The organism is Streptomyces sp. NPDC020299, from assembly GCF_044387825.1.
Lineage (GTDB): Bacteria > Actinomycetota > Actinomycetes > Streptomycetales > Streptomycetaceae > Streptomyces.
On sequence record NZ_JBIRWL010000008.1, the window covers coordinates 285,017 to 342,126 of the forward strand.

General features: G+C 72.5%; 46 protein-coding genes and 3 pseudogenes (1 of these 49 cut by a window edge). 23 read left to right on the forward strand and 26 right to left on the reverse strand.

Features of this window, described 5'->3' with window-relative positions:
- Window positions 1–44 precede the first annotated feature (44 nt).
- Together ACH45E_RS22315 and ACH45E_RS22320 are read right to left on the reverse strand one after the other, a co-directional pair.
- Entirely contained in the window at window positions 45–674 is a 630-nt protein-coding gene (locus tag ACH45E_RS22315) for an MBL fold metallo-hydrolase (protein WP_361445675.1), read from the reverse strand.
- A complete protein-coding gene (locus ACH45E_RS22320; RefSeq protein ID WP_361445678.1) occupies window positions 674–1,759 on the reverse strand; it encodes an S-(hydroxymethyl)mycothiol dehydrogenase in 1,086 nt (361 codons plus the stop codon). The genes ACH45E_RS22315 and ACH45E_RS22320 overlap by 1 nt, the downstream gene beginning before the upstream one ends.
- 158 nt (window positions 1,760–1,917) lie before the next feature.
- On the opposite strand from ACH45E_RS22320, the gene ACH45E_RS22325 reads away from it, so the two are divergent.
- Both ACH45E_RS22325 and ACH45E_RS22330 read left to right on the forward strand, forming a co-directional pair.
- Entirely contained in the window at window positions 1,918–3,675 is a 1,758-nt protein-coding gene (locus ACH45E_RS22325) for an ABC transporter ATP-binding protein (protein ID WP_361445681.1), read from the forward strand.
- Between the two features lie 118 nt (window positions 3,676–3,793).
- On the forward strand, window positions 3,794–4,159 hold the full coding sequence (locus tag ACH45E_RS22330; RefSeq protein WP_361445684.1) for a nuclear transport factor 2 family protein: 366 nt from the start codon (window positions 3,794–3,796) through the stop codon (window positions 4,157–4,159).
- A 291-nt stretch (window positions 4,160–4,450) separates the two neighbouring features.
- Here ACH45E_RS22330 and ACH45E_RS22335 read toward each other — a convergent pair whose 3' ends face one another.
- Window positions 4,451–5,425: a CU044_5270 family protein gene (locus ACH45E_RS22335; RefSeq protein ID WP_361445687.1), complete on the reverse strand. Its 975-nt coding sequence runs from the start codon at window positions 5,423–5,425 to the stop codon at window positions 4,451–4,453.
- Complete coding sequence (locus ACH45E_RS22340) at window positions 5,418–5,966, reverse strand: sigma-70 family RNA polymerase sigma factor (protein WP_361445690.1); 549 nt, start codon at window positions 5,964–5,966, stop codon at window positions 5,418–5,420. The genes ACH45E_RS22335 and ACH45E_RS22340 overlap by 8 nt, the downstream gene beginning before the upstream one ends.
- 106 nt (window positions 5,967–6,072) lie before the next feature.
- On the opposite strand from ACH45E_RS22340, the gene ctaD (ACH45E_RS22345) reads away from it, so the two are divergent.
- The gene (ctaD, locus tag ACH45E_RS22345; RefSeq protein WP_361445693.1) at window positions 6,073–7,698 is read left to right on the forward strand and encodes a cytochrome c oxidase subunit I; all 1,626 of its coding nucleotides are present in this window, start codon (window positions 6,073–6,075) and stop codon (window positions 7,696–7,698) included.
- A 5-nt stretch (window positions 7,699–7,703) separates the two neighbouring features.
- Entirely contained in the window at window positions 7,704–8,024 is a 321-nt protein-coding gene (locus tag ACH45E_RS22350; RefSeq protein ID WP_361445865.1) for a hypothetical protein, read from the forward strand.
- A 7-nt stretch (window positions 8,025–8,031) separates the two neighbouring features.
- On the opposite strand, the gene ACH45E_RS22355 is transcribed toward ACH45E_RS22350, so the two are convergent.
- On the reverse strand, window positions 8,032–9,999 hold the full coding sequence (locus ACH45E_RS22355) for a ricin-type beta-trefoil lectin domain protein (protein ID WP_361445696.1): 1,968 nt from the start codon (window positions 9,997–9,999) through the stop codon (window positions 8,032–8,034).
- A 240-nt stretch (window positions 10,000–10,239) separates the two neighbouring features.
- Between ACH45E_RS22355 and ACH45E_RS22360 the strand changes: the two genes are divergently transcribed.
- Entirely contained in the window at window positions 10,240–11,469 is a 1,230-nt protein-coding gene (locus ACH45E_RS22360; RefSeq protein ID WP_361445868.1) for a glycosyltransferase, read from the forward strand.
- Between the two features lie 80 nt (window positions 11,470–11,549).
- Here ACH45E_RS22360 and ACH45E_RS22365 read toward each other — a convergent pair whose 3' ends face one another.
- Window positions 11,550–12,209: a TetR/AcrR family transcriptional regulator gene (locus tag ACH45E_RS22365; protein WP_361445871.1), complete on the reverse strand. Its 660-nt coding sequence runs from the start codon at window positions 12,207–12,209 to the stop codon at window positions 11,550–11,552.
- A gap of 136 nt (window positions 12,210–12,345) precedes the next feature.
- On the opposite strand from ACH45E_RS22365, the gene ACH45E_RS22370 reads away from it, so the two are divergent.
- The gene (locus tag ACH45E_RS22370; protein WP_361445699.1) at window positions 12,346–13,605 is read left to right on the forward strand and encodes a YncE family protein; all 1,260 of its coding nucleotides are present in this window, start codon (window positions 12,346–12,348) and stop codon (window positions 13,603–13,605) included.
- Between the two features lie 54 nt (window positions 13,606–13,659).
- Here ACH45E_RS22370 and ACH45E_RS22375 read toward each other — a convergent pair whose 3' ends face one another.
- Entirely contained in the window at window positions 13,660–15,528 is a 1,869-nt protein-coding gene (locus tag ACH45E_RS22375; RefSeq protein ID WP_361445702.1) for a cellulase family glycosylhydrolase, read from the reverse strand.
- A 100-nt stretch (window positions 15,529–15,628) separates the two neighbouring features.
- Window positions 15,629–17,608, reverse strand: coding sequence for a translation factor GTPase family protein (locus ACH45E_RS22380; RefSeq protein ID WP_361445704.1), 1,980 nt, complete (start codon window positions 17,606–17,608; stop codon window positions 15,629–15,631).
- Between the two features lie 180 nt (window positions 17,609–17,788).
- Here ACH45E_RS22380 and ACH45E_RS22385 point away from each other — a divergent pair, with 180 nt between their 5' ends.
- A complete protein-coding gene (locus tag ACH45E_RS22385; protein WP_361445706.1) occupies window positions 17,789–18,895 on the forward strand; it encodes an XdhC/CoxI family protein in 1,107 nt (368 codons plus the stop codon).
- A gap of 197 nt (window positions 18,896–19,092) precedes the next feature.
- On the opposite strand, the gene ACH45E_RS22390 is transcribed toward ACH45E_RS22385, so the two are convergent.
- The 7 genes and pseudogenes from ACH45E_RS22390 to ACH45E_RS22420 form a co-directional block, all read right to left on the reverse strand.
- The gene (locus ACH45E_RS22390) at window positions 19,093–19,254 is read right to left on the reverse strand and encodes a hypothetical protein (RefSeq protein ID WP_361445708.1); all 162 of its coding nucleotides are present in this window, start codon (window positions 19,252–19,254) and stop codon (window positions 19,093–19,095) included.
- Window positions 19,255–19,409: 155 nt separating this feature from the next.
- Window positions 19,410–19,739 (reverse strand): annotated as a pseudogene (locus ACH45E_RS22395) (MFS transporter); the annotation flags it as partial.
- 107 nt (window positions 19,740–19,846) lie between these two features.
- On the reverse strand, window positions 19,847–20,347 hold the full coding sequence (locus ACH45E_RS22400) for a metallophosphoesterase (protein WP_361445711.1): 501 nt from the start codon (window positions 20,345–20,347) through the stop codon (window positions 19,847–19,849).
- Window positions 20,348–20,357: 10 nt separating this feature from the next.
- On the reverse strand, window positions 20,358–21,383 hold the full coding sequence (locus tag ACH45E_RS22405) for an SDR family oxidoreductase (protein ID WP_361445714.1): 1,026 nt from the start codon (window positions 21,381–21,383) through the stop codon (window positions 20,358–20,360).
- Between the two features lie 2 nt (window positions 21,384–21,385).
- Complete coding sequence (locus ACH45E_RS22410) at window positions 21,386–23,143, reverse strand: glycoside hydrolase family 15 protein (RefSeq protein ID WP_361445717.1); 1,758 nt, start codon at window positions 23,141–23,143, stop codon at window positions 21,386–21,388.
- 13 nt (window positions 23,144–23,156) lie between these two features.
- A pseudogene (locus ACH45E_RS22415) lies at window positions 23,157–23,456 on the reverse strand (enolase C-terminal domain-like protein); the annotation flags it as partial.
- A pseudogene (locus ACH45E_RS22420) lies at window positions 23,395–24,966 on the reverse strand (FAD-binding oxidoreductase); the annotation flags it as partial. The pseudogenes ACH45E_RS22415 and ACH45E_RS22420, both read right to left, overlap by 62 nt.
- A gap of 170 nt (window positions 24,967–25,136) precedes the next feature.
- Here ACH45E_RS22420 and ACH45E_RS22425 point away from each other — a divergent pair.
- From ACH45E_RS22425 to rfbC, 4 genes are all read left to right on the forward strand, one after another.
- On the forward strand, window positions 25,137–25,583 hold the full coding sequence (locus tag ACH45E_RS22425) for a MarR family transcriptional regulator (protein WP_361445720.1): 447 nt from the start codon (window positions 25,137–25,139) through the stop codon (window positions 25,581–25,583).
- A gap of 269 nt (window positions 25,584–25,852) precedes the next feature.
- On the forward strand, window positions 25,853–26,437 hold the full coding sequence (locus ACH45E_RS22430) for a hydrolase (protein ID WP_361445723.1): 585 nt from the start codon (window positions 25,853–25,855) through the stop codon (window positions 26,435–26,437).
- 123 nt (window positions 26,438–26,560) lie between these two features.
- On the forward strand, window positions 26,561–28,525 hold the full coding sequence (locus ACH45E_RS22435; RefSeq protein ID WP_361445726.1) for a glycosyltransferase: 1,965 nt from the start codon (window positions 26,561–26,563) through the stop codon (window positions 28,523–28,525).
- 4 nt (window positions 28,526–28,529) lie between these two features.
- Window positions 28,530–29,135, forward strand: coding sequence for a dTDP-4-dehydrorhamnose 3,5-epimerase (gene rfbC, locus ACH45E_RS22440; protein ID WP_361445729.1), 606 nt, complete (start codon window positions 28,530–28,532; stop codon window positions 29,133–29,135).
- Here the strand turns inward: rfbC and ACH45E_RS22445 are convergent.
- The 6 genes from ACH45E_RS22445 to ACH45E_RS22470 form a co-directional block, all read right to left on the reverse strand.
- Window positions 29,120–29,938 (reverse strand): class I SAM-dependent methyltransferase, encoded by an 819-nt coding sequence (locus ACH45E_RS22445; RefSeq protein ID WP_361445731.1) that lies wholly within the window; start codon window positions 29,936–29,938, stop codon window positions 29,120–29,122. The two genes, rfbC and ACH45E_RS22445, sit on opposite strands and share 16 nt — an antisense overlap.
- Window positions 29,925–30,818: a dTDP-4-dehydrorhamnose reductase gene (rfbD, locus tag ACH45E_RS22450; protein ID WP_361445734.1), complete on the reverse strand. Its 894-nt coding sequence runs from the start codon at window positions 30,816–30,818 to the stop codon at window positions 29,925–29,927. The genes ACH45E_RS22445 and rfbD overlap by 14 nt, the downstream gene beginning before the upstream one ends.
- Complete coding sequence (gene rfbB, locus ACH45E_RS22455; protein ID WP_361445737.1) at window positions 30,818–31,795, reverse strand: dTDP-glucose 4,6-dehydratase; 978 nt, start codon at window positions 31,793–31,795, stop codon at window positions 30,818–30,820. Before rfbB ends, rfbD begins: the two co-directional genes overlap by 1 nt.
- The gene (locus tag ACH45E_RS22460) at window positions 31,792–32,859 is read right to left on the reverse strand and encodes a glucose-1-phosphate thymidylyltransferase (RefSeq protein ID WP_361445740.1); all 1,068 of its coding nucleotides are present in this window, start codon (window positions 32,857–32,859) and stop codon (window positions 31,792–31,794) included. The genes rfbB and ACH45E_RS22460 overlap by 4 nt, the downstream gene beginning before the upstream one ends.
- A gap of 137 nt (window positions 32,860–32,996) precedes the next feature.
- Entirely contained in the window at window positions 32,997–33,173 is a 177-nt protein-coding gene (locus ACH45E_RS22465; RefSeq protein WP_361445742.1) for a hypothetical protein, read from the reverse strand.
- Window positions 33,174–33,243: 70 nt separating this feature from the next.
- Entirely contained in the window at window positions 33,244–33,612 is a 369-nt protein-coding gene (locus ACH45E_RS22470) for a DUF6479 family protein (protein WP_361445745.1), read from the reverse strand.
- A gap of 166 nt (window positions 33,613–33,778) precedes the next feature.
- Here ACH45E_RS22470 and ctaD (ACH45E_RS22475) point away from each other — a divergent pair, with 166 nt between their 5' ends.
- Window positions 33,779–35,410 (forward strand): cytochrome c oxidase subunit I, encoded by a 1,632-nt coding sequence (gene ctaD / locus ACH45E_RS22475; protein WP_361445874.1) that lies wholly within the window; start codon window positions 33,779–33,781, stop codon window positions 35,408–35,410.
- On the forward strand, window positions 35,407–35,790 hold the full coding sequence (locus ACH45E_RS22480; protein WP_361445748.1) for a cytochrome c oxidase subunit 4: 384 nt from the start codon (window positions 35,407–35,409) through the stop codon (window positions 35,788–35,790). Before ctaD (ACH45E_RS22475) ends, ACH45E_RS22480 begins: the two co-directional genes overlap by 4 nt.
- Before the next feature lie 115 nt (window positions 35,791–35,905).
- Here ACH45E_RS22480 and ACH45E_RS22485 read toward each other — a convergent pair whose 3' ends face one another.
- The 3 genes from ACH45E_RS22485 to ACH45E_RS22495 all read right to left on the reverse strand — a co-directional run bounded on the left by ACH45E_RS22485 (window position 35,906) and on the right by ACH45E_RS22495 (window position 40,218).
- Window positions 35,906–37,405, reverse strand: a complete 1,500-nt coding sequence (locus tag ACH45E_RS22485) for a cytochrome bc complex cytochrome b subunit (protein ID WP_399041290.1) — start codon at window positions 37,403–37,405, stop codon at window positions 35,906–35,908.
- Window positions 37,402–37,677, reverse strand: a complete 276-nt coding sequence (locus ACH45E_RS22490; RefSeq protein ID WP_361445751.1) for a hypothetical protein — start codon at window positions 37,675–37,677, stop codon at window positions 37,402–37,404. The genes ACH45E_RS22485 and ACH45E_RS22490 overlap by 4 nt, the downstream gene beginning before the upstream one ends.
- 87 nt (window positions 37,678–37,764) lie before the next feature.
- Window positions 37,765–40,218 carry a SpoIIE family protein phosphatase gene (locus tag ACH45E_RS22495; RefSeq protein ID WP_361445754.1) on the reverse strand — a complete coding sequence of 818 codons (2,454 nt, stop codon included), beginning with the start codon at window positions 40,216–40,218 and terminating at the stop codon, window positions 37,765–37,767.
- Between the two features lie 261 nt (window positions 40,219–40,479).
- On the opposite strand from ACH45E_RS22495, the gene lanKC reads away from it, so the two are divergent.
- From lanKC to ACH45E_RS22515, 4 genes are all read left to right on the forward strand, one after another.
- On the forward strand, window positions 40,480–43,104 hold the full coding sequence (gene lanKC / locus ACH45E_RS22500; protein ID WP_361445757.1) for a class III lanthionine synthetase LanKC: 2,625 nt from the start codon (window positions 40,480–40,482) through the stop codon (window positions 43,102–43,104).
- A gap of 65 nt (window positions 43,105–43,169) precedes the next feature.
- Window positions 43,170–43,283, forward strand: coding sequence for a SapB/AmfS family lanthipeptide (locus ACH45E_RS22505; protein ID WP_361445760.1), 114 nt, complete (start codon window positions 43,170–43,172; stop codon window positions 43,281–43,283).
- Window positions 43,284–43,391: 108 nt separating this feature from the next.
- A complete protein-coding gene (locus ACH45E_RS22510) occupies window positions 43,392–45,116 on the forward strand; it encodes an ABC transporter ATP-binding protein (RefSeq protein ID WP_361445763.1) in 1,725 nt (574 codons plus the stop codon).
- On the forward strand, window positions 45,113–47,314 hold the full coding sequence (locus ACH45E_RS22515; protein ID WP_361445766.1) for an ATP-binding cassette domain-containing protein: 2,202 nt from the start codon (window positions 45,113–45,115) through the stop codon (window positions 47,312–47,314). The genes ACH45E_RS22510 and ACH45E_RS22515 overlap by 4 nt, the downstream gene beginning before the upstream one ends.
- Here the strand turns inward: ACH45E_RS22515 and ACH45E_RS22520 are convergent.
- Window positions 47,291–47,899, reverse strand: coding sequence for a response regulator transcription factor (locus tag ACH45E_RS22520; protein WP_361445769.1), 609 nt, complete (start codon window positions 47,897–47,899; stop codon window positions 47,291–47,293). The genes ACH45E_RS22515 and ACH45E_RS22520 overlap by 24 nt on opposite strands.
- 280 nt (window positions 47,900–48,179) lie before the next feature.
- Here ACH45E_RS22520 and ACH45E_RS22525 point away from each other — a divergent pair, with 280 nt between their 5' ends.
- Window positions 48,180–50,336, forward strand: a complete 2,157-nt coding sequence (locus tag ACH45E_RS22525) for a SpoIIE family protein phosphatase (RefSeq protein WP_361445772.1) — start codon at window positions 48,180–48,182, stop codon at window positions 50,334–50,336.
- 116 nt (window positions 50,337–50,452) lie between these two features.
- Here the strand turns inward: ACH45E_RS22525 and ACH45E_RS22530 are convergent, their stop codons facing one another.
- The gene (locus ACH45E_RS22530) at window positions 50,453–51,937 is read right to left on the reverse strand and encodes a S1 family peptidase (protein WP_361445880.1); all 1,485 of its coding nucleotides are present in this window, start codon (window positions 51,935–51,937) and stop codon (window positions 50,453–50,455) included.
- Window positions 51,938–52,162: 225 nt separating this feature from the next.
- Between ACH45E_RS22530 and ACH45E_RS22535 the strand changes: the two genes are divergently transcribed.
- From ACH45E_RS22535 to ACH45E_RS22555, 5 genes are all read left to right on the forward strand, one after another.
- The gene (locus ACH45E_RS22535) at window positions 52,163–52,573 is read left to right on the forward strand and encodes a PaaI family thioesterase (protein WP_361445775.1); all 411 of its coding nucleotides are present in this window, start codon (window positions 52,163–52,165) and stop codon (window positions 52,571–52,573) included.
- Window positions 52,574–53,027: 454 nt separating this feature from the next.
- Window positions 53,028–53,243 (forward strand): type A2 lantipeptide, encoded by a 216-nt coding sequence (locus ACH45E_RS22540; protein ID WP_361445778.1) that lies wholly within the window; start codon window positions 53,028–53,030, stop codon window positions 53,241–53,243.
- 95 nt (window positions 53,244–53,338) lie between these two features.
- On the forward strand, window positions 53,339–54,145 hold the full coding sequence (locus ACH45E_RS22545) for an HlyD family efflux transporter periplasmic adaptor subunit (RefSeq protein WP_361445781.1): 807 nt from the start codon (window positions 53,339–53,341) through the stop codon (window positions 54,143–54,145).
- Complete coding sequence (locus ACH45E_RS22550) at window positions 54,142–56,364, forward strand: NHLP family bacteriocin export ABC transporter peptidase/permease/ATPase subunit (protein WP_361445784.1); 2,223 nt, start codon at window positions 54,142–54,144, stop codon at window positions 56,362–56,364. Before ACH45E_RS22545 ends, ACH45E_RS22550 begins: the two co-directional genes overlap by 4 nt.
- 1 nt (window position 56,365) lies before the next feature.
- A protein-coding gene (locus ACH45E_RS22555) for an NHLP bacteriocin export ABC transporter permease/ATPase subunit (protein ID WP_361445787.1) crosses the window boundary here: on the forward strand, window positions 56,366–57,110 show its start. It continues 2,072 nt past the right edge of the window; 745 of the gene's 2,817 nt are visible here — the first part of the coding sequence; it begins with the start codon at window positions 56,366–56,368; the stop codon falls past the right edge of the window.

The window sequence follows — 57,110 nt, forward strand, 5'->3', positions numbered from 1 at the left end:
CGTCGTCCAGGGTCGGGGGGAAACCGGACATCTTCTGTCGCCTTTCAGTGGCCGCGCTTGATCCAGTCCTCCAGGTGGGGCGCCTCGGCCCCGATGGTGGTCGGGTCGCCGTGGCCGGTGAGGACCCTGGTCTCCGGCGGGAGGGTGAGGAGGCGGTCGCGGATGGAGTCGATGATGGTCGGGAAGTGGGAGTAGGAGCGGCCGGTGGCGCCGGGGCCGCCCTGGAAGAGGGTGTCGCCGGTGAAGACGGCGCCCAGACCGGGGTCGTACAGGCAGACCGCGCCGGGCGCGTGGCCGGGCGTGTGCAGCACGGTGAGGTCGGCGCCGGCCGCCTCGATGACCTGCCCGTCGGCCAGGTGGGCGTCGGGGTCGCGGCCGGGGTGGGTGAGCTTCCACAGGGGCAGGTCGTCGGGGTGCAGCCAGATCGTGGCGCCGGTGCGGTCGGCGAGGGCGGGCGCGGCGTCGATGTGGTCGTTGTGGGCGTGGGTGCACACGATCGCCGTCAGCCGGCGGTCGCCGACGGCCTCGGCGATGGCGTCGGCGTCGTGGGCCGCGTCGATGACGACGACCTCGTGGTCGTCGCCGACGATCCACACGTTGTTGTCGACGTCCCAGGTGCCGCCGTCGAGGGTGAACTGCCCGGAGGTGACGAGGCGTTCGATGCGCGCGGGCATCACAGCACCACCACCGAGCGCAGCACGTCGCCGTGGTGCATCCGTTCGAACGCCTTCTCCACCTCGTCGAGCTGGATGGTCTCCGTGACGAACTTCTCCAGCGGCAGCCGTCCCTGGAGGTGCAGGTCGATCAGCATGGGGAAGTCACGGCTCGGCAGGCAGTCGCCGTACCAGGAGGACTTCAGGGCGCCGCCGCGGCCGAAGACGTCCAGCAGCGGCAGTTCGAGCTTCATCTCCGGGGTCGGCACACCGACGAGCACGACCGTGCCGGCCAGGTCGCGGGCGTAGAAGGCCTGCTTGTACGTCTCCGGGCGGCCGACCGCCTCGATGACCACGTCGGCACCGAAGCCGCCGGTCAGCTCGCGGATCGCCTCGATCGGGTCGGTCTGCCGGGAGTTGACCGTGTGGGTGGCGCCCAGTTCCCGGGCCGTGTCCAGCTTGCGGTCGTCGATGTCCACCGCGATGATCTTCGCCGCGCCGGCCAGGCCGGCCCCGGCGATCGCCGCGTCCCCGACGCCGCCGCACCCGATCACGGCGACCGAGTCGCCGCGGCCGACGTTCCCGGTGTTGATCGCGGCACCGATGCCGGCCATCACACCGCAGCCCAGCAGCCCGGCCACCTGCGGGGAGACCGACGGGTCGACCTTGGTGCACTGCCCGGCCGCGACCAGCGTCTTCTCCGCGAAGGCGCCGATGCCCAGGGCCGGGGACAGCTCGGTGCCGTCGGTCAGGGTCATCTTCTGCTTCGCGTTGTGGGTGTTGAAGCAGTACCAGGGCCGCCCGCGCAGACAGGCCCGGCACTGGCCGCACACGGCACGCCAGTTGAGGACCACGAAATCCCCCGGCGCCACATCGGTGACACCGTCGCCCACCGACTCCACCACGCCCGCCGCCTCGTGCCCGAGCAGGAAGGGGAAGTCGTCACTGATGCCGCCCTGCTTGTAGTGCAGGTCGGTATGACAGACGCCGCAGGCCTGGACCCGTACCACGGCTTCCCCGGGCCCCGGGTCCGGTACGACGATCGTCTCGATCCGCACGGGCTGGTCCTTGCCCGGTGCGATCACGCCGCGTACTTCCTGCGCCATGGTGCCGGCTCCTTCCGTCGATGCTCCTGCACTGCCGACCCTACGCGTGACTGATCAGTACCGCAGGGAGCGGCGCCGACCGGAGAAATGATTCTCCGCCGGGCTCACGGCCGACTTAGCCTGGAGCATCCACCCGCCCGGTGAGGACAGGGAGCCCTGTGAGCGACGCAGCGACGGACACGACCCAGCCGCCCGCGTGGCGGCTGCTCCTCGACTACGCAAGACCCCACCGCTGGGCCCTGTTGGCGGGCGCGGTGCTCTCGCTGGTGACCGGGGCGACGGGACTGCTGCTGCCGCTGGTGGCGCGGGGACTCATCGGCGACCTGTCGCACGACCGGTCGATCACCGGCCCGTTGCTGGGCATGGCGGGCCTGGTCGTCGCCAACGCGGTGGTGGGCGCGCTGGGTTCGTACGTGCTGCGGCGCACCGCCGAATCGGTGGTGCTGGGCGCGCGGCGCACCCTGTCGTCGTACCTGCTGCGGCTGCGGATCACCGCGGTGGACCGCAGCGAGCCGGGCGACCTGATGGCCCGGATCACCTCCGACACCACCCTGCTGCGCGAGGTCACCACCGACTCGCTGGTCGCGCTCGGCACCGGCGGGCTCACGCTCCTCGCCACGGCGGTGATGATGGGCCTGGTCGACCCCGTACTGCTCGCCGTGACGCTGGCGGTGGTGCTGGGCGCGGGCACGGTGCTCGGCGCGATCGTGCCGCGCATCAACCGGGCCAGCCGGCGGGCGCAGAACGCGGTGGGGGTGATGGGGGCGTCGCTGGAGCGGGTCCTCGGCGCGCTGCGCACGGTGAAGGCGTCGGGGGCGGAGCACCGCGAGGAGGCCACGCTGCACGCGGCGGCCGAGGAGTCGTGGCGGCAGAGTGTGCGGGCCGCCAAGTGGTCGGCCGCGGCAGGCAACACGGCCGGGCTGGCCATGCAGATCGCCTTCATCACGGTCCTCGCGGTCGGCGGGGCGCGGGTGGCGACCGGCTCGATCGACGTGGGCACGCTGGTGGCGTTCCTGCTGTACGTCTTCTACCTGATGTCGCCGATCCAGCAGGTCGTCGGCGCGGTCACCCAGTACCAGACGGGCGCGGGCGCGCTCGCCCGTATCCAGGAGGCACTGCTGCTGCCGGCCGAACCGGCGTCCGGGCCCGTTCCGTTGCCGTCCGCCGGGGCCGAACCGGCCTCGCTCGCCTTCACGGACGTACGCTTCCGGTACGCCGACGACCTGCCGTACGTGCACCACGGGGTCAGCTTCGAGATACCGGCGCGCGGCATGACGGCCTTCGTGGGGCCGTCCGGCGCGGGCAAGACCACCGTGTTCTCGCTGATCGAGCGGTTCTACGACCCCGGCTCCGGTGTCATCAGCCTCGACGGCCTCGACCTCGCGGCCTGGGAGCTGCCCCGGCTGCGGTCCGCCATCGGATATGTGGAGCAGGACGCGCCGGTGCTGTCGGGCTCGCTGCGGGACAACCTGCTGCTGGGCAATCCCGAGGCGGACGAGGACGCGGTGGCGCGGGTGGTGAGGACGACCCGGCTGGACGGGCTCGTCGCCCGGCTGCCGCAGGGCCTGGACACGCTGGTCGGGCACCGCGGGACCAAGCTGTCGGGCGGCGAGCGGCAGCGGGTGGCGATCGCCCGGGCGCTGCTGCGCCGCCCTCGGCTGCTGCTCCTGGACGAGGCGACCTCGCAGCTGGACGCGGTGAACGAGGCGGCCCTGAGGGACACGGTCGCCGACGTGGCGCGGTCCACGACCGTCCTGGTGGTCGCGCACCGGCTGTCCACGGTCACCATGGCCGACCGGATCGTGGTCATGGACGCGGGCCGGGTGCGCGCGCTGGGCACGCACAGGGAACTGGTGACATCCGATCCGTTGTACGCGGAACTCGCGGCGACACAGTTCCTGGCGACGGCCGGCTGACGCCGGGTGCGGAGCGCGCCCGCTGCGCTTGCCGAGGCCGCGGGGGCGGAGGAGTCTCGAAGGAGGGACCGGCGCGGCCCGCTCCGCCTCGGGTCGCGGGCCCTCGAAGGAGGTCACCATGGGCACCTCGACAGGCTCCGCCTTCGACACCGAAACCCTGCGCCGGGGCATAGAAGGCAACACCGGGAACAACCTTCTGTCGCTCTACACGGACGACGCGGAGATCCGCATCGTCGACCGCAACAGCCAGCCCAGTCATCCGAAGGTCCTGCACGGCCGGGGCCAGATAGCCGAGCTGCTCGACGACGTCTACAGCCGCGACATGACGCACAAGCTGGAACAGTGCATCATGCAGGGCGATCACGTCGCCTTCAGCGAGTCCTGCGAGTACGCGGACGGCACCCGTGTCCTCGCCGAGTCGATGATCACCCTGCGCGACGGGAAGATCGCCGCACAGATCATGATCCAGGCATGGGACGAATAGGCAGCAGAACCGCGCGGGTCCAGGTAAGCTCCCGGCTGACCTGGACCTTCTCGGCCCGGGCGGCCCTGGGGCAGGCGCGTCGCGCTCGGCCACGGCGGCCGGGACCGGTTTCCGCGGCAGGCCGGACCGTGTCCGCCGCTCTCCTCCGGTCGGTCCTGCGAGCACTGCGCTCCCACCCGCACCCACCGGGACGACGCCCGCTCCGGAGGCGGCGCGCCCTGCCCTGGTGAGACGCACCCGACACCCGGTAGCCGACAGCCGACAGCCGACAGCCGACAGCCGGGGGGCTGATCAGCGCATCCAGGCGCTGTACTCCATGACGTCCCCGGCCTTGAGGCCGTACTCGGGCTCGGACGCGGTGACCGTGAGTTCCAGGCCGAGGACGGTGCCGGTGGCCGGGTCCAGGATCAGCATGCGACGGCTGCCCTTGCCCTCGTAGACGTACGCCTGGCCGGGCCGGCCGAGCCGGTCCGTCACCCGGCCGGCCGGACGCAGGTGATCGGCGTCGGCCAGGAGCCGGACGAGCGCCGCGGACTCGCGGGCGCCGAGCGTCCAGTGGTCGAGCAAGTCCTGCACGGCGTCCAGGAGTTCGGGCGTGGTCAGGGAGTCGGCGCGCACGGTCTCCGTGAGGTAGGCACGCAGGCGGGCGACCTGGTGCGGGGGCCGTGCCTCGGGTGGGGCGTCGCTCCAGCTGGGCGGATACGTCTGCCTGCTGAGGACGTGGCCGTCCTCGACCAGGTGCGGCTCGTCGCCCTCGTCGCTGAGGACCGGGCGGCCGGGGTGCAGCGGGTCGGTGGCGACGACGAGTTCCGTGTGGCTGTCGTCCGCCCGCCAGCGGACCACTCGCTCCTCGGGCAGGGTGACGGGCGGCTTGTCGTCGCTCATGCCCATGGCCCACGTCTGCACGTGGGTGCCCTTGCGCAGGCCCGGGGAGCCGTCCGCCGCTGCCGCCGCGGCCAGTTCGGCCAGCTGCTTCAGCGGTAGGGGCCTGGAGCCGGCCTCGACCGCCAGCGGGCGGGGCGCGGCCACGGCGGGGGTGGGGCCGGGACCGGCGAGCAGCACGGTCAGGGCGGTCGCCACGACGACGGCGGTGGCCGCGAGGCCCCACGCGAGCCGGGCGGACGGGCGACGGCGGCCGGGGCGGGAGTCGTGCAGCAGCCGGTTCAGGTGCCGTTCGGCGTGGTGGTCCAGCGGGCCGTCGCCGAAGTGGGGGCCGTCGGCGGGCACCGGGTTGGCGCCGCGCAGGAGTTCGAGTTCGTCAGCCATGGCGGTGTTCCTTGGTGGGTGCCGCCGCGGCGGCGCAGGCGGGTTGCATACGGTCGATCTCGGCTCTCAGCCGGCGGCGGGCCCGGTGCAGGCGCATCGCCGCGGCGCGTCTGCCGCAGCCGAGGGCGACGGCGACCTCGTCGACGCCGAGCTCCTCCCACGCGGTCAGCCGCAGCACCTCCTGGTCCGCCGGGGAGAGCCGGGCCAGCGCGTCGTGCACCCAGGCGCCGGGGGCGTCGGCGTCGGGGCTGTCCACGACCTGCCTGCCGTGCGCGGTCTCGTCGTTGCCGAGCCGGTCCACCAGCCGGCGCCGGCGCCCGTAGCCGCGTACCGCGTTCGCCAGGCAGTTGCGTGCCACGCCGTACAGCCAGGGCAGGGGGGACGGCGGCAGGTCCGCCCGGCGCCGCCAGGCGACCGTGAACACCTCTGCCACCACTTCCTCCACCTCGCTGGTCCGCCCGTCCAGTCGCCGCGCGACATAGCGGCTGACCGCCCAGTAGTGCTCGCGATAGGCAGCGGCGAAGGTCTCGTCGTTGCTCATGTTCGGTTCGTGTCCGGCACCCGCTCGATCGTCACACCTGTTTTTCGTGATTCTCCTCGCGTCTGCCGGGTGTGACGCGGGAGGGGGTCGCGGACACAGGCGGGGCGTGAAGAGGATCAGAGACATCAGGGCCGTCCGGTGGCTGACGACCACGGACCACAAGACGATCGGCACGCTGTACCTCGTGACGGCGTTCGCTTTCTTCTGCGTCGGTGGCGTGCTGGCGCTGCTGATGCGTGCCGAGCTGGCCCGGCCGGGCCTGCAGTTCATGTCGAACGAGCAGTTCAACCAGGCGTTCACGATGCACGGCACGATCATGCTGCTGATGTTCGCGACGCCGCTGTTCGCCGGTTTCGCCAACTGGATCATGCCGCTGCAGATCGGCGCGCCCGACGTGGCGTTCCCGCGGCTGAACATGTTCGCCTACTGGCTGTACCTGTTCGGCTCGCTCATCGCCGTCGGCGGCTTCCTCACCCCCGAAGGCGCGGCCGACTTCGGCTGGTTCGCCTACGCCCCGCTGTCGGACGCGGTCCGCTCGCCGGGGGTCGGCGCCGACATGTGGATCACGGGTCTGGCCTTCTCCGGCTTCGGCACGATCCTCGGCTCGGTCAACTTCATCACCACGATCATCTGCATGCGCGCGCCGGGCATGACCATGTTCCGCATGCCGATCTTCACCTGGAACGTGCTGCTGACCGGTGTCCTGGTCCTGCTGGCCTTCCCGGTCCTGGCCGCCGCGCTGTTCGCCCTGGAGGCGGACCGGAAGTTCGGTGCCCACGTCTTCGACGCCGCCAACGGCGGATCACTGCTGTGGCAACACCTCTTCTGGTTCTTCGGCCATCCGGAGGTGTACATCATCGCGCTGCCGTTCTTCGGCATCGTCAGCGAGATCATCCCGGTGTTCTCACGGAAGCCGATGTTCGGCTACATGGGCCTGATCGCCGCGACCGTCTCGATCGCCGGTCTGTCCGTGACGGTGTGGGCGCACCACATGTACGTCACCGGTGGCGTGCTCCTGCCGTTCTTCTCCTTCATGACCTTCCTGATCGCGGTCCCGACCGGGGTGAAGTTCTTCAACTGGATCGGCACCATGTGGCACGGGAGCCTGTCCTTCGAGACGCCGATGCTGTGGGTCATGGGCTTCCTGGTCACGTTCGTCTTCGGAGGGCTCACCGGCGTCATGCTCGCCTCGCCGCCGCTCGACTTCGCGACCTCCGACTCGTACTTCGTGGTGGCCCACTTCCACTACGTGGTCTTCGGCACCGTCGTGTTCGCGATGTTCTCCGGCTTCCACTTCTGGTGGCCGAAGTTCACCGGCAGGATGCTGGACGAGCGCCTCGGCAAGATCACCTTCTGGACGCTGTTCGCCGGCTTCCACGGCACCTTCCTGGTCCAGCACTGGCTGGGCGTCAACGGTATGCAGCGCCGGATCCCCGACTACCTCGCGGTGGAGGGCCTGACGACGCTCAACACCGTCTCGACGGTCTTCTCCTTCCTGCTGGGCTCGTCCCTGCTGCCCTTCTTCTACAACGTGTGGAAGACCGCCAGGTACGGAGAGAAGATCGAGACCGACGACCCCTGGGGCTACGGCCGCTCCCTGGAGTGGGCGACCTCCTGCCCGCCGCCGCGCCACAACTTCGTCACCCTCCCCCGCATCCGCAGCGAGTCCCCGGCCTTCGACCTGCACCATGCCCCGGTCGCCGCCCCGGAAAGGGAGGTGACCTCCGCGTGAGCACCATGGACACCCGGGCGCTGATCAACGGCATCGAGGGCCATCTGCTCCTCGCCGCCGCCCGCGAGGAGGGCCGCAGGGCCGCCGCGGACCTCAGCGCCCCGCTCCTGTGGCTGACGGACGCTCAGCGTGCGGAGCTGGAGCGCCGGTTCGAGGCGGAGTACCTCGAACTCGCCCGCGCCTCCTGGCGACGCACCGCCGAGCGTGCCGGGGAGTTGCGGGACGAGTACGAGGAGACCTACCGCGGCCTGCGGCGCCGCCTGCTGGCCTGCTGGCTGCTGACGTGTGCCGCGGCCGCGGGTTTCGTGCTGCTGGTCCTCGTCTGACCGGTCGCTACGTCCGCGACCACTGCTGGTTGGTCTGGCCGTTGCAGGACCACAGGTCCAGGCCGCTGCCGTTGGCCGTGGCGTTGTCGTACACGTCCAGGCAGAGTCCCGCGTTGACGTTCGTGATCGTGCCGTCGCTGTTGACGTTCCACTGCTGGTTGGCCTGGCCGTTGCAGTCCCAGACGACGACCTTGGTGCCGTTGGTGGTGCCCTGGTTGTAGGCGTCCAGGCACTTGTTGCCGTACAGCACGAGTTCCTTGCGGGAGGTGTACGTCCAGGACTGGTTCTGGCCGCCGTTGCAGTCCCACAGTTCGGCCTGGGTGCCGTTGGTGAGGGTGTTGTCGTAGACGTCGAGGCAGCGTCCCGACTGCTTGCCGACGACCAGGGTGCCGTTCGTGCCGGGCAGCGGTCTGACCGTGATGGAGTCGAGCGCCGGGGCGCCCGAGAAGGTGAGCTTGTTGGACGAGCCCTTGGACAGGGCGACCGCGACGGAGATGGTGCCCGCGCTCGAACCGGTGGGCGGGAAGGAGACCGCGGTGCTGCCCTGGCCGTTGACCTGGAGGGTGGCCGTGCGGGCGGTGGAGGCGGTGTTGGTGTAGGAGACGTCGACGGTCTTCACGCCGGTGCTGCCCGCGACCACGCCGGTGAAGCTCGACGTGCCCGAGTACGTGCTGCTCGATGCCTCGGTGCCGCCGGTGACCGTGAGCATCACCGAGCCGCCCGCCGGGACGCCGGTGGTGTAGCTCGTGCCGTGACCGCCCTCGTCGGACCGGGCCCACAGGTCACGGACGGCCGCGGAGGCGTTGGTCAGGCCGAGGTCGGCCCAGCGCACGGTGATGTTCTTGGCCGCGGAGGTGCGGTTGAGGAGTACGACCGCGCGGTTGCCGCTGCCGGACAGCACCTTGCCGTACACCTGGAGCCCGGTGGTGTCCTCGGCGACCTTGACGCCCTGCAACCCGCGCGCGTCCTGGTCGACGGCGATGACCTCGGGGTTCTTCAGGATCGAGGCGGTCTCCGACGTCATCGTGGTGAGGTCGTTGCCGGCCAGCAGCGGTGCGCCGGAGATCGCCCACAGGTTCATGTGGGTGCGGTTCTGGGCGGCGGTGAAGCCGTCCATGCCGACCATCAGCATGTCCGGGTCATTGTAGTAGCCGGTGTGCTGGGCCGTGGGGTGCAGGGTCTGGTCGAAGTTGGACAGCAGGTTCGTCATCGACGGCTTGTTGCCGTAGTAGATGATGTCGGTGCTGGTCCGCCACATCGGGGCCTGGCCCGGCGCCCAGTTCCAGGGGTTCTGTTTGCCCCAGTTGCAGATCGAGAGGGTGAGCGGACGGCCGGTCGTCGACGCCGCCTTGGCGACCCCGTCGCTGAGGGACTGGTACGCCGTCCTCGCGTCGAGGCCCTCGGCGTCACCGCCGCACCAGTCGACCTTCACGAAGTCGAAGCCCCACTTCGAGAACTGGAGCATGTCCTGGTCGTAGTGGCCCTCGCTGCCCGTGTTCGCGGCGGCGGGACGGCCGGTCGGGTAGTAGTAGCCGCAGCCGTTCTTGCCCGCGTCGGTGTAGATGCCGGCCTTGAGTCCCTTGCTGTGGATGTAGTCGGCGATGGCGCTCATCCCGCCGGGCCACTCGGAGGTGTCGACGGTGATGTTGCCGTCGCCGTCACGGGTGCCCTGCCACCAGCCCTCGTCGATGTTGATGTACTTGTACCCGGCCGCCGGCAGTCCCGCGGCGACGAACGCGTCGACCTGCTTCTTGATGACGCTGTAGTCGATCTTGGCAGCGAAGCTGTTCCAGGAGGCCCACCCCATCGGAGCGGTGGGGACGGACATCTGACGGGCCGTCGCCGCCTGCGCCGTGCCCGGCTGGGCGAAGAGCAGCGCGGCGGCCGCGGTCAGGACCAGGGCGAGGACGCGTACGGCCGCGGCTCTGCAGCGTCGCACGAGGCCTGCGTGTGGGGATCGGGGTGGGGGGTACATGCGGCTCCTCCGGGGGGTTCACACTCTTCGGCCGCTCTTCAGCGTGCACGATATTTCGAACACGGATCGGCGATCCGAACGCGTCGCGGGCCGACCGTAGAGCCGCCTGAGGGGTAAGTCAACGGATGCGACAGGAGTGGCCGGGCGAGGGCCGAAGGCGTGAAGTCGACGCTCGCGCCGGGTCGTTCGTGCCGTCGCGGGTGCCGCGCCGCCATACTGGCCGTCGTGCGCGTAGCGATCATGACGGCGGGATCCCGGGGCGATGTGGCTCCGTACACCGGACTGGGGCACGGCCTGAGCCGTGCCGGGCATGAGGTCACCCTGGTCACTCACGCCTGCTTCGCGCCCCTGGTGGCGGGCTCCGGAGTGGGGTTCCGTCCGCTGCCCGTGGATCCGCGGGCGGAGCTGGAGTCCCCGCGGGGGCGTGGGCTGCACCGCAGTGCCAGCGGCGCGGGCAAGCTGGTGCGGGTGGTTGAGATGGCGCGGCGGCTGGTCGGCCGGCTGACCGACGACCTGGTGGCCGCGGCCCGGGCGAGCGATGTGCTGCTGCTGTCCGGCTCGCTGGGGCCGCTCGGGCACGCCATCGCCGAGGGGCTGCGGTTGCCGAGCATGGGCGTGTATCTGCAACCACTCGCCCCGACGCGGGAGTTCGCGCCGCCGGTGCTCGGCGGCGGCTCCTGGGGCGGGACCGGGAACCGGATCGCCGGGCACGGGGTGCTCTGGGCCGAGGGACGGATCTTCGCCGCCGCCGTCCCGGCCGTACGGGAACGGCTGGGGCTGCCCCGGGCGCGGGCCGCCGACGGGCGGCGAGCACGGGAGCGGCAGCGGTGGCCGGTGCACCACGGTTTCAGCCCGCTGGTGGTGGCCCGGCCCCGGGACTGGCGGACGGGACTCGGGGTCTGCGGCTACTGGTGGCCGTACGACGGCGACACCCGGCTCCCCGCCGAACTGCGGGACTTCCTGGACGCGGGGCCGCCGCCGGTCTTCGTCGGCCTGGGCAGCGCCACGGTGCCCGACGCCGGGCGGGTGAGCGAGCAGGTCGTGACGGCGCTGCGGCGGGCCGGCCTGCGCGGGGTCGTCCAGCGGGGCTGGGGCGGGCTCGCGGCCGACGGGGACGACATGCTGACCATCGGTGACGTCCCGCACTCCGCGCTGTTCCCGCGGATGGCCGCCGTGGTCCACCACGCGGGCGCGGGAACGACCGCCGCGGGGCTGCGGGCCGGGGTGCCGGCCGTGCCCGTCCCCGTCCAGTTCGACGAGGCCTTCTGGTCCGCCCGCCTGACCTCCCTCGGCGTGGCCCCCACGGCCGTACCCCTGCGCACCCTGACCACCGACGCCCTGACCACCGCCCTCACCCAGGCGACCCGCGACCCCGCCTACACCGAGCGGGCCCGGGCCCTCGGCACCCGCATCCGGGCGGAGGACGGGGTGACACCGGTGGCGGAGGCGGTGGACCGCCTGACGGGCTGACCGGTGGCCGGTGACCGGTGACCGGTGACCGGTGACCGGTGACCGGCTGAGGGTACGGACCGCCGCGCCGGCGTCCGGGCTCAGAGCCCCCGGTCCCAGCCCTCCGGCCGCAGGATCGCCAGGAGTTGCCGGGCCAGTTCGTCGACCACCTCGTCCAGGGTGGCGGCCACCCAGCCCGCGCTCCAGTCGTGGAGGAGGCCGTTGACACTGCCGATGAACGCGGTCGCGGCGAGGCGGTAGTCGCGGCGGGCGGCATGCCCGTGTTCGGCGGCCGCGGTGGCCTCGGCGCAGATCAGGTCGACCCAGCGGGCGCGGCGGGCGAGCCGCTGTTCCTCCAGGCGCGGGCTGACGCCGATGATCTCGACGAAGGTGATGCGGATGCGGCACGGATCGGAGGTGACGTCGCGGGCGTAGGCCCGGAACAGCACGGTGACCCGCTCGGCCAGCGGCAGCGTCTCCGCCTCGGCGAGCGCCGCGAGGACCGCCTGCTCGGCCCAGTCGTTGACCTTCAGGTGCAGCGCGGCGAGCACGTCCTCCAGGGTGCGGAACTCCTCGTAGAACTGACGGGTCGACAGTCCGGCCGCCTGGCTCAGCGCGGCGACGGTCGTGCCGCGGAAACCGGGGCTGTCGCCGAACAGTTGCAGCGCCGCGTCCAGGAAACGACGGCGCCGCTCGGCCTGCCGTTCCTCCGCCGACCTGCCGCCGTAGCGGCCCTTCGGTGCCCTGAGCCTGCCCGTCACGCTTCCCCCCTCTTTCATCCCCCGATGGTCAATCTTGTCGTGCACGCATCTTGTCGAGTAGACCGCCCCTTCCTTACCTTCCAGTAAGTAACTTTGAAAGCGCCTGTGTTCAGATTTCTCAGAGGAGAGAGCAGTCATGCCCGCCTTCAGATCCAGGCACCTCTGCGCGGCAGCAGCCGCCCTCGTCCTGACCGTCGCCGCCCCCGCCACGGCGGCATCCGCGGCCTCCGCCGCCTCGGACACCTCCGCCCTGCGCGAGGTGATGTTCGTGGGCAACAACTGGGACGGCACCGCCGATGTCATCAAGTCCTCCGGGGACTTCGCGAAGGTCGGACGGATCAACGTCATACCGGACAAGGAGGCCCGGATGGCGGAGATCAACGCCGATCCGATCAAGTGGATCTACTTCCAGGCGATCCGCAACAGCGTCGGCGAGGGCCACGACCAGTTCGCGGACGACATGTACTCCACGCCCGACGGCAGATCGGTGGTGGTCTCCCGCCCGAGCTTCGCCGACGTGGTCTCGATCGACCTGGCCACCGGGAAGATCAACTGGCGTTTCCCCGTCGCCGGTTACCGTGCCGACCACATGGCCGTCTCCCCCGACGGCACCCGGGTCGCGGTCTCCGCCTCCACCGCCAACAAGGTGCACGTCCTGGACATCAACACCGGCAAGCAGCTCGGCTCGTTCGCCACCGGCGACAAGCCGCACGAGAACATCTTCACCAAGGACGGCAAGTACATCTGGAACATGTCCATCGGGGACGTCAACACCTCCCTCGACGACCCGTCCGCGGACTGGACCAAGGGCGACCGCCACATCACGGTGGTGGACGCGACGACGTACAAGCAGGTCAAGGTCATCGACATGCGGAGCCGGCTGGACGCCTTCGGGCTGAAGGACTTCTCCGACGCCGTCCGCCCGGCGGTCTTCTCCCCCGACGAGTCGAAGTTCTACTTCCAGGTGTCGTTCTTCAACGGCTTCCTGGAGTACGACGTCGCCTCCGACAAGATCACCCGGATGAAGACCCTGCCGAAGAACCCGGCGACCAGCGAGGACCGCACCACCTGGGTCAACGACTCACGCCACCACGGCATTTCGATGAACCCCTCGGGCACCAAGCTGTGCGTGGCGGGCACGATGGACGACTACGCGACCGTCGTCGACCGCTCGACCCTCCAGGAGGGGCCGCTGGTCACCGCCTCCAAGCCGTACTGGGCCACGGTCAGCGGCGACGGCAAGGACTGCATCATCTCCGAGAGCGGCGCCGACCAGGTCACGGCCATCGACTTCGCCACCGGCCAGAAGGTGACGTCCGTGGCGGTGGGCGACCATCCGCAGCGCGTCCGGCTGGGGCATGTGCAGGCCGACTGGACGGGCCCGTCGGGCAGTTGACGTCCCCGCTCGGCCTCCGGGGTGCGGCGGCGCGCCCCCGGAGGCCGGCCCGGCTCAGAAGTGCGCCGCGGCCCACGCCGCGAGCTCGGACTTCGCCGCGCTCAGCAGGTCCGCGGAGGGTGTGCTCGTCGTGCCGTTGGTCACCAGGGCGTAGTGCAGTGCCCCGGAGTCGCCGTCGGTGAGCAGCAGGCGGCGGCTGCCGGTGCCGCCCGGCTCGGGGGCCGCACCGACCGGGGTCGAGGCGGTGTACGACGGGGGTGCGTACGCGGTGCCGAGGTCGGAGACCACCGTGGTCGCCGAGGTGGGGAAGGACGCCGGGAGGTGCAGTTCGGTGGGTGCCGTACCGCTGCCCGAGCGCCACACCAGCAGCCCGTACTGGCCGGAGCCGACCAGCCGCGAGACGTTGGGCAGCGAGCTGGGCACCGGGTTCCAGGTCAGGGTCGTCGAGCCGTCCCGGGAGCGGTCCTCGTAGGTGAAGGCGAGCGTGGTGCCCGCCGTCGCGGCCGGGTAGAGCCGGTCGAGGAGACGGGCGTCCTGACGCAGCGTCACCGTACCGGAGTCGTCGAGGCGTACGGCGGAGAGGTCCTCGTCGTTCCAGGCGTCGCCGGAGGTGAGCACCTTGCCGGCGTTGCCGTTCATCAGCTCGTGGTGACGGCCGCTGTAGATGTCCCACTGCCACTGGGTGCCGGACAGGACCGGGCCGGATGATGCCGGCTTCGACCACCAACTCGCCCCGGACAGACGGGAGTCCAGGGCCTGGTACATCGCCTTGAGCACGGTCGGTGCCTTGTCCGACACCGTCCCCGACAGGGGGTGCCCGAACTCGCTGACCACAGCCGCGGTTCCGGCGGCCGATGCCCGGTCACGGACGTTGCCGAAGTCGCCCGCATACTGGCCGTCGCCCGCCTTGCCCCACATCAGGATGCCGGAGATGGCCTTCTGGTCGTAGAAGTGGGTGTTGAAGACGTAGCGTGAGCCGAGGGTGCCCGCGTCCAGCAGGCCGCCCTCCTGCTTCTGGGAGTCGATGTTGGAGTTCCAGAAGAGGTTCGGCTCGACCAGGGCGGGCTTGGCCTGCCAGCCGGCCGCGTCCATGCGGGCCCGGAACTTCTGGTAGAAGGGCCACAGCAGGTCCCGCTCCCAGGTGCGGCTGGTCCGACCGGACTCGTACGTGCCCGCGTACGGCTCGTTGTACGGGTCGAAGCCGGCCACGCCCGCGAACTCGGCGTCGCTCAGGTGCTGGACGAGGTACGACATCGTCGACTGGGCCGTGGTCAGGAAGGCGTCCTGGAGACCGTAGTTGTTGTGCCAGAAGTCGTACTGCGCCTTGGTCACCGCCGAGTTCTGGGTGATGTTCTGCCCCCAGAAGAGGCAGATCCCGCACGACTCCGCGGAGTAACTCCCGGCGTCCACCGCCCACTCGGGGGCGCCGTCGCCCGTGTACCAGCTTCCGCTGTTGAAGAGGTAGCGGGAGTAGAGGTCCTGGTGGAAGTCGGGGTAGACGCGGATGCCGGCGTCGAGGAAGGCGCGCATCTGGTCGGTGACGGCGGCCAGATAGGCGGTGTCGGCCTGGCCGCGCACGGGTTCGGCGTGCGCCCAGGAGAGCAGGAAGCGGACCGCGTTGCCGCCGCCGAGGGCGCGCAGGGCGGTGGCGGACTTCTTCGCGTCGGCGACCGAGGCGAAGGGCAGGCCGCCGTTCTCCTCCAGCTTGGTCTCGCCGGAGACGTTGTAGCCGCGCAGGACGACCTCGCGGCCCTGGCCGTCGGTGAAGCGGCCGTTCTGCACGGTGAGGGGGGTGCCGTCGAACCAGAGGGAATCGTCAGGGGTGGCAGGGGTGGCGGCGGTGGCGGGCTGGGCACCCGACACCGTCAGGAATCCGCAGAGGACAACCAGGACAACGATCAGACGCGCCCGGATTTTCGACATGTCCACTACATTCCGGCGATATCAAGACACAGTCAACACCTCTGACTCTGGAGTAAGTTCGGGCTCGGTCATCCCTCGGGCCCCCTTGGCCCTCAGCTCCTCAACCGCTCACCCGGTGCGTCACGTTCAACAGGTACTCCTTGCGGTTCAACGGGTTGTGGTCGGTGCGGGGGCGCTCGGGGACCGTGCCGCGGGTGACCGGCGCGTAGTGGTCGAAGGCGCTCTCCAGCTCACCCTCGCCCCGGGTCAGACCCGGCAGCCGCTGCCCGAGTTCGTGCACCCGGGCGGCCGGAACCGCGCCCTCGAGGACACAGACGGCGCCCCGCGTCGTGGTGGTCCCCGGCACCGCGCCCAGCCGGGCGAGCACCGGGAGCAGGGCTCCTGGCGTGTCCGCCGGGGCCTCGATACGGAAGCGGTGCATCGGCTCGTACACCCGGCTGCCCGCGCGCCGCAGCGCCTCGGTGAGCACGAGCGGGGTGAGACCGCGGAAGTCTGCCCCCGTGCTCGACATGCTCTTGTCGAAGCCCTGGTGGGCGTGGCTCTGCCGGGGCGAGTAGCCGGAGTGGGTCATGGTGACCGTGCAGTCGGTCACCTGCCAGCCGTGCAGTCCCTGCCCGAGCGTCTCGCGGACGGTGTCCTCGACGGCCTTGAAGAAGGCGTACGGCATGGAGCCCAGCTCCACCTCCAGCCGGAAGCCGATGCCCGAGCCGGCCGGGGCGGCGTCCACGCGCAGCCCGACGGTCGCCAGGAACGGGTTGCCGTCCTTCTTGTTGAACTCGACGGCCGTGCCGGTGCCCACGGGACGCTCGACGCAGATCGTCGTCGTCTCCCGGAAGGTGACGTCGAGGCCGAACTCGTCGGCGAGGGTGGCCTGGACGACCTCCTTCTGCACCTCGCCGTAGAGGGAGACCGAGGTCTCGCCCCGCACCGGGTCGTGCCGGACGTCGATCAGCGGGTCCTGCTCGGCGAGCCGGGTGAGCGCGAGGTGCAGCGACCGCCGGTCCGTGCCCGGCCCGGGGACGACGACCGTCTCCAGGGTCGGCGGCGCGAAGTGGTGCTCGTACGCCGCCTTCCGCACCGTCCCGAGCGTGTCGCCGATCCGGATCCCGCCGAGGCCCCACAACCGGGCGATCCGGCCCGCCCCGACGCTGTCCCGGCGGACCTCCGTGCCGTCCTCGAAGACGCCGATCCCGGTGACCTTGCCGTCCTCGGGGCCATCCCCGAACGGGATCCGGTCACGGGTGCGCAGCGTGCCGGAGAAGATCCGGGCGTACGCCACCTTCTCCCCCGACGGCCCCCGCTCCACCTTGAACACGGTGCCCGACAGCGGCCCTTCGGGATCGCCCCCGGCGCCGGGGAGGAACTCCCGGATGCCGGTGACCAGTTCGGGCACGCCCGCGCCGGTGACGGCCGAGCCGAAGTAGACGGGGTGCGCGAGCGCCTGCCGGGTGCGGTCGGCGAGGGCGGTGCGCAGCAGGCCCGGCGGGACGGTGGCGCCCTCCACGTACGCGGCGAGCAGCCGGTCGTCGTGCTCGGCGAGGACGTCGAGCGCGGCGGCCGGGCCGGGGCCCGGGACGAAGCGGGCCGCGCGGGTGCCGAGTCCGGTGGCCGTGCCCATCGGCACGAGGGCCGGGGTGAGCCGACGGGCCATCGCCCGCAGCACGTTCCCGTCCTGTGCGCCACGCCGGTCGATCTTGTTGACGAAGACCAGGGTGGGGATGCGCAGCCGGTGCAGCGTGCGCATCAGGACGCGGGTCTGCGCCTGCACGCCCTCGACCGCCGAGACGACCAGCACCGCGCCGTCCAGCACGCCCAGCACCCGCTCCACCTCGGCGATGAAGTCCGGGTGGCCGGGCGTGTCGATGAGATTGACGGTCACACCGTCGAGCGGGAAGGAGACGACGGCCGACTTGATGGTGATACCGCGCTGCCGCTCCAGCGCGAGGGTGTCGGTGCGGGTGGTGCCCGCGTCGACGCTGCCGATCTCGTCGGTTACTCCGGCCGTGTGCAGCAGCCGTTCGGTCAGGCTGGTCTTACCCGCGTCGACGTGCGCGAGGATCCCCAGATTGAGCAAGTGCACCAAGTGTCATGTCCTTGAGAGTGTGGGCCATTCCTTCCTGGGTGGACATGAACGGTGCGCGCATCACTGCTCCTGGGGTTCGGGGAACTCGACCGGTGCAGTGCAGCAGAACGGAGGCCGGCCCGCCAACGGATTAACGTTCAACCAACCCCGTGGGCGGGGTGAGCGGAGGCGCCGACGATGCGGGACATTCTCCCGGTGCTCAGCGGGTGGTACGCCGCTCACCTGCCGTTCGGGCTCGCCACGGTCGTCGCGGTCAGCCGCAGCGCGCCGCGCGGGCCGGGGTCGGCGATGGCCGTCGGCCCGGACGACGAGGTCGTGGGCAGCGTGTCCGGGGGCTGCGTGGAGGGCGCGGTCTTCGAACTCGCCCGTCAGGCCGCCGGCGGCGGCGAGGCCCGGCTGGAGACCTTCGGCTACAGCGACGAGGACGCGTTCGCGGTCGGGCTCACCTGCGGTGGCGAGATCACCGTGCTGGTCCGGCCCGTCACGCCCGAGCTGGACCCGTCCTTCGGGGCGGTCGCCGCGTCGGTCGCGGACGGGGAGCCGGTGACCGTGGCGAGTGTGGTCGACGGGCCGGCGCCGCGCGGGGCGACCCTCGCGGTGTGGCCCCAGGAGGCCGCCGGGGCGCTGGGCTCGCGAGGGCTGGAGGTGGCGGTGGCCGCCGACGCGCGGGGGGAACTGGCGCTGGGCGCTACGGCCCTGAGGCACTACGGGCCGGGCGGGGAGCGCCGCGAGGACTCCGTCACCGTCTTCCTGCACTCCTTCGCTCCGCCGCCGCGGATGCTGGTGTTCGGCGCCATCGACTACGCCGCCGCCGTGGCCCGTATCGGCGCCTTCCTCGGTTACCGGGTCACCGTGTGCGACGCCCGGCCGGTGTTCGCCACACCGGCCCGGTTCGCGGCGGGCGTCGAGGTGGTCGTGGACTGGCCGCACCGCTATCTGCGCGGTACGGACACCGACGAGCGCACGGTGATCTGCGTACTCACCCACGATCCCAAGTTCGACGTGCCGCTGCTGCGGGAGGCGCTGCGCCGGCCCGCCGCGTACGTCGGGGCGATGGGCAGCCGCCGCACCCATGCCGACCGGATGCGGCAGCTGGCCGGGGCCGGGCTCGACCCGGCCGCGCTGTCCCGGCTGCGCTCTCCCCTGGGCCTGGACCTCGGGGCCCGTACACCGGAGGAGGTCGCCGTGTCGGTGGCGGCCGAGATCGTCGCGCTGCGCTGGGGCGGGAGCGGAGTGCCGCTGACGGTGACAGAGGGTGCCATTCATCCGCGGGGACGGGCGTAGCACCGGTGCCCGGGATTTTTTTCCGGACATTGGCGTAATCGGTGTGTGAGGCGCTGCGGGGACGGGTAGGCGGCGCAACAGCAACGGATGGCATGCATGTCCGTCTACGGCACTTCCCGGAAGGAGGTCCGTGACAGCGCATCATCCACAGTGCCCGGGTCGTCCCCGATCGCGGGGCGGCCCGGATCTCGTCTCCGTCACCTCCCGGCCCGTCTGACGGGCACGAGCGACCCCGGCAGCAGGCCGAGCGCGAGCACGGCCGCCGCCGCGTAGAGGCCGGCGGAGCCGAGGGCCACGGTGTGGAAGCCGTGGACGAAACGCGTCGTGTCGTCGGGCTGTCCGGCGACCGCACCGGCCACCGCGATCCCGATCGCACCACCCGTCTGGCGTGCGGTGTTGTTGACCGCCGAGGCAAGGCCCGAGCGTTCGGCGGGGACGGCGGCGACGGCCGCTTCGCGCGCCAGCCCGGCCCGTCCGTGAGCGCCCCGCCGAGCAGCGGTCCCGCGGGCAGCGCCAGGCTGCCGATGCCCGCCCAGACGCCGATCGCCCGCGCCCGCGCGGCGTCGTCGGGGAAGGCCCGGCCGATGATGGCGAGCGTGCCCGGCAGCAGCAGCGCGGCGCCCACGCCCTGGATCACGCGCGCGACCACGAGGAACCGGACGCCCGGGGCGAGGCCGCAGGCAAGCGACCCGGCGCCGAAGACGGCGAGGCCGGTCAGCACGACCCGTTTGTGCCGGTAGCGGTCGCCCGCGGTGCCGCTGGTGAGCATCAGCGAGGCGAGCGCCAGCGCGTAGCCGTCGACCACCCTCCCCCAGAGGGGGCACCCCCAGGAGGCCGCCGACATCCGCGCCCAGGCCGGAGCCGATGGCGGGGAGGGCCACGTTGACGATCGTGACGTCGAGCAGCACCAGGAAGTATCCGGCGCACATTGCCGGACGTCGCCGGCGGCCCTCACCGCTGCGGCAGCCGGTGCAGCGTCACGTCCGTGAGCGTGCCGTCGGTGACGGCCGCCGTCAGGTACGTGCAGTGCGGCTGGCGGCGGCGGTCGGTGGGCGAGCCGGGGTTGAGCAGGCGCAGGCCGCCGGGGGCGGTGGTGTCCCACGGGATGTGGCTGTGGCCGAAGACCAGGACGTCGAGGCCGGGGAAGCGGGCGGCGCAGCGGGCCTCGCGGCCCTGGGCGGGGCCGGTCTCATGGATGACGCCGAAGCGCAGGCCGCCCAGGTCGGCGTAGGCCACCTCGGGCAGGCGGGCGCGCAGCCCGGGCCCGTCGTTGTTGCCGTACACGCCGACCAGCCGGCGGCTGCGGCTCTCCAGCAGGTCGAGGGTGGCGGTGTCGACCCAGTCCCCGGCGTGGATCACCACGTCGGCGTCCGGGAGCTCGGCCAGGAGCTGGTCCGGCAGGCGCTTGGCGCGCTTGGGCAGATGCGTGTCCGACATCAGGAGCAGGCGCACGCAGGTCAGCCTATCGAGCCTTCGGGAGCACGCCGGACCTGGCGAGGTGCCGGATGCCGCGCACCGCGGTCACCGCGGCGAGGCCGGTGCCGAGGGCCGTGGCGGCGGGGTGGTGGGCGAGGGCGGCCTGCCAGGAGCGGCCGTGGGCGGTGTCGTCGAAGACGCCGTGGGCGCCGTGGTCGTCGCCGGGCCCCCGGTCGACGGGCTCGAAGAGGTTGCTGCGGCCGGTCGGGGCCTTTTCGTCGGTCTGCTGGGCGTCGAAGCCGGTGCGGGCCAGGTAGCGGTCGAGCAGGGCGGGGGCGAGCCGGTTGGCCCAGATGGTGGCCACGGTGGTGGCGCCGACGTAGTACTGCTTGCGGCGCGGGTGGTCGGCGGCGTACAGCACGCCCCGGGCGGCGACCTCGGGCTGGTAGATCGGGGGGACGGGGCTGGGGTGCCCCCGCAGGCGGGAGCGCACCCAGTCGAACTGGGGGGTGTTGACGGCGGGCATCTGGGCGACGGTGACGTGCACGTTGCTGCCGCGGTGCATCAGTTCGACGCGGAGGGACGAGGTGAAGCCGTTGATGGCGTGCTTGGCGCCGCAGTACGCGGACTGCAGCGGGATCGCCCGTTCGCCGAGCGCGGAGCCGACCTGCACGATGGTGCCCCGGTCGCGAGGCAGCATGCGCTTCAGCGCGGTGTGGGTGCCGTTGACGAAGCCGAGGTAGGTCACCTCGGTGACCCGCCGGTACTCCTCGGGGCCGATCTCGTCGAAGGGCGCGAAGACGCTGGTGAAGGCGCAGTTGATCCAGACGTCGATGGGGCCGAACTCCTTCTCGGCGGCCTCGGCGACGGCCTCGACCTGATCGGCGTCGGCGGTGTCGGCGACCTGCACCAGCGGCCGGCCGCCGAGCGCGGCGACCTCGTCGGCGGCGGCTTCCAGTCCGCCACGGCCGCGGGCGACGAGTACGACGTCGGCGCCGCGCCGGGCGTAGAGGCGGGCGGTGGCGCGGCCGATGCCGGCGCTGGCACCGGTGATGACGACGGTGGCGGGCATGGTCAGCTCCTTACGGGGTGGGGGTGGTCCTGGCCCAGCCGGGCCGCGGTCTGGAGCAGCAGCGCGTGCACGAAGGCCTGCGGGAGGTTGCCGCGCAGCTGGCGCTGGGCGATGTCGTACTCCTCGGCGTACAGGCCGGAGGCGCCGCAGGCGCCGCGGTTGCGCTCGAACCAGCGGTGTGCCGAGACGGTCCGTCCCTGCTGGTGTTCGGCCAGCGCCATGACGAATCCGCAGAGCAGGAAGGCGCCCTCGGCGTCCGCGAGGGGCCGGTCGTCGTGGCGGAAGCGGTACAGGAAGTGGTCCTCGGCGAGCGCGTGGCGGCAGGCGTCGAGGGTGGCGCGGGTGCGGGGGTCGTCCGGGGGCAGGGCGCCGCGTACGGCGGGCAGCAGCAGGGCGGCGTCCACGGCGGGGTCGTCGGGGCTGCGCTGCCAGTGTCCGTCGGCGTGCAGGGAGGTGGCCGTGGTGGCGGCGAGGACGGTGTCGGCGAGCCGGACGCAGGTCTCGGCGCGGGGGTGGCGCGGGTCGGCGGCGGCGAGGGCGCGCAGTCCGGCTACGCAGATCAGTCGGCTGTGGGTCCAGTGCCGTGGGGACAGCTCCCAGATCCCGGCGTCGGGTTCGCGCCACCGGTCGGCGATGGCGCGTACGGCGGTTTCGGCGGCCTGGGCCGCGCCGGCGTCGAGCCGGTCGTGCCGGGCCGCCGCGGCGAACAGCAGCAGGGCCTCGCCGAAGCAGTCGAGCTGGAACTGCTTCTCCACCCGGTTGCCGACCCGGTCGAAGCCCCCCGGGTAGCCGGGCAGGTCGAGCTCGCGCTGGTCCGGCACGGGCGTGCCGTGCACGGTGTAGGCCGGGGCGAGGCGGGGACCGTCGGCACGCAGCCGCTCGGCGGTGAACCGGACGGCGGCGTCGAGGAGTTCGGGGACGCCCGCGGCGGCCGCGGCCTGTCCGGCGTAGCTCTGGTCGCGGATCCAGACGTACCGGTAGTCGTAGTTGCGGCCCTCCTCGGCGCGTTCCGGGAGGCTGGTGGTGGCCGCCGCGACCATGCCGCCGCCGTGCGTGGTCAGGCCGCGCAGCACGGCGCAGGCGAGGCGGGCGTCGCCGGGGGCGATGGTGTGGTCCAGCGGGGGTACCGCGCGCCGCCAGGCCCGCTCGGTCGCGGACCATGCCTGCTCGGCGTCCGGCGGGGTGCGCGGGAGCGGGGAGGGGGAGCACTCCAGGACCAGGTCGTGGGTCTCCCCCGGCTTCAGTACGAGCTCGGCGGTCAGTCCCCGCTCGCGCGGTGTCGCGGACGGCGCGCCCTGCCAGCGCAGCCGGTGGGGGCCGGTGTGCAGGTGCCACACGCCGGCGTCGTCGCGGTGGGCGGAGTCGAGCGGGGCACGGCCGTAGTCGGCGTGCGGGTCGAGCACGACGGTGAGGTGGGCGGGCCCGTCGACGGCGTGCAGCCGGCGCAGCAGGACCACGCGGCCCGCCTCGCCGGGGAAGGCGAGCGCCTCCCGGCACTCCACGACGCCCTCGGTGGTGATCCAGCGGCTGCGCCGGATCAGGCTGCCGTTCTCGTAGTAGCCGCCGGGGACGTAGGGGGCGCGCGGGGTGACGGCGTAGCCGCCGCGGCCGCCGATGAGGGAGGCGAACAGGGCGTCGTCGTGCCAGCCGGGCGCGCAGAGCCAGACGACGGCTCCGTCGGGTCCGGTCAGCGCGCCGCGTTCGCCGTCGGCCAGCAGGGCGTAGTCGTGCAGTGCGTGCGGTGCGATGTGGCTGCTCATGGGGTCTCCTCGGTCAGCGCACGCGATACGGCCGGGCGCGTTCGGCGTCGAGGGTGAGCCCCAGTCCGGGCGAGCCGCCGGCGCCGGGGGCGATGCTGCCGCCGGCCGGATCGAGGACGCCGTCGAAGAGGATGCGCTCGATGCGGACGTGGTCGTGGAGCCACTCCAGATGGCGCAGGTTGGGCACCGCGGCGGCGACGTGCGCGTGCGCGTGCGGCGCGCAGTGCCCGGAGACGTCGAGGCCGCGGGCGTGGGCGAGGGCGGCGGCGCGCAGCCAGACGGTGATGCCGCCGCATCGGGTGACGTCGATCTGGGTTCAGCTCCCCGAAGGCGGTCACGAGCCGCTCGCCGAACATCCGGGTGAGCAGTTCGCCCCGGGACTGGCCGTCGCCGTGCTCGCCGGACAGCGAGCCGCCGTGGGAGGCCACGAGGTCGGCGGCGCGCTCCAGGAACCGGCGGAAGTCCCGTACGCCGTCGGCGGTCTTCAGCCCGAAGGGGATGCGGGTGTGCACGCAGCCCTGCCCGAAGTGCCCGTACAGGGAGGGGTGGTCGTAGCCGAACTCCTCGAACAGGGCCTTCAGGTCGCGCAGATAGTCGCCGAGGCGCTCCGGCGGGACGGCCGAGTCCTCCCAGCCCTCCCAGGTCTCGCGGTCGTCCGGGGGCCGCGCGGTGACACCGAGGCCGGCCTCGCGGGCCTTGAGCATCTTCTCCTCGCGGTCCGGGTCGTCGGAGAAGGCGACGTTCGCGTCCTTCTCACCTCGCCCGATGGCGCGCAGCAGGGCGTGCGCCTGTTCGCCGACGTCGTCCTGGCTGTCGCCGGCGTACTGCACCATCAGCCAGCTGTCGCCCTCGGGCAGCACGTCGAGGGAGTCCAGGTAGGCGCCCTCCTCGCGCATCAGCTGCGCCATCCGCCCGTCCAGGGCCTCCAGTTGGCTGGGCGAGCAGTGCTCCAGCAGGTGCGGCACGTCGTCGGCGGCGGCGCAGATGTCGTCGTAGCCCAGCACCAGCAGCGACTTGTACGGCGGCACCGGGACCAGGTCCAGTTCGGCGCGCAGGACGGTCGCCAGGGTGCCCTCGCTGCCGACCAGCGCCCTGGCGACGTCGAAGCCGTTCTCGGGCAGCAGGGAGTCGAGGTTGTAACCGGAGACCCGGCGGGGGATCTTGGGGTAGCCGCGGCGGATGTCGGCCAGGTACTCGGTGACGATGCGGTCCAGGCCCTCGTAGAGGTCGGCCAGCCGGCCGCCCTCGGCGGTGATCCGCTCGCGTTCGGCGGCGGACGTCGGGCCCACCCAGGCGCGGGCGCCGTCGTAGGTGAGGATCTCCAGGCGGCGCACGTTGTCCACGGTCTTGCCGTATGCCTGGGCGGAGGCGCCGCAGGAGTTGTTACCGATCATGCCGCCGAGCGCGCAGTGGGTGTGCGTGGACGGTTTCGGCCCGAACTGCAACTCGTGGTCGGCCAGTTGGCGGTTGAGTTCGTCCAGTACGATGCCGGGCTCGACCACGCAGGTCCGCGCCTCGGGGTCCACCGAGACGAGCGCGTCGCAGTACTTGGTCCAGTCGATCACGACGGCGGTGTTGGTGCACTGCCCCGCCAGGCTGGTGCCGCCGCCGCGGGAGAGGACGGGGGCGTCGAACCGGGCGCAGACCGCCACGGCACGCGCCCCCGCCTCGATGGTGCGGGGGACGACGACGCCGATGGGGACCTGGCGGTAGTTCGAGCCGTCCGTGGCGTAGGCGCCGCGGCTGCCCGCGTCGAAGCGGATCTCACCGTCCACCTCGGCGCGCAGAGCCCTCTCCAGGCCGGTCACGTCCGGAGGGGTCATCTGCTCACATCCTTGCTGTCGCCCGACGTCCTTGCCCGGTCACGGACGGGCGAGTACCCAGGGATCGCCTGGTGGAACGGAGCGTCGCGAGCAGCCGTTCAGCTGAATAGCCAGGCATAGCTGAACAGTTTTAGCTGGACAGTCTTACCTGCTGGTCATAGAGTGGCGGCATGGAGCACATCTCCGACTCCGCGGCCCGCACCGCGCGCGACCTGCGGGTGGTCTTCAGCCGACTGCGACGGCGCATCCGTGAGATCGCGCGGGACGAGGACAACAGGGTCCTGACACCGTCGCAGGAGTCGGCGCTCACCCTGGTGGGCAAGCACGGCGCGGCCACGGCCAGTGCCCTGGCCGCCGCCGAGGGCGTGCGGCCACAGTCGATGGCCGCCACACTGGCCGCGCTGGACCAGCACGGCCTGATCCGCCGGGCCCCCGACCCGGACGACGGCCGGCGTCAGCTGGTCACCCTCACCGAAGCCGGCCGGGCCCGTGTCGAGGGCAACCGGCAGGTCCGCGAGGAGTGGCTGGCCCGGGCCTTCCAGGACCGGTACACCGAAGCGGAGCGGCAGACGGTGCTGGAGGCCCTGACCCTCCTGGAACGGCTGTCGCAGCCCTGACACCGGGCCCCGGCCCTCTGCCCTGCCATCGTCGTGCGCCGGCCGGCGACCGGTCGACCGGTGGACACACACGGCCCGCGCGGACTCCGCCCGTGACCTTCCTCCCGCCCGCGCCGACACCGCCTGGCCACACGTCCTGACCCTGTTCATACCCGATTCACACCCGCCGGCTCCCGCACCGCCGCCCGCGGCGCTCTCCCGGCCCGTTCCCGCTCCCCCCTCACCTGCGAAAACCATCTGCCGAAAGCCCTCTCCCGAAAGGCCCGACCATGGCACTGACCGCCCTGGACCCCCGTACCGCCCTCGTCGCGATCGACCTGCAGAACGGCATCGTGGGCATGCCGACCCAGCCGCACACCGGCCCGGACGTGGTGGCCCGCACCGCCGAGCTCGCCGGCGCCTTCCGGGCCCACGGCCTGCCCGTGGTCCTGGTCCGGGTCTCCTTCGCCCCCGACTGGGCCGACGCCGTCCCCGGCCGCACCGAGCGCCAGGCGCGCGGACTCGCCTTCCCGGAGGGCTGGGACACCGTGGTCGGCGAACTGAGCGGACACCCCGGCGACATCCGCGTCACCAAGCACAACTGGAGCGCCTTCCACGGCACCGACCTCGATGTCCAGCTGCGCCGCCGCGGCATCACCCAGATCGTGCTGACCGGCATCGCCACCAGCATCGGCGTCGAGTCCACCGCCCGCGACGCCTACGCCCACGGCTACCACGTCACCCTCGCCACGGACGCGATGGCCGACAGCGACCCCGAGGCGCACCGGGGCAGCGTCGAGCGGATCTTCCCGAGGCTCGGCGAGTCGGGCACCACGGCCGAGGTGAAGGAGCTTCTTACCAAGACGCACGGCTGACCGCCACGCCGGGCCCCTCGCGAAGGGCGAACAAACGTCCACGCACGGGGCCGGGTTAGCATTCGGCCACGCGCAGGTGCCACCCAGGCAACGGGTGGCGGTCTAAGGGGGCTTGGAAACCGGATGCCGGTCAAGGTCAGCGTCATCGTCCCGGTGTACAACCCCGGGCCGTACATCGAGGACTGCATCGCCTCGATGCTGCGGCAGTCGCTGCCTCCCGACGAGTTCGAAGTGATCTTCGTCGACGACGGCTCCACCGACGGCACCCCGGCCCGCCTGGATACCCTCGCCGCCGAGCACCCGCACATCCAGGTGATCCACCAGGAGAACTCCGGCTGGTCGGGCAAGCCCCGCAACGTCGGCATCGAGGCCTCCCAGGGCGAGTTCGTGATGTTCGTCGACAACGACGACTACCTCGGCGACTCAGCCCTCGAACGTATGTATGAATACGGGGTCGCGAACAAGGCCGATGTGATCGTCGGAAAGATGGCCGGGAAGGGGCGCCCGGTGCCGGTGGAACTGTTCCGCCGCAACCATCCGCACGCCACCGTCGAGAACGCCCCCCTGATCGACAGCCTCACCCCGCACAAGATGGTCCGCCGGGCCTTCCTGGACCGCACCGGCCTGCGCTTCCCGGAGGGCCGGCGGCGCCTGGAGGACCACGTCTTCGTCACCGAGGCGTACCTGCGGGCCGACAACGTCTCGGTGCTCAGCGACTACGTCTGCTATTACCACGTCAAACGGGACGACGCCTCCAACGCCGGCTTCCAGCGCTTCGAGCCGGTCGGCTATTTCAAGAACCTCCGCGAGGCGCTGGACGTCGTCGAGCGGTACACCGAGCCGGGCCCGCTGCGCGAGCGGCTGCAGCGCCGCTGGCTGCGCGTCGAGATGGTCGACCGGATGAGCGGGCGCCGCCTGCTGGCCATGCCGGACGACTACCGCCGGGAGCTCTTCCAGGAGATCCGCGGGGTGATCCTGGAGCGCTTCGGGCCCGGCGTGGCCGCCGGACTGCGCCCGGGACAGCGGATCGTCGCCGCGCTGATCCGCGAGGACCGCTACGACGAACTGGTCGCCCACGCCGAGCGGGAGAGCGGCATCGCCCCCAAGGCCGTGCCGACCGCGGCCCAGTGGCGGGACGGCGGGCTGCGGGTCGGGTTCACCGCCGAGTACCACCTTGCCGGCCGCCCCCTGACCTTCGCCACGGACGGCACCGGCGCGCCCGCCGACGGCCTGCCCCGGGATCTCGACGAGACGATCGCCTGGCTCGACGCGGCCGCCGTGAACGGCTTCGGGAAGGCCACCGCCGACCTGATCCTGCGCGACCGCGCCAGCTCCGCCTCCTTCCTCCAGCGGGCCGAGCTCACCCGCGAACGCGTCCCGGCCGAGGACGGGCGGATCCGGCTGGTGCTGCGCGCCACGGCCACCGTCGACCCCGCCACGGCGGCCGGCGGTGCCCCGCTGCACACCGGCCTGTGGGACATGTACGTCCGGGTCGGCCTGGGCGGCTGGTCCAAGGACTGCCGGCTGGGCCCGGCCCCGCGCCAGGGCCGTCCCGCACCGCCCGCGGGCGTGATCGCCGGCCGGGTGGTGCTGCCGTACTGGACCAAGCAGTACGAGAACTTCTCCCTGGACGTGGAGCGGGCCACCAAGTCGCTGGGTCTGACCGCGCTCACCCCCGAGGACGCGGCGGTCTCCGGCGACGGGCTGCTCAGCCTCGCGCTGCCGCTGTACGTCGCCGACCGCACCGACGTCCGGCTGCGCTGGACCGGCACCGCGTCGGGCGGCCCCCTCCAGGAGTCCGGGACGCTCACCCCCGCCGAGGGGAACGGCTCGCTGCTGCGGACCGGGCTGCCCCTGTCCGCGATGCGGGGGGCGGTGTGGCGGCCGGAGCTGTGCCTGGCGCCGGAGGCGAAGACGCCTCGTTTCCTCGCCCTGCCGCTGGCCCTGCGCGTGAGCCGGGCCGGAGACGTCGTGGTGTCGGGGCCGCCGGTGCCCGGCCCGGTGCGACGGCTGCTGCGCACGGTGCGGCGGATCGCGGGCGCGGCCCGGCGGAGGATGACATCCACGGACGAGACACGGAGGGCGTGACGACGTGCGGGCACTGGAGATAGCGGACGCCTGGGTGCTGGAACCCAAGGTCTTCCCGGACGCCCGGGGCAGCTTCCACGAGTGGTACCGGGGCGAGGAGTTCCGCGAGGCCACCGGGTACGACCTCGACCTCGCCCAGGCCAACTGCTCGGTGTCGCGGCGGGGCGTGCTGCGCGGGATCCACTTCGCCGACGTACCGCCCGGCCAGGCCAAGTACGTCACCTGTGTCCGGGGCGCCGTCCTGGACGTGGTGGTGGACATCCGCGTCGGCTCGCCCACCTTCGGCCGCTGGGAGGCCGTACGCCTGGACGACGACACCCGGCACGCCGTGTTCCTCGCCGAGGGGCTGGGGCACGCCTTCATGGCGCTCACCGACGACGCCACGGTGGTGTACCTGTGCTCGGCCGGGTACGCGCCGGGGCGCGAGCACGGGCTGTACCCGCTCGACCCGGCTCTGGGCATCGCCTGGCCGCGGGGCATCGAGCCGCTGCTGTCCGAGAAGGACGCGGCGGCCCCGTCACTGGCCGAGGCGGAGCGGTCCGGACTGCTTCCCACATACGCGGACTGCTCCGCCCACTACGAGCGGCTGCGCGGTCAGGACTTGGCGTAGCGCTGCTTCAGGGCACTGCGCTTGTTGGTGCCCTCGGCGTTCCGGCCCTTCTCGATGATCACCAGGTTGTGGTAGAAGTGCACCGCCACGACGTTGAGGTCCGTGTAGCTGGGCTGGTAGTTCTCGTCGACGAACTCCTCGTAGTTCAGCCCGTCCGTGAGCCGCTTCAGCATCCCCATGCTGGTGTTCGGGGCGTCGCGGTCCTCGCTGCCCATCCACTCCGGCCAGTACGAGGACTGCGTGTCCTCGACGGCGTAGATGCCACCGTCCTTGAGCCGGGGGAAGAGCGTGGCGAACGTCGTGAGCACGTGCGGGCTGCGGTGACTGCCGTCGTCGATGATGACGTCGAGGTCACCGATCTTGTCGGCGACGGCGTTCAGTGATGAGGGGTCGGACTGGTCGCCGACGAACGTCGTGATGCGGTCCTCGTCGACGAATGACTTGTCCTGGATGTCCATTCCGAAGATCTGCGCCTTCGGGAAGAACGCCTTCCACATACGCAGCGACGCGCCGCCCTGACCGGCCCGGCTGTAACCGCCGACGCCGATCTCCAGAAGATTGAACGACTCCTTCTTCAGGTGCTGGAGATGGCGCTGGTAGTGCTGGGTGTAACGGTGCGTCCCCCACTTGTCCGTCTTGAAGTGCACGGCGAGCTTGTTGAGATCGTTGGAGATCGCGTCGAGTCCGGTCGGCTTGACGGGCTTGGCGGGCTGGGTCAGCGTTCTGACCCGGCGCTTGAGCCGGCGCAGCACCCGCATGTTCTTCTCGCCCAGTGCGGACTTCACGGTCTCACGAATCGACATCGCTGGAAATTCCCTTCGACATGTGCGGCAGTGCTTCGTGCAGGGCGGACCGCCAGTCCCTGAGCGGTGCCAGACCGATCTCCCGCCACCGGTCGTGCCCGAGGGCGCTGTAGGCGGGCCGGGGCGCCGGCCGGGTGAAGGCACGGCTGTCGGTGGGCCGTACCCGGTCCGGGTCGGCGCCGGCGAGCCGGAACACCTCCCGGGCCAGTTCGTACCAGCTGGCCTCGCCGGAACTGGTGGCGTGGAAGACACCGTGCGCGCCGGTGTCCCGGGCGAGCCGGGCGCCGAGGTCCGCGATCCGGGCGGCGACGTCCGCGCTCCAGGTCGGCTGCCCGCGCTGGTCGTCGACCACGTCGAGGGTGTCCCGGCGGCCTTCCAGCTCCAGCATCGTGCGGACGAAGCTGCGGCCGTGGACGCCGTACAGCCAGGCGGTGCGCACGACGGCGGACGCGTCCGGGAGCTCCTCGAGGACCGCCCGCTCCCCGGCCAGCTTCGTGCGGCCGTACGCGGTGCGCGGCGCGGGGGGATGGTCCTCGGGGTAGGGGGCGGTGCGGGTCTCGCCGGAGAAGACGTAGTCGGTGGAGACGTGGATCAGGCGGGCGCCGTGCTCGGCGCAGGCGCGGGCGAGCAGCCGCGGCCCGTCGCCGTTGATGGCCAGGGCCCGTGCCTCGTCGGTCTCGGCGTCGTCGACGGCCGTGTACGCGGCGCAGTTGACGACGACCTCGGGCCGGTGCTCGCCGAACGCCCGGCGGACGGCGCCGGCGTCGGTGATGTCCAGGGCGGCGCGGTCCAGGCCCGTCGCGTCCGCGCCGCGCCGCTGCAGTTCGCCGACGGTGTCACGGCCGAGCATCCCGCCCGCGCCGGTGATCAGCCACCGCATCAGGACTCCTGCTGGGCGCGCCGCTTGAGCGGTTCCCACCAGGCGCGGTTGTCCCGGTACCAGGCGACCGTGTCGGCGAGGCCGGTGGTGAAGTCGCGGCGCGGCCGGTAGCCGAGTTCGGCGCGGGCCTTGCTCCAGTCCACGGAGTAGCGCAGGTCGTGGCCCTTGCGGTCGGCGACGTACTCCACCCGGTCCCAGCCGGCCCCGCAGGCGTCGAGGAGCAGCCCGGTGAGTTCCTTGTTGCTCAGCTCCGTGCCGCCGCCGATGTTGTACACCTCGCCGGGACGGCCCTCGGTGCGCACCAACTCCACGCCCTGGCAGTGGTCGTCGACGTGCAGCCAGTCGCGGACGTTGCGTCCGTCGCCGTACAGCGGGACCTTGTGGCCGTCGAGGAGGTTGGTGACGAACAGCGGGACGACCTTCTCCGGGAACTGGTGCGGCCCGTAGTTGTTGGAACAGCGGGTGACCCGCACGTCCATGCCATGGGTGCGGTGGTACGCCAGGGCGAGCAGGTCGGAGGATGCCTTGGAGGCGGAGTAAGGGGAGTTGGGTGCGAGCGGATGGGTCTCGGGCCAGGAGCCGGAGTCGATGGAGCCGTACACCTCGTCGGTGGAGACGTGCACGAACGGGCCGATGCCGTGCCGCAGGGCGGCGTCCAGCAGGGTCTGGGTGCCCACCACGTTGGTGAGCACGAACTCGCTCGCCCCCGCGATCGAGCGGTCCACATGGGACTCGGCGGCGAAGTGCACCACTTGGTCGGCCTCCGCCATGAGTTTGTCGACCAGATCGGCGTCGCATATGTCGCCCTGGACGAACTGGAGGCGGGGATGCGCGGCGGGCAGGTTGGCGAGCGTGCCCGCGTAGGTCAGCTTGTCCAGCACGGTGACACGCGGCGCGTCGGGCGTGTCGTCGGCGAGGAGCGTGCGGACGTACGTGGAGCCGATGAACCCGGCGGCGCCGGTGACGAGGAGATTCATGAACGGATCTGCACCTTGCTGTGGTCTCCGAGGACGAGTCGGTGGGCACTGGGCAGGCCGGCCGCCGGGGTCACCTCGGTGTGCCGGCCGATCAGCGAGGACTCGATCCTGCCCACCCCGTCGATGGAGGAGTCCCGCAGCACGATGGAGAACTCCAGCTCACTGTCCGTGATCCGGCAGTTCTCCGCGATCGAGGTGAACGGGCCGACGTAGGAGTCGGCGACCAGGGTCCCCTTCCCGATGACGGCCGGGCCGACGATCCGCGAGTTGGCGATCCGCGCCCCCTCCTCGACGACCACGTTGCCGACGGTCTCGGACAGTTCGTCCACGTCGCCGTCGATGCGCCGCTCCATGCTTTCGAGGACGATGCGGTTGACCTCGAGCATGTCACCGACGTTGCCGGTGTCCTTCCAGTAGCCCTCGATGACCGTCGAGCGGACGTCTGCGTGGACGTCGATGAGGTGCTGGATGGCGTGGGTGATCTCCAGCTCGCCCCGCCAGGACGGCTTGATGGCCCGCACCGCCTCGTGGATCACCGGGGTGAACAGGTAGACCCCGACCAGCGCGAGGTCGCTCTTGGGATGCTCGGGCTTCTCCTCCAGGCCGGTCACCTGCCCGGCCGGGTCGAGTTCGGCGACACCGAAGGAACGGGGGTCGGGGACCCGGGTCAGCAGGATCTGCGCGTCGGGGCGGCTCGCGCCGAACCCCTCGACCAGGTCCCGGATGCCGCCGACGATGAAGTTGTCCCCGAGGTACATCACGAAGTCGTCGTCGCCGAGGAACTCCCGCGCGATCAGCACCGCGTGAGCGAGGCCGAGGGGCCGCTCCTGGGGTATGTAGGTGACCTCCAGGCCGAATTTGGAGCCGTCGCCGACCGCTTCCTCGATCTCGGCGGCCGTGTCGCCGACGATCATGCCGACCTCGGTGATCCCGGCCGCCGCGATGGACTCCAGCCCGTAGAAGAGCACCGGTTTGTTGGCCACGGGGACCAGTTGTTTGGCCGACGTGTGGGTGATCGGCCGCAGCCGGGTACCGGCACCGCCGGAGAGCACCAGAGCCTTCATCTGCCACACCCTATAGGTGATCGTCCGTAACGGACCTTTGTTTGCTTACCGGTTTGTTACGACAGTATGGCTCTGGCGCAACGGGCGGTCCGCCCGCTGGTGAATCGGTTCAGGTTCGGTTCAGGTTCGGTTCACGTTCAGTCCTCGCCGCGGACGATGGTGCCGTCCCGTCCCTCGGCCACCGTCCGCGCGGCACCTCGGTCCAGGATGGCGGGCAGGCAGGTCCGCACTCCCTTGCCCCGCCGCCGACGGGCCTTCGACCAGCCCGTCTCGGGTATGCCGGCGACGGGTTTCTCACTACTCTGCGCGGTCACGACGTCCACTTCCCTCTCGCTGCCTCTTACAGCGCTCTTGCTGCCTTCTTGCCGCCTTCTTGCCGCCTTTTCACGTACGGCCACCGCCGCCACCGCCGAACGACCCGCTCGAACCGGGCTCCCAGCGCGGGCGACGCTGATCGGCGGACCGCTTGGTCCCCGTGGGGTTGAGCTGGTGCGGGGTGAGCCGCTCGCTCTCGTCCGCCGCCCGGGGCAGCTCGTCCCATGCGCGCACCGCACGCTCCTCCTGCACCGGCCCGGAGACCGGACGGGTGGGCTGCTCCTCCGGCCGGGGCGGGCCCGGCTCGCGCCGGCGCACCTTGAAGCCCATCCGGAAGGCCCAGATCAGCCCGGCGACGAGGGCGACACCCACGACGAGGACGGCGATGTACCCGAAGACGGAAACGCCTGCGGCGGCCTGGTTGATGGCAGTGTCCATGGACGGCGGGTACCCGGACGGGCGCGGCGGATGCCTGGCCGGGCGGGCCCGGCGTGGCGCGGTCAGGCCGTCTCGCCCCGCGGAGTAGCGTCACGGGACGATGTCGGAACTATCGGAAATCCTGGACGGCGGCGACGGCGGCGACGGCGATGCCCTTGAGCGGTACATGGTCACCGCGCCCCGCCCCGGCCGGGCCCTGGTGCGCTGGGCCACGACCACCGACCACAAGGTGATCGGCCGGCTCTACATGGTCACGTCGTTCTGCTTCTTCCTCCTCGCCGGGCTGCTGGCGCTCGCCATGCGCGCCGAGCTGGCCCGCCCGGGTCTGCAGTTCCTGAGCCTGCAGGGCTACGACCAGTTCGTCACGGTGCACGGCACGATCATGATGCTGCTGTTCGCGACGCCCATGTTCGCGGGGTTCGCCAACGCCGTTATGCCGCTGCAGATCGGCGCCCCGGACCTGGCCTTCCCGCGGCTGAACGCGCTGTCGTACTGGATGTACCTCTTCGGCGGCCTGATCGTGGTGTCGGGCTTCCTGGTGCCCGGCGGGGCGGCGGCGTTCGGCTGGTTCGCGTACGCGCCGCTGAACAGCGCCTACTTCTCCCCCGGCGCGGGCGGTGACCTGTGGGCGATGGGGCTGGTGGTCTCGGGCGTGTCGACGACCCTGACCGCGGTGAACTTCATCGCCACGATCATGTGTCTGCGCGCCCCCGGTATGACGATGTTCCGGATGCCGATCTTCACCTGGAACGTGCTGTTCACCTCGATCCTGGTGCTGCCAGCGTTTCCGGTGCTGACGGCGACACTGCTGGCTCTGGAGGCGGACCGGAAGTTCGGGGCGCATGTGTTCGACGCGGCGAACGGGGGTGCGCTGCTGTGGCAGCACCTGTTCTGGTTCTTCGGGCATCCGGAGGTCTACATCGTCGCGCTGCCGTTCTTCGGCATCGTCTCCGAGATCATCCCGGTCTTCTCCCGCAAGCCGCTCTTCGGCTATCTGCCGATGATCGGGGCGACCATCGCGATCACCATGCTGTCCGCGGTGGTGTGGGCGCACCACATGTTCGCCACGGGCGCCGTGTTGCTGCCGTTCTTCTCGATCATGTCGTTCCTGATCGCGGTGCCCACGGGGATCAAGTTCTTCGCGTGGATCGGGACCATGCACAACGGTTCCCTGTCGTTCGAGACACCGATGCTGTGGGCGATGGGCTTCCTCGTGTCGTTCCTGCTGGGCGGGCTGAGCGGGGTGCTGATCGCCTCGCCGCCGCTGGACTTCCACCTCACCGACTCGTACTTCATCGTGGCGCACCTGCACTACGTGCTGTTCGGCACGGTGGTGTTCGCGATGTTCGCCGGGTTCTACTTCTGGTGGCCCAAGTTCACCGGGAAGATGCTCGACGAGCGGCTCGGCAAGGTGCACTTCTGGCTGCTGTTCCCGGGGTTCCAGCTGACCTTCCTGGTGCAGCACTGGCTGGGTGAGTCCGGGATGCCCCGCAGGTACGGGAACTACCTCCCCGACGACGGGTTCGCGCTGCTCAACACCATCTCGACGGCCGGGGCCCTCGTGCTCGGCGTCTCCACGCTGCCCTTCCTCTACAACGTCTGGCGCACCACGACCCGGGCGCCGGTCGTCACTGAGGACGACCCGTGGGGGTACGGGCGGGGTCTGGAGTGGGCGACGTCCTGCCCGCCACCGCGGCACAACTTCGTGGCGCTGCCCCGGGTGCGGTCCGAGTCGCCCGCCTTCGACCTGCGCCATCCCGCGATCGTCAGGCAGGCCGAGGAGGAGGGACTGCGGTGAAGGCCGAGGCGTTGCTGTTCGGCGGTGTCGCGCTGTTCTTCGCCGGGACCGCCGCGCTCTACGGCGTGTGGTCGCGCGAACCGGCGGGCACGGCGGCCCTGATCGTCGCCTCCGGGATGGCGGCCGTGGTCGCCTTCTTCTGCGCCGTGCAGTACCGGCGCCGCGGGACACGGCCCCAGGACCGCAAGGACGCCGAGATCGCCGACGGCGCCGGGCCCGTGGAGTTCTTCCCCGACGAGAGCCACTGGCCGGTGCTCACGGCCCTGGGCTTCGCGCTCACGGCCACCGGGGTCGTGTTCGGGCTGTGGCTGTTCCTCATCGGCTTCGGCGTACTGGCGGTCGGTGTACTCGGGATGGTGTTCCAGTACGCACACCGGTGACGGAGCCCCGGCAGGCCAAGGCTCCGCGCCGACCGCAGGCCGCGCGGCATCCGGGCCGCGACCGGCCCCGCATCCCGGCTGCGGCCGCTCCTCACCGGTTCCGGCGGGCCGTCCGTCACCGGTCCCGGTGGGTCGGCGGGCGGCGGGTCACGGCTCGTGGGCCGGTGAGGGGGCGTCTCGGGGCGCCAGGGGGGAAGGTGTCGACGGGGTGGTGGCCGGTCTCGTAGCCGCCGGCCACGGTCTGGCGGATCTCGCCGGTCGGTACTCCCGCCAGGCGGTGCCGCTCCGCCTCCACCAGGGCCAGACACACCCAGCGGGTCAGGAGGAACGCGGCCACCGGGGCCAGTACCAGGGCCACGCGCAGCACCCAGGTCAGAGTGTTCACCGAGACCCGGAAGCTCTGCGCGACGATGTCGTTGGCGCCGGCCAGCAGCAGCACGCCGTAGAAGACGGTCCCGGCGACCCCCAGGCCGGTGCGCACGGGACGCTCGCGCGGCCGGTCGCACAGGTGCCGTTCCTGGTGCCACTCCCCCGTCAGGCGCTGCTCCACGAAGGGGTACGCGTACAGCACGAGGAACAGCAGGGCGGGCAGCACCACCGCGGGCAGCAGCACGTTCCACATCAAGGTGTGCCCGGCGACGTTCGTCTCCCACGGCGGCACCAGCCGCAGCGCGCCCTCCAGGAAGCCGACGTACCAGTCGGGCTGGGAGCCGGTGGAGACCAGGTCCGGCCGGTACGGGCCGTACACCCAGACCGGGTTGATCTGGGCGAGACCGGCCAGCAGCACCAGCACGCCGAAGACGGTGAGGGACAGCCCGGCGGAGGACGCGGTGAACTGCGGGTACAGCGGTTTGCCGAGGACATCGGCATTGCTCCGGCCCGGCCCGCGCCACTGGGTGTGCTTGAGGTGGAAGACCAGGATCAGGTGCACGGTGACCAGGCCGATCAGCGCGCCGGGCAGCAGCAGGATGTGCGCCGGGTACAGCCGGGTGATGATGTCGTGGCCGGGGAACTCGCCGCCGAAGACGAAGAAGCCGACGTACGTCCCCACCACCGGCAGGGAGGTCATGATGCCCTGCGCGATGCGCAGCCCGGTGCCGGAGAGCAGGTCGTCGGGGAGCGAGTAGCCGGCGAAGCCCTCGGCGAGGGAGAGCACGAACAGGGTGAGCCCGATGACCCAGTTCACCTCGCGGGGCCTGCGGAAGGCGCCGGTGAGGAAGATCCGCAGCATGTGCAGGCCGATCGCGGCGACGAAGACCAGCGCGGCCCAGTGGTGCGTCTGCCGCATCAGCAGGCCGCCGCGCACCTCGAAGCTGATGTGCAGGGTGGAGTCGAAGGCCGCCGACATCAGTACCCCTTGCAGGGGTGCGTACGAGCCCGTGTAGACGACCTCGCGCATCTCGGGATCGAAGAAGAAGGTCAGCCAGACACCGGTGAGCACCAGGACGAGGAGGCTGTAGAGCGCGAGTTCGCCGAGGAGGAAGGACCAGTGCTCGGGGAACGCCTTGCGCAGCAGCGACCCGGCCTCGACGGCCGGCAGCCGGGCGTCCACGGCGTCCGCGAGCCGTTCCCCGCGGGACGCGCGGTCCGGTCCGGGCGGCCCGGGCGAGGTCACGTCTCCTCCGGTTCCGCGGCCGCCCGCTGCACCTCCGCCTCGGTCTCGGTCCGGGACCTGCCCGTCTCCTTCGCGTACTCGCCGAGCGCCGTCTGCACCTCGCGGGCCAGGTCGCGCCAGGCCCGCAGGGCCGTCTCGTAGGTCGACGACTGTTCGCCGGTCCACTGTGCCTGGGCCGGCGGGCCGTACGCCTCGCGCAGGGCCATGGCCCTCGCGTGCGCCGCCTCGGCCGCGCGCTGCTTCTCCACGAGCTCATCGAAGGTGTGTGCCACGGCAGGACCCTAGGCAAGACGGCGGTACGGACCCCGGCGACCTGCCGTAGGCATCCGCACGCGCACCCGTGTGGCGGGGGCCCGCCGTCAGCCGTCGAGCGCGAGTTCGGACCAGACCTGCTTGCCGCCGCTGACCGGGAGCGTGCCCCAGGCCGCCGACACGGCCTCCACGAGGAGGATGCCGCGTCCGCCGGTGGCCTCCCAGCCGACGCTGGTGGGCTTCATCGGGGAGCGGGGCGAGGCGTCGGTGACGGCGACGCGCATCCGCCGGCTGACGAGGGTGAGGTCCAGGCGGACCTGGCCGTCGGTGTGCACCAGGGCGTTGGTGACGAGCTCGGACACGACCAGCAGCACGGTGTCGAGGTCTTCGGCGGGCACCTCCCACGCGCGCAGGGTGCGCCGGGTGAAGCGGCGGGCGTGCCGGACGGCCTCCGGGACCCGCCACACCGTCCAGCCCTCCCTGAGCGGGCGTACGGCCATGCCGTCGTAGCGCATCAGCAGCAGGGCGACGTCGTCCTCGCGGTGGGCGCCGGTGAGCAGTGTGTCGGCGACGAGACCGAGGTGGGCGGGGTCGGAGGCGGCCAGGTCGCGGGCGAGCCGGTCCAGCCCGGCGTCGATGTCCTCCTCGGCGGACTCCACCAGGCCGTCCGTGGTCAGCGCGAGCACCGTGCCGGGCTGGAGCCGGAGCGGGGTCATGGGGAAGTCGGCCTGGGCCAGCACGCCGAGCGGCGGGCCGCCCTCGGCCTCCACGACGGTGGTCGAGCCGTCCGGGAGACGCAGCACCGGTGGCAGATGTCCGGCCCGCACGCACCAGGCGGAGCCCTCCTCCATGTCGACGTCGAGGTAGGCGCAGGTGGCGAAGAGGTCCGTCTCCAGCTCCAGCAGCAGACGGTTGGCGTGGGAGACCACCACGTCCGGCGGGTGCCCCTCGGCCGCGTACGCGCGCAGGGCGGTGCGCATCTGGCCCATGAGGGTCGCGGCGCCCGCGTTGTGGCCCTGTACGTCGCCGATGACCAGGGCCACGTGGTTGTCGGGCAGCGGGATCACGTCGTACCAGTCGCCGCCGACCTCCAGCCCGGCGGTGGTGGGCAGGTAGCGGGCGACGGCGGCCCCGCCGGGCAGCTTGGGCAGGCGGCGCGGCAGCAGCGTGCGCTGGAGCATGCCGACCAGTTCGTGCTCGGCGTCGAAGGCGTGGGCGCGCACCAGGGCGTGCCCGGCCAGCGTCGCCGCGGCGGTGAGCAGGGCACGTTCGTCGGGGCCGAAGTCGTGCGGGTGGTCCCAGCCGATCAGGCAGGCGCCCGCCATCCGGCCCCCGGCGGGCAGCGGCAGGACGGCGAGGCCGCCGGGGCCGACCTCGGCCAGGGCGGGCTCCAGGGAGGTGCCCGCGGGCCAGATGTGGATGCGGCCCTCGCGCAGGGCGGCGGCCAGTGTGGGCATCGCCCGGACCGGCGCGTCGGGCCACTCGGTCCGCCACTCCGTGCGCCACAGCTCCGGCCAGACCTCCGGTTCGGGCGGGTCGAGGACGGTGACCACCAGGCGGTCGTTCTCCAGCTCGGCCAGGGCGATCCGGTCGGCGTGCAGCGGCCTGCGCAGCGCGGCGACCACGGCCTGGCTGACGTCCTTGACGGTGCCTGCGGTGGCGAGCGCGGCGGCGAGGCGCTGGATGCGGGCCACGTCGGTGACGTCGGAGCGCAGGGTGGAGGCGTCCGCGACGGTGCCGGCCAGGCGGGCCGGCACCCCCTCGCCGCCGGGCAGCAGCCGGCCGCGCAGCCGCAGCCACTTCGGCGAGCCGGACGGCTGGAGGATGCGGAACTCCAGCTCACGGTCGCCGATGGACATGTGGTCGGCCTCGACGGCCGACATCAGCGCGGGCAGGTCCTCCGGTACGGTCCGGCCGAGCAGGGTCTCCACCTTGCCGTCGAACTCCGCCCGGTCGATCCCGAACAGCTCCAGGATCCCGTCGCCTACCTCGATCCGGCCGGTGTCCATGGCCAGGCTGAAGGCGTCGGCGGGCAGCTCGCCGGTGTCCGCGGCGCGGGCCGGGGCGCGCCAGGCGACGGCCTGAGCGATCAGTTCCAGGCAGGCGCGGTCCTCGGTGCCGAAGCCCCCGGGGCTCTCGGTGACGGCGAGCAGACAGCCGCCGGCGTCCATGGGGACCGGCAGGGCCGCCAGGGAGAAGTCCGGGTAGGGCGTGCGCCGTGCCTCGGGGCAGCCGGCGAGTTCCTCGGGTCCGAGCCACACCGGCCGCCCCGCGCGGTGGACCTCGGCGGCCGGGGACCGGCCTGCGGCGGGATAGCTGTCGCGCAGCCCGTACAGCGTGCGCGGCAGGCCGGCCGACTCCAGCAGGCACAGGGACACGCCGTTCTCGCCGGGCGCGTACACGGCGGCGAACGCCGCACCGGCGAAGACGAGGGCCTGTTCGAGGACGCGGCGCAGCCGGTCGGGAGAACCAAGATCGGCGGCGACCGTTTCAAGGGCAAGTTCGGCACGCTCCGTTCTCGTTCCGCGCACCGCCGCACCCTCACTGACCACGTTCGCCATTACAGCGCTTATGAAGGCCCTGCGCAGCCCCTGTGACGTTTCGGGGAAGCCCGGGGCCGGCCGGCGCTCGAAACGCACCGAACATGTCTTGACGCATGCGTTCCGCACGGCGATCTCGTGACAGCGGTGACTGTCCGCGACCACCGGGTGCCTGGGAAGTTCGTTGCGGGCCGAGGAGTCGCGGCCTGAGGAGTCGCGGGCCGAGGAGTCGCGGGCCGAGGAGTCGCGGGCCGAGGAGTCGCGGGCCGAGGAGGGGAAGGCATGGACAAGCGGTACGAGGTGTACGCGCTCGCCGACAGGCACTTCTACGACACGCCCGACCGGCTGTCCGCGGCCGGTCCGGACGCCGCGCCGCTGTACGACACGGCGCGGCGTGAGGTCCCGGAGGGCTGGCACACCGGGCGCACCGGCGACTGGCTGACGCTGACTCCCCTCGACGCGGACGGCGCGCCGCTGCCGTCGCCCGCGCAGGGCTGGAAGATCCATGCCTCGGCGACGCGGGCGGACGCGGAACGGATCGCGGAGATCGTGTGGGACTACTGCGTGCCGCGCCGCATCCCGTTCAAGTTCGTGCCGGCCCCGCATCTGCTGCACCTGCGCAACGCCAAGTACGCGGGCCGCGACGCCAGCGGCAAGTTCGTCACCGTCTACCCGGCCGACGAGGAGCAGCTGCGCCGGGTGCTGAACGAGCTCGGGGAACTGCTCGCGGGTTTCGAGGGACCGTACATCCTGACCGATCTGCGCTGGCACGACGGTCCGCTGTACGTCCGTTACGGCGCTTTCGCCCGCGCCTATGTCGTCGACGAGCGCGGCTCGCTGGTCCTGGCGGTGCGCGACGGCGAGGGCCGGCTGGTGCCGGACCGGCGGGCGCCGTCCTTCCAGGTCCCCCAGTGGGTGACCCTGCCGCCCTTCCTCGAGCCGCATCTCGCGGCCCGCAACACCACGACGGTCGGCGAACTGCCGTACCGCATCGAGAAGGCGCTGCACTTCTCCAACGGCGGCGGCGTGTACGCGGGTACCGACACCCGCGACGGACGACGGGTGGTGCTCAAGGAGGGGCGGCCGCACGCGGGGCTCGCCGCGGACGGCGCGGACGCGGTGGCGCGGCTGGAGCGCGAGAAGGCCGCGCTGGAACGGGTCGCCGGGACCGGAGTGGTGCCCGAGGTGCGGGACTGGTTCACCCTCGGCGAGCACAGCTTCCTGGTCATGGACTTCCTCGAGGGGCGGCCGCTCAACTCCTTCTTCGCCGAGCGGCACCCGCTGCTGACCGCGGACCCGGATCCGAAGGCCGTCGCCGACTACACGGCGTGGGCGCTGCGCATCCACCGGGCGGTGGAGAGGGCCGTGGAGGCGGTGCACGCGCGCGGGCTGGTCTTCAACGACCTGCACGTCTTCAACATCATGGTCGCGCCCGACGAGGAGTCGGTGTTCCTCATCGACTTCGAGGCCGCGGCCCCGGCCGAGGAGATGGGCCGCCAGGTCGTCGCCCACCCCGGCTTCTTCGCACCGCCCGACCGCCGCGGCAAGGACGTCGACCGCTATGCGCTGGCCTGCTTACGGCTGGCCCTGTTCCTGCCCGTGACCACGCTGTTCGTGGTCGACCGGGGCAAGGCGGCCCATCTCGCCGAGGTCGTCGCCGAGCAGTTCCCGGACGTGCCGCGCGTCTTCCTGGACGAGGCGGTCGCGGAGATCACCCGGGACACGGCGGGCGCGGCCCGCGCGGTGGGGCCGATCCAGCCGGTGGAGCCCGGCGACTGGCCGTACAGCCGGGACTCCATGGTCAAGGCGATCCTCGCCTCGGCCACGCCGGAGCGCGACGACCGGCTCTTCCCCGGCGACATCGCGCAGTTCGACGACGGCGGCGGACTCGGCCTCGCACACGGCGCGGCGGGCGTGCTGTACGCGCTGGCCCAGACCGGCGCGGGCCGCCACGAGGAGGGCGAGCGCTGGCTGCTGGCCCGCACCGCACCGCCGCCGCCCGGCACCCCGCTCGGTCTGTACGACGGTCTCGCGGGCGTCGCCCACGTCCTCGACGGGCTCGGGCACCGGCAGCGCGCCCTGGACCTGGTCGACGTCATCCTTCAGGAGAGATGGCAGCGCCTCTCCTCCGACCTGCACGGCGGACTGGCCGGCCTCGGCCTGGTCCTGGACGGGCTGGCGCGCACGACCGGCGAGCGGGAACTCGCCGAGCGGGCCGCCGAGGCCGCGGACCTCCTCGTCGACCGCCTCGCCGAACCGGTCCCGGACAGCCCCAAACGGCGGGCGGGGCTGCTGCGGGGCGCCACCGGACCGGCGCTGTTCCTGCTGCGGCGCTACGAGGCGACCGGCGAGCCCCGGCTGCTGGCGGCCGCCGCCGAGGCTCTGCGCCGCGATCTGGCGCGCTGCGTGGTGCAGGACAGGACCGGCGGCCTGGAGGTGGACGAGGGCTGGCGGACGCTGCCCTACCTCGGCGACGGCAGCGCCGGCATCGGCCTGGTCCTCGACGACTTCCTCGCCCACGCCACCGGCGACACCGGGGAGTTCGAGCGGGCCCGGACCGGCATCCTCGCCGCCGCCACCTCCCGCTTCTACGCGCAGCCCGGCCTCTTCCAGGGCCGCGCCGGAATGGTCCTCCACCTCAGCCGCACCACCGCGCCGGGCGCGACACCGTCCCGGCTCGGCGAGCAGATCGCCGGGCTGGGCTGGTTCGCCATGCCCTACCAGGGCCAACTGGCCTTCCCAGGGCACCAGATGATGCGGCTGTCCATGGACCTCGCCACCGGAACGGCCGGGTGCCTGCTCGCGCTCGCGGCGGCCCTCGACGACGAGCACCCCGCCTGTCTGCCGTTCCTCCCGCCGCCACCGGCGGCCACCACCACGCGGCTCCGCGATCTGACGGAGTCGTGACACAACCCCGTCCCCACCGAGGGATGCAAGGGAACCGAAGCACAACCGACCGAAAGGGCACCGCTATGGCACTCCTCGACCTGCAGACCATGGAATCCGACGAGCACAACGGCGGCGGCGCGAGCACGGCCAGCCTGCTGTCCTGCGTCTCGGCGGCGAGCGTCATCCTCTGTCTCTGACACGCACCGCACCCCTGCTCCGGGCGGCCCTCTCCCACGGGAGGGGGACCGCCCGGGGCTACACCCGTTGCCTCTTTGTCTCCTCCTCGATGGGAGGCCCGCAGTCCGATGACGACCCGCGCCGACGACGACCCGGTGGCCGCCCCGACCCGCGCCCTGCTGCGCGGGGCGACCCGGCACGACGCGGGCCGCTGCGCCGCCCTGTGCGCGGTGAGCTGCGCCGGCACCGCCGCGGGTCTGCTGCTTCCGGCCGTACTGGGCCGGACCGTCGACCTGCTGCTGGCGCACGGCGCGGCGGCCCGCTGGGTGTGGTGCTGCGCGGGGCTGGTGGTGGCGCTGGCCGTCCTCGACGGGTGCGAGAGCGTGCTGGCCGGCACGGTCGACGCGCGGGTCACGGCGTGGCTGCGGCGGCGGTTCGCCGGGCACGTGCTGGCGCTGGGCCCGCGCGCCACGGACCGTTTCGGCCCCGGTGACCTCGTCGCCCGTCTGGTCGGCGGCGGGGCGCAGGCCGGGACGGCGCCCGGCGCCCTCGCCGCGCTGCTCGCCGCGCTCGCCGGGCCCGTGGGGGGTGTGGTGGCGCTCGGCCTGATCGACTGGCGGCTGGCGGCCGTCCTGCTCGCCGGCGCGCCACTCCTCGCGCTGCTGCTGCGCGCCTTCGCCCGCGACACCTCGAGCTGCGCGGCGGACTACCAGCGGGTGCAGGGCGGGATCGCGACGGCCCTGGCGGAGGCGGTCGGCGGCTCCCGCACGATCCGCGCGGCGGGCACCGAGGAGCGCGAGACGGCGCGGATCCTGCGGCCACTGCCCGAACTGTCCCGCGCGGGGCACCGGATGTGGCGGGTGCAGGGCCGGGCCGCGGCGCGGGCGGTGGCCGTGGCGCCGCTGCTGCAGCTGGCCGTCGTCGCCGTGGCCGGGTTCCTGCTGACCCGGCACCGGCTGTCCGTGGGCGAGGTGCTCGCCGCCTCCCGGTACGCCGTCCTCGCGGGCGGTGTGGGAGTGCTCGTCGGGCGGGTCGCGGCGCTGTCCCGGGCCCGGGCGGCGGCGCGGCGACTGGGCGAGGTGCTGGCCGAGCCCGCGCCTACGCCCGGCACACGCCGGCTGCCACCCGGCCCCGGGTGCCTTCGGCTGTGCGGGGTCACCGCCCGGCGCGGCGGGCGCACCGTGCTCGACGGCGTCGACCTGGACGTCCCCGGGGGCACGACGCTCGCGGTGGTCGGCCGCTCCGGCGCGGGCAAGTCCCTGCTCGCGGCCCTCGCCGGGCGGCTGGCCGACCCGGACGCCGGTGAGGTGCTGCTCGACGGCGTGCCGCTGCGCGAGCTGGCGCACGACGACCTGCGGGCGGCCGTCTCCTACGCCTTCGAGCGCCCCGCCCTGCTCGGCACGACCATCGAGGACACCATCGCCCTGGGCCGGCCCGCCCTCCCCTTCGACCGGGTCCGCACCGCCGCCCGCCGGGCCCGCGCCGACGCGTTCGTACGCCGGCTGCCGAGCGGTTACGCCACCGCCTGCCGGGACGCCCCTCGCTCCGGCGGCGAGTCCCAGCGCCTCGGGCTCGCCCGGGCCTTCGCCCACGGCGGGCGGCTGCTGATCCTCGACGACGCCCTCTCCAGCCTCGACACGGTCACCGAGCACCAGGTCACCGAGGCCCTGCTGACCGGCGACGGCGGCCCCACCCGGCTGCTCGTCGCCCACCGCGCGGCGACGGCGGCCCGCGCCGACACCGTGGCCTGGCTGGACGGGGGGCGGTTGCGCGCGGTCGGGCCGCACACGCGGCTGTGGCGGGACCCGGCGTACCGGGCGGTGTTCGGCATCGAGGAGGGACAGCCACGGTGACGGTACGGACACTGGGACTGCTGCGATGGCGGGTGCTGGTCCGGCTGGCCGGCTGGTCGGTGCTGGAGGCCGGGCAGACCTTCCTGGTCGGGTACGCGCTCGCGCGGGCCCTGGACGAGGGGTTCCTGGCCGGCCGGGCCCGGGCCGGACTGCTGTGGCTCGGCGTGGCGGCGCTGGGCGTGGCCGTCGGGGCGTTCGGGACCGGGCGGGTGTACGGGGCCGTCGCCGCGCTGGTCGAGCCGGTGCGGGACCGGCTCGTGGAGCGGGTGGTGGCGCGCGGGGTGCGGGAGGCGGACGGGGCGGCGCTGTCCGGGCTCACCCAGCAGGTGGAGATCGCGCGGGACACCCTCGCGGGGCTGGTGATGGTCTCGCGTTCGTTCGTCTTCACCGCGGTGGGTGCCCTCGCCGGTCTCTTCTCCCTGTCTCCGCGGCTGCTGCTGGTGGTCGCGCCGCCGCTGCTCGCCGGGGTCTGCCTGTTCGCCGTGACGCTGCGTCCGCTGGCCCGGCGGCAGGAGGCCTTCCTCGTCGCCGACGAGACCCTCGCCGAGCACTGGGGCACGGTCTGCCCCGGGCTGCGCGACGTCACGGCGGCCGGCGCGGAGACACAGACCGGCACCGGGCTGCGGGCCCGCGTCGACGCCGAACTGCTGGCCGCCCGCTCCCTGGCCCGCTTCGGCGTCCTGCGGGTGGCGGCCCTGGCCCTCGGCGGCCAGCTGCCCGTCGTCCTCCTCCTGGCCACCGCCCCCTGGCTCCTCGCCCACGACGTCACCCCCGGCGCCCTCGTCGGCGCCCTGGCCTACGTCACCCAGTCCCTCCTCCCCGCCCTCCAGAACCTCATCCACGGCCTCGGCACCAGCGGCTCCCGGCTGACGGTGGTCCTGCGCCGCCTGGCCCCTCCGGGAAAGGCACAGGACCCACCGGAACCACGCCCGTCGACACCCGGGGCCCCCTGGACCACAGACCCGGCTGCCGGGGCCGGCCCCGCCCGGCCCCTGCGGGACCACGCCCCCGCACCCCACCACGGGCTCCGCCCCCTGGACCCCGGCACGGCCGCACCCCTGGGTCCCGCCGGGCCCGCCGGGGCCTTCCGTGGCAAGCCCGAGGAAGCACAGGACCGACCGGAACCACGCCCGTCGACACCCAGGGACCCCTGGACCACAGACCCGGCTGCCAGGGCCGGCCCCGCCCGGCCCCTGCGGGACCACGCCCCCGCACCCCACCACGGGCTCCGCCCCCTGGACCCCGTCGGGGCCGGGCCCGCCGGGGTCTTCACGGGCGGGCCCGAAGCGGGAGGGCTCCCGCGCGGAACACCGGACACCGAAACCCAAGAGCTGGACACGCGAGCGGCGGACGCCGGCACCGGAGCGGCACACGCGTACTCGGGAGCTGCGGACTCCCGCCTCTCGGGCCCCCACGCCCGCCCCGGCGGCCAGCCCGTGCGGGCCGCGTGCCCGGACGCCCTCGCGCTGGCCTCCGTCACCTTCGCCTACGGTCCCGCCAGTGAACCCGTGATCGGCGGACTGGACCTGCGCGTGCCGGACGGGGGGCACCTCGCTGTCGTGGGGCCGAGCGGGATCGGGAAGTCGACGCTGACCGCCCTGGTCGCGGGGCTGCTGGCACCCGGGAGCGGGGCGATCCGGGTGTACGGGCAGCCCGTACCGAGTGAGGGGGCGAGCGCGCGGCGGGTGCTGATCCCGCAGGAGGCGTACGTCCACACCGGCACCCTCGCCGAGAACCTGGGGCAGTTCCGCGCCGACCCGGTGCCGGAGGCGGAGCTGCTGGCAGCCGCCGACGCGGTCGGGCTCACGCCGGTCCTCGAGACCCTGGGCGGGCCCCGCGCGCCGGTCGAGCCGGCGGCGCTGTCCGCCGGCGAGCGGCAGCTGATCGCGCTGACCCGGGCGTATCTTTCCCGCGCGCCGCTCGCGCTGCTGGACGAGGCGACCTGTCACCTCGACCCGGAGGCGGAGGCGCGCGCGGAGCGGGCCTTCGCCGGGCGCCCCGGCGGCACCCTGGTGGTCGTCGCGCACCGCATCAGCTCGGCGCGCCGCGCGGACCGGATCCTGGTCATGGACGGCCGCCGCACGGCGCACGGCACGCACGACGAGCTGCTCACGGCCTCCCCGCTGTACCGGGACCTGGTCGGCGGCTGGACCCCCGCGCCGGCCGCCGGGCCGTCACAGCCAGCCCTCCCCCTGTGAGATACGGATCGCGTCGATCCGGTTGCGAGCCCCGGTCTTACGGGTGATCGCCGCCATGTAGTTGCGCACGGTCCCGTGGGACAGGTGCAGGCTCCCGGCGATCTCCGCGACGGACGCTCCCCCGGCCGCCAGCGACAGCACGCTCAGCTCGCGCCGCGTCAGCGGCATCTGCGCGGCCTTGAGGAATCCGAAGCCCAGCGAGTCGTCGACGAAACGTTCCCCCTCGGCGACCCGCCGGATCGCGCGCACGAGTCTCTCCGGCGCCCCCTCCTTGTCGACGTAGCCGAGCGCCCCCGCCTCGACCGCCCGTCTCAGCAGCCCGGGCCGGTTCCTGCCGGCCAGCACGAGCAGGCGTGGCGGCACGGAGCCAGCGCCCCGCGGGCACAGTTCGCCCAGCGGCGGCACACCGAAGCCGTCCTCGTATTCCAGATCGGCCGCGCACACGTCCGGCCGTAAGGACCGCACCCGTGCGGACGCGCCGCGCCACGACGTGTCCTCCACCCGCATCTCGGGTTCCCGGCGCAGCCACTCCGCCAGGACCGATCGCACCAGACACGTGTCGTGCACCAGAAGCACTCCGATCACTGCCGCCCCTTCGGCTCGCCGTACTTCGTCCAGGTGTTGAGCGCGTGCCCCATTGTTGGCGGGCATGACAGCTCGTGGGCGCGAAGAACCGGCCATCGGGGTGCGCGGGGGCGCATACAGGGCGCTCGTACGCCGCCCCGCGCATCGACTGTGGGGGCATGGTCCGGTGCGGACGGGGTACACGAAGGCACCCGGCCCGGCCGGGGCGATTCGCCGTGCGCCGGAAGCGGCCGCGAGGGAGCCTTGACCTCCGGGATGCGACGCGCGGCCGTGCGAGGAGGTGGTCGGCGTGTCCGACGGGCAGACGTCCGGGCAGGCACCGGCCGCCGCCGAGGCGCGGGTCGGGCAGCCGGTGCTGTCGGTGGCACTGGCCGCGATGATGGACGAGGTCCACGCGCACTCGGGAGCGGTGTACCTGCTGGCCCCCGATCAGCCGGTGCTGGAGATGGCCGTGATGGCGGGACTGCCCCGGGCGTTCGCGGCGCCCTGGGAACGGGTGGGGCTGAGCGCGCCGATCCCGGTCGCCGAGGCGGTGCGCGAGCGGCGGCTGGTGTGGGTGGGCGGCGAGGAGGACATGGCGCGCCGCTATCCGCGCATCGCGGTGGTGCTGCCGTACCCCTTCGCGCTGGCCGCCGTACCCGTGGCCACCGCGGACACCGTGTACGGCTCCGTCTTCGTGACCTGGCCCGGCTCGCACCCGCCGGCCCTGTCCGACTGGGAGCGGGAGCATCTGACGGCGGCCTGTGACCGGCTGGCGAGGCGTCTGGAGCGGGCCGCGCGGGCGGACCGCCCGCCCCGCCGCGAACCCGATCTGCTGGCGGCGCCCCCGCTGACCGGTGTGGCGGGGACACTGGGCACGGTGGAGGCGGCCCTGATGGTGGCGCGGCTGCCCTACGGGCTGGTCTCGCTCGACCTGCACGGCCGGATCGCCTTCGCGAACGAGGCGGCCGGCGAACTGCTCGGCAAGCCGGTCGGCGAACTGCTCGGCACCCAGCCGTGGGCGTCGGTGCCCTGGCTGAACGACCCGATGTACGAGGACCGCTACCGGGCCGCGCTGATCAGCCAGCACATCACGTCGTTCGTGGCGCTGCGTCCGCCGGGTACCTGGCTGTCGTTCCGGCTGTACCCGAGCACGACCGGGCTGAGCGTGCGCATCAGCCGGGCCCGGGCGGTGGCGGAGCTGGCGCGGGACACGCCGAGGTCCGGCGACGCGGGCCCGTCCCGGCTGGTGACCATCTCCACGGTGCTGAGCCTGGCCGGTGCGCTGACCGAGGCGGCGGGTGTGGAGGACGTCGTCCAGCTGGTCGCGGACGAGATCGCCCCGGCCGTGGGCAGCACCGCCCTGGCCATGCTCGGTTCGCGGGGCGGCCGGCTGCACGTGCTGGGGCACCGCGGGTATGCGGACCCGCACGTCGTCGAGCGGTTCCACGGGGTGCCGCTGGGCGAGCGGACGCCCGGCACACAGGCCCTCTCCAGCGGGGTGCCCGGCTTCTACGACTCCCGGGAGCAGCTGGAGCGCGTGTACCCGCATCGTCTGCAGGCCCCGGACGGCTTCGCGGCCTGGGCGTACCTGCCGCTGATCGCCTCCGGCCGGCCGGTGGGCACCTGTGTCCTCGCCTACGCCGAACCGCACGTCTTCCCCGCGGAGGAGCGGGCCGTCCTGACGAGCCTGGGCGGACTGATCGCGCAGGCCCTGGAGCGGGCGCAGCTCTACGACGCCAAGCACCGGCTGGCGCACGGCCTCCAGGAGGCCCTGCTGCCGCGTTCGCTGGCCCGGCTGCCGGGTCTGGAGGCGGCCGCGCGCTATGTGCCCGCGACCCACGGCATGGAGATCGGCGGCGACTTCTACGACCTGGTACCCGCGCGTCCCCTGCCGGCGGCGGTCATCGGGGACGTCCAGGGGCACAACGTGACCGCGGCCGCGCTGATGGGGCAGATCCGCACCGGGGTGCGCGCGTACACGACGGTCGGCCAGCCGCCGCAGGAGGTCATGCGCGGCACGAACCGGCTGCTCATCGACCTGGGCGCCGACCTGTTCGCGAGCTGTCTGTACCTGCGGCTCGATCCGGCGCACGGGCGGGCCGTGATGTCCCGGGCGGGGCATCCGCCGCCGCTGCTGAGGCGCCCGGACGGGAAGGTACGGGTGCTGGATCTGGCCGGGGGCCCGCTGCTGGGCATCGACGCGTCGGCGACGTACCCGACCACGCAGGTCTCCATCGCCCCCGGCTCCGTCCTGGTCCTCTACACCGACGGCCTCGTCGAGTCACCCGGCACGGACATCGAGGACTCCCTCGCCGACCTGGGCGAACTGCTCACCGAGACCGGAGACCTGCCCCTGGACCGGCTGGCCGACGAACTGGTCCGGCACAGCCCCGCCGCCCGGGACCGGGTCGACGACGTGGCGGTGCTGCTGCTGCGGGTGCGGCCGGAGCCGTAGGGGAAGCAGGGGCCGGGAACGACGACGCGGCCCGGCCCTCCCGCCGGAGGGCCGGGCCGTCACCGTCGGCCGGAACCGCTGGTTGAGGCCGGTCAGTGGGCCTGTCCGAGGACCGGTCAGTGAGACTCGGTGCTGGACGAGCCGTTGCCGGCGTTGTTACCGGACTGCTCGCCGTTGCCGGACTGCTGCTCGCCGTTACCGGACTGCTCACCGTTGCCGGACTGCTGGCCGTTGCCGGACTGGTCGGCGCCGCTCTGGTCGCCCGCCGTCGCGGACGGGTCGGCGGTGGCGCCGGACTGGTCACCCGCCGCGCCGGACGCGTCGCCCGCACCCGCCTGGTCGCCGGCACCGGCCTGGTCGCCCGCCGAAGCGGACGGGTCGGCGCTGCCGCCCACCGCGTCGCCGCCGGCCTGGTCGCCGCCCGCCTGGTCGCCCGCACCCGCTCCCGCACCGGCACCGGCACCGGCGTCGCCGAGGGTGGCGCCGGTGGCCTGGAGGGCGGCGGTGACCGGCTGGAAGAAGGTCTCGCCGCCGGCGGTGCAGTCGCCGCTGCCGCCGGAGGTGAGACCGACCGCGCCGCCGTCCTGGGTGAACAGGGAGCCGCCACTGTCGCCGGCCTCGGCGCAGACGTTGGTCTGGATCAGGCCGTTGACGGTGTCGACGCCGCCCGGGTCGGTCTCGCTCTGGAAGTTGACGGTGGCGTCGAGGCCGGTCACCTGGCCGTTGTGCAGACCGGTGGTGGAGCCCATCCGGAACACCGTCTCGCCGACCGTGGCCTCCTGGGCCTGAGTGATCTTGACGGTCTGGCCGTTGCCCGCGTTGACCTCGCTGGGCGCCTGGGTCTGGGCGTCGTTGTACTTCACGAGTGAGAAGTCGCTGACCGGGAAGGTGGCCTGGTCCACGGTGGCGATGGGCTGGCCGGTCTCGGAGTCGGACCAGTCCTTGGCCGCGACACCGCAGTGACCGGCCGTCAGGAAGGCGGGGCTGCCGTCCTTGGCGGTGACGTTGAAGCCGAGGGAGCAGCGGACGTTGCCGTTCTGCACCTGGGAGAAGATGGCGTCGCCGCCGGAGACCTTCGTCGTGAACTTGCCCGCGGACTTCTTGAGCGTCGCCATGTTGGAGCCGAGGCTCTTGACCGTGGACTCGACCCGGTCCCACTTGGCGCCGGTGACCGTGCTGTCGGCGGTGACGACGACCTTGTTCGTCTTGGGGTCGAGCGCCCAGGCGGTGCCCGGCACGGTCGCCTTGGCCTTGAGGGTCTTGGCGGCGGCCTGGAGTTCGGCCGTGCTGTTCTGGACCTGGCGGACGGCCGCGCCCGCCTTCTTCGCCTGGAGGATCACGTTGTTGTCGCCGCTGACCAAGTTGACGACGAGCTGCTTGCTGTTGCTGTCGTAGTACGAGCCGGCGAGGGCGTCGCCGAGCAGCTTCTGCAACTGCGAAGCGAGATCCGAGGCGTCCGACGCCTTGAGCACCTTCGGGCCGGCGGCGGAGGTGTCACCCGAGGCGCCGTTCTGGGACGCGTTGGCCATCGGCAGCAGGAAGGCCGCCGCTCCGAGCGCCGCAACGCCACCCACCGCAATCGCGGCCTTGCGCTTCGGCATTCGCTTGTGACTCAAACTACTCGACCTCCTGGGAACGGGGGGTCTGCCACCGTGGGGCAGTGCCGCTGTGGGGCAGTGGATCGTGGGCGCCTGGTTGGCAGTTGATACGCACCGGGTGCGCGGTGCGTTCAATTGCTTTTGCCAAAAACCTTTGCGCGACGGTGAATCGGCCGGACGAGGTTGAGTTCCGCGTGTCGCGGGGCGGGCCCGGGAACAATCCCCCATATGACGATGACCACCGCCGAAGCCGACAAGATCCTCTCCGCCGACTTCGCCCCCTGGGTCCTCGAACTCGGGCTGACCGTGCAGGCGGTGGGCGAGGACCGCGCGGTCCTGCGTCTGCCCTGGTCGGACCGGCTGGCCAGGGAGGGCGGCGGCCTGTCCGGACAGGCACTGATGGCGGCGGCCGACACGGCCACGGTGGTCGCCGTGTCGGCGGCCCGCGGCGGCTTCGTGCCGATGACGACGGTCCAGCAGTCGACGTCCTTCCAGCGGGCGGTGACCGGTTCGGATGTCCTGATCACGGCGGTACTGACCAAGCTGGGCCGCCGGATGGCGTTCGCGGACGTCACGATGACCGACGAATCGGGCGGACTCGCCGCCCACGCGAGCACGGTGTACGCCCTTCTGGGCTGAACACGCTCAGCGACGGTCCGGGAACGGTCCGTTCAGAACACCGAGCGGAATCCCCGCTTCAGGGAATCTGCACATCGATTACCCAAGCGGGTCACGGCGTACGGGAGATCTGCACAAGTGCGCGCCCCGGGTCATGCCATTGGCGCTAAGTGCCCGGTTTCGCCGCGGCCGGGGCAAGGGCCGTACGCGACGATGCCGTGCCGCATGTGAAGGAGTCGCCGACAAGCCGTGCGCACACCTGCACGGATGAGACCGACGGGAGGTCAAGTGCGCAGGTGAGGGCGGAGTTTGATTGGAACCGCGAGCCGCGTGCGTGCTTTGATCCATCGCACCGCGGGGGCCGCTCAGGGCTTCCGGAACGGGCGTTCGGGCCCCCGCGGTCGCGGCGGTCCATCTGTCCCCCAGAGGGGGCCGCTCCCCCTTGTGAAATATCCATATGAAGGGAAGTTCCACCATGAACTCCACCCCCCAGGTCCAGACCGCCGAGATCTCCGACGCCGAGCTCGACAACGTCTCCGGCGGCCTTTCCGTGAACGCCCTGAACAGCGCCACCGGCGCCCTGAACGGCATCGCCCCGGTTTCCGGCGTGGCCGACACGGCCATCGGCACGGTCGAGGGTGTCACCGGCCTGAACACCGCGCCGGTCACCGGCCTGGTCGCCGGTCTCTGATCGCACCTCGCTGCCGCTGAGTCCCGGAGCCGTTTCCCGGTTCCGGGACTCAGCGATGCCGTAACAGTCCCACCCCATAGGTGAGGGATAGTCCCGTGCAGTTCCGCCAACAGGCCCTCGCCAAGCTCCAGTCGCCGGAAGAGCTGGACCTTCCGGTGCGGCTGGCCCGGCCCCAGGGCTGGCTCGCGCTGTCCGTCTCGGTCCTCGCCGTGGCGGCCGCCTCCGTCTGGGCGGTGACCGGCTCGGTCGCCTCCACCGTCGGCGCGCCCGCCATCCTCACGCACGCCGAGGGCAGTTACGTCCTGCAGAGCCCGGTCGCGGGCCAGGTCACCGCCGTCCTCGCCAAGCAGGGCGAACGGCTGCGGGCCGACGCACCCGTCCTGAAGGTCCGCACGGCCCAGGGCGAATCGGTCGTCCGCACGGTCGCCGCCGGCCGCGTCACCGCGCTGGCCGCCACCATCGGGCAGATCATCCAGACCGGCGCGAACGTCGCCGCGGTGGAGAAGATCGCCCACACCTCCGACCCGCTGTACGCGACGGTGTACGTCCCCGCCGAGAACGCCGCCTCGATCCCCGCGCACGCCCCGGTCGACCTGACCGTGTCGTCGGTGTCCACGCAGGAGTACGGGGTGCTGCGCGGCCATGTGAAGTCGGTGGACCGCACCGCCCAGTCCGCCCAGTCGATCGCCGCGTTCCTCGGGGACGCCCAGCTGGGTGAGCAGTTCACCAAGAAGGGACGGCCGGTGGCCGTGCTCGTCGAGCTGGACAAGTCCTCCAGCACCAAGAGCGGATACAAGTGGAGCTCTGCCGGGGGGCCGCCGTACGCGCTCGGTTCCATGACCCTGGCCACCAGCTCGATCCGCCTGTCCGACCAGCGTCCCGTCGATTGGCTGCTCCCGTGACCACCGCCCAGGAGACCCGCGGCAGACGCCGGGCCGCGCCGCCCCGGCGCACGGTCCCCAAGAGCCGGGGCCGGGCCGTCCGTACCCCGACCGTGCTCCAGATGGAGGCCGTCGAGTGCGGTGCCGCCTCCCTCGCCATGGTCCTCGGCCACCACGGCCGCCACGTCCCGCTGGAGGAGCTCCGCATCGCCTGCGGCGTCTCCCGGGACGGCTCACGGGCCAGCAACCTGCTGAAGGCGGCGCGTAGTTACGGTCTGACGGCCAAGGGCATGCAGATGGACCTGGCGGCCCTCGCCGAGGTGCAGGCGCCGGCCATCCTGTTCTGGGAGTTCAACCACTACGTCGTCTACGACGGCATGGGCCGGCGCTTCGGCCGCCGCGGGGTGTACGTCAACGACCCCGCCAAGGGCCGCCGATTCGTGCCCATGGAGGAGTTCGACGGGAGCTTCACCGGAGTCGTCCTGGTGCTGGAGCCGGGCGAGGACTTCGAGCGGGGCGGGCGCAGGCCCGGCGTCCTCGGCGCGATGCCGGCCCGGCTGCGCGGCACCGCGGGCACGCTGCCCGCGGCCGTCCTGGCGAGCCTGCTGCTGGTGGCGGTCGGCGCGGCGGTGCCCGCACTGAGCCGCACCTACATCGACATGTTCCTGATCGGCGGTCAGACCTCGCTGCTGGGCGTGCTGTTCACGTCGATGGGCGCGTGCGTACTGCTGACGGTGGTCCTGACCTGGTTGCAGCAGGCCAATCTGCTGCGCGGCCGGATCGTCTCCTCCACCCTCTCCAGCGCCCGCTTCCTGCGCCATCTGCTGCGGCTGCCGGTGACCTTCTTCGCCCAGCGCAGCCCGGCCGACCTGGTGCAGCGGCTGCAGTCCAACGACCAGGTCGCCGAGACCCTGGCCCGCGACCTCGCGGCGGCCGGCGTGGACGCGATCGTGGTCGTGCTGTACGCGCTGCTGCTGTACACCTACGACCCGCAGCTGACGTTCGTCGGCATCGGCGTGGCCCTGTTCAACGTGGTGGCGATGCGGTTCGTCGTACGGCTGCGCGCCACCCGCACCGCCAAGCTGCGCGCGGACACCGCGCGGCTGACCAACACCTCGTACACCGGGCTTCAGTTGATCGAGACGATGAAGGCGACCGGCGGCGAGGACGGCTACTTCCGCAAGTGGGCCGGCCAGCACGCCACCACGCTGGAGGAGCAGCAGCGGCTCGGTGTGCCCAGCGCCTGGCTGGGCGTGGTCGCCCCGACGCTCGCCACCCTCAACAGCGCGCTGATCCTCTGGATCGGCGGGATGCGGGCCATCGAGGGCCATATCTCGGTCGGTCTGCTGGTCGCCTTCCAGGCGCTGGTCACCCGCTTCACCGCCCCGCTGACCCGGCTCAACTCGGTCGCGGGCCGCATCCAGGACTTCGCGGCCGACGTGGCCCGCCTCAAGGACGTCGAGAACTTCCAGGCCGACCCGCTCTACGCCCGCCCGGGCGGCGGCGAATCCACCCGGCGCCTGCACGGGCACGTCGAGCTGGAGAACATCGCGTTCGGCTACAGCCCTCTCGACAAGCCGCTGCTCACCGGTTTCGACCTCACCGTCGGCCCCGGCCGGCAGGTCGCGCTGGTCGGCGGCTCGGGCAGCGGAAAGTCGACGGTCTCGCGGCTGATCTCGGGGCTGTACACGCCCTGGGAGGGCGTGATCCGCATCGACGGGCAGCGCCTGGAGGACATCCCGCGGGGCGCGCTCGCGGCCTCCGTCTCCTTCGTCGACCAGGACGTGTTCCTCTTCGAGGGCTCGGTCCGCGACAACGTGGCCCTGTGGGACCCGTCGATCCCGGACGACGCCGTGGTGGAGGCCCTGCGGGACGCCGCCCTGTACGACGTGGTGATGCGCCGTCCCGGCGGCATCCACAGCAAGGTCGAGCAGGACGGCCGGAACTTCTCCGGCGGGCAGCGTCAACGGCTGGAGATCGCACGGGCCTTGGTGCGGCGGCCCAGCATCCTCGTGCTCGACGAGGTGACCAGCGCGCTGGACGCGGAGACCGAGCAGACCGTGATGGACAACCTGCGCCGACGCGGCTGCGCCTGTGTGGTGATCGCCCACCGGCTGAGCACCGTGCGCGACAGCGACGAGATCGTGGTGCTCCAGCACGGCACGGTCGTCGAACGCGGGCGGCACGCCGAGCTGGTGGGGCGCGGCGGTGCGTACGCCGCGCTGGTCAGGGAGCGGTGAGATGACGTCCGTATCCGAAGGGGACCTGGTACTCGGCGCGCTCGGCGCGCTGGGCACACCCGTCGACTGCACCGGCCTGAACCGGCTGGACCTGGAGGGTCCGCAGGTGCTGTGGCTGGTCGCGGCGGGTGCCGTGGACCTGTTCGCGGTGGACGCCGGGCAGCAGGGCCACTGGCACCACCTCGGCCGGCTGGAGGCGGGCTCGCTGCTGCTCGGCCCGGTCCCCGGACCGCAGCACACCCTGGTCGCCCGCCCGTTGCGCGACTGCGTGGTGCACCGCATCGGGCTGCGCGAGCTGTACCAGCCGGCGTCCACCCAGACCTGGTCGTACGACGAGTACGGCAACCCGCAGTACGTGCCGCCGACGACCAGCCCGCTGGAGTACGCCCTGGCGCTCGGCGTCGGCCGCAGCCTGTCGGTCCTCTTCCAGGCGCCGATGGCCGGCGACCCGGCGGCCGAGGTCACCGACGAGGACGTGTTCTGGATGCAGGTGCCGCCGGGCAGCGTGCAGTACGGGTCGCTGTACGGCGCCGAGGCCGCCGCCGATCTGCTGATGGACCCTGCCGTGTGGCAGAGCATGGTCGACCAGCAGTACCGGCTGCTGACCACCCTCGACCGGTGGATCGAGCAGCTGGAGCGCACCCACGAGACGCGTACCGCGGCCGGGATCAAGGCCGGTGAGGCGGTCCGCGCGCAGGCCGACCGCACCCTGCTCGCGTCCATCGGCAGGCCCTCGGCCAAGCGCA

What these genes read in the sequence shown, in the direction of transcription:
- rfbB (WP_361445737.1), bottom strand. Translation starts at nt 31,795, where the DNA reads ATGAATCTCCTCGTCACCGGCGCCGCCGGGTTCATCGGCTCCACGTAC.
- lanKC (WP_361445757.1), top strand. Translation starts at nt 40,480, where the DNA reads ATGGACAAGCGGTACGAGGTGTACGCGCTCGCCGACAGGCACTTCTAC.
- ACH45E_RS22340 (WP_361445690.1), bottom strand. Translation starts at nt 5,966, where the DNA reads ATGAGCAACGACGAGACCTTCGCCGCTGCCTATCGCGAGCACTACTGG.
- ACH45E_RS22470 (WP_361445745.1), bottom strand. Translation starts at nt 33,612, where the DNA reads ATGGACACTGCCATCAACCAGGCCGCCGCAGGCGTTTCCGTCTTCGGG.
- ACH45E_RS22510 (WP_361445763.1), top strand. Translation starts at nt 43,392, where the DNA reads ATGACGACCCGCGCCGACGACGACCCGGTGGCCGCCCCGACCCGCGCC.
- ACH45E_RS22370 (WP_361445699.1), top strand. Translation starts at nt 12,346, where the DNA reads ATGCCCGCCTTCAGATCCAGGCACCTCTGCGCGGCAGCAGCCGCCCTC.
- ACH45E_RS22435 (WP_361445726.1), top strand. Translation starts at nt 26,561, where the DNA reads ATGCCGGTCAAGGTCAGCGTCATCGTCCCGGTGTACAACCCCGGGCCG.
- ACH45E_RS22320 (WP_361445678.1), bottom strand. Translation starts at nt 1,759, where the DNA reads ATGGCGCAGGAAGTACGCGGCGTGATCGCACCGGGCAAGGACCAGCCC.
- ACH45E_RS22350 (WP_361445865.1), top strand. Translation starts at nt 7,704, where the DNA reads ATGGACACCCGGGCGCTGATCAACGGCATCGAGGGCCATCTGCTCCTC.
- ACH45E_RS22375 (WP_361445702.1), bottom strand. Translation starts at nt 15,528, where the DNA reads ATGTCGAAAATCCGGGCGCGTCTGATCGTTGTCCTGGTTGTCCTCTGC.
- ACH45E_RS22335 (WP_361445687.1), bottom strand. Translation starts at nt 5,425, where the DNA reads ATGGCTGACGAACTCGAACTCCTGCGCGGCGCCAACCCGGTGCCCGCC.
- ACH45E_RS22430 (WP_361445723.1), top strand. Translation starts at nt 25,853, where the DNA reads ATGGCACTGACCGCCCTGGACCCCCGTACCGCCCTCGTCGCGATCGAC.
- ACH45E_RS22385 (WP_361445706.1), top strand. Translation starts at nt 17,789, where the DNA reads ATGCGGGACATTCTCCCGGTGCTCAGCGGGTGGTACGCCGCTCACCTG.
- ctaD (WP_361445874.1), top strand. Translation starts at nt 33,779, where the DNA reads ATGGTCACCGCGCCCCGCCCCGGCCGGGCCCTGGTGCGCTGGGCCACG.
- ACH45E_RS22330 (WP_361445684.1), top strand. Translation starts at nt 3,794, where the DNA reads ATGGGCACCTCGACAGGCTCCGCCTTCGACACCGAAACCCTGCGCCGG.
- ACH45E_RS22315 (WP_361445675.1), bottom strand. Translation starts at nt 674, where the DNA reads ATGCCCGCGCGCATCGAACGCCTCGTCACCTCCGGGCAGTTCACCCTC.
- ACH45E_RS22445 (WP_361445731.1), bottom strand. Translation starts at nt 29,938, where the DNA reads ATGTCGATTCGTGAGACCGTGAAGTCCGCACTGGGCGAGAAGAACATG.
- ACH45E_RS22405 (WP_361445714.1), bottom strand. Translation starts at nt 21,383, where the DNA reads ATGCCCGCCACCGTCGTCATCACCGGTGCCAGCGCCGGCATCGGCCGC.
- ACH45E_RS22425 (WP_361445720.1), top strand. Translation starts at nt 25,137, where the DNA reads ATGGAGCACATCTCCGACTCCGCGGCCCGCACCGCGCGCGACCTGCGG.
- ACH45E_RS22495 (WP_361445754.1), bottom strand. Translation starts at nt 40,218, where the DNA reads ATGGCGAACGTGGTCAGTGAGGGTGCGGCGGTGCGCGGAACGAGAACG.
- ACH45E_RS22535 (WP_361445775.1), top strand. Translation starts at nt 52,163, where the DNA reads ATGACGATGACCACCGCCGAAGCCGACAAGATCCTCTCCGCCGACTTC.
- rfbD (WP_361445734.1), bottom strand. Translation starts at nt 30,818, where the DNA reads ATGCGGTGGCTGATCACCGGCGCGGGCGGGATGCTCGGCCGTGACACC.
- ACH45E_RS22505 (WP_361445760.1), top strand. Translation starts at nt 43,170, where the DNA reads ATGGCACTCCTCGACCTGCAGACCATGGAATCCGACGAGCACAACGGC.
- ACH45E_RS22355 (WP_361445696.1), bottom strand. Translation starts at nt 9,999, where the DNA reads ATGTACCCCCCACCCCGATCCCCACACGCAGGCCTCGTGCGACGCTGC.
- ACH45E_RS22460 (WP_361445740.1), bottom strand. Translation starts at nt 32,859, where the DNA reads ATGAAGGCTCTGGTGCTCTCCGGCGGTGCCGGTACCCGGCTGCGGCCG.
- ACH45E_RS22360 (WP_361445868.1), top strand. Translation starts at nt 10,240, where the DNA reads ATGACGGCGGGATCCCGGGGCGATGTGGCTCCGTACACCGGACTGGGG.
- ACH45E_RS22540 (WP_361445778.1), top strand. Translation starts at nt 53,028, where the DNA reads ATGAACTCCACCCCCCAGGTCCAGACCGCCGAGATCTCCGACGCCGAG.
- ACH45E_RS22530 (WP_361445880.1), bottom strand. Translation starts at nt 51,937, where the DNA reads ATGCCGAAGCGCAAGGCCGCGATTGCGGTGGGTGGCGTTGCGGCGCTC.
- ACH45E_RS22410 (WP_361445717.1), bottom strand. Translation starts at nt 23,143, where the DNA reads ATGAGCAGCCACATCGCACCGCACGCACTGCACGACTACGCCCTGCTG.